Source organism: Methylobacterium sp. 174MFSha1.1 (assembly GCF_900116815.1).
GTDB lineage: Bacteria > Pseudomonadota > Alphaproteobacteria > Rhizobiales > Beijerinckiaceae > Methylobacterium.
In genome coordinates, this window is sequence record NZ_FPCB01000032.1 from 1 (window position 1) to 55,495 (window position 55,495).

Consider the following 55,495-nt stretch of genomic DNA (forward strand, 5'->3'; position numbering starts at 1 on the left):
CAGACGCGGGCCGATCCTTCGGCAGTAAACCTTTCCCCATAAGGGCGTATCCGGTATTAGCTCAAGTTTCCCTGAGTTATTCCGAACCGAAGGGCACGTTCCCACGCGTTACTCACCCGTCTGCCGCTGACCCCGAAGGGCCCGCTCGACTTGCATGTGTTAAGCCTGCCGCCAGCGTTCGCTCTGAGCCAGGATCAAACTCTCAAGTTGAAGAGCTGATCATAGCTGATCACAATAGTAACGGAGGCTCACGACCGACCGGCGTTTCCGCCTGATCGTGTGAGCACCGAAACGTTAAGACCAGCATCATCCTACTCACGATCCTACCCAAAGGCAGGATCCGCAGGGACGACACCGTCCACGCTTCTCTTTCTCGTATGAACTTGTCAAAGAGCTGATCGGGCCGGAGCCAGATCTCGTACCCTAGAGACCATAAAGCAGCGCCGGGTTGCCCTGGCTCTTGCTTCACTCTCTCTCGGGAAGTCCTGCGGGGCAGGCCGTTCGTCTCGGCGCCCCGTCGGTGAGCGGCTGTCTAAGGGTAGCCGGCTCGCCTGTCAACTCGCCCGAGCTGGGAACCGCGCATCGGATCCGCATCAGCGGCGATCGATGCTTCGGGGAAGGGCCTGTTCGCCTGAGGGATCCGCCGGTGAAGCCCCCTCCCCCGCGCTTATGGGGCTCCCGCGTCGACCGGCTTTCAGTCAGCGACGCGAGGGTCGCCGAAGGCAGGAAGCCCGCACTCCGGGGGAGCGCGGGCTTCCGATCAGTCGATGCGGATCAGGCCGTCAGCGCGGGGCGCGGTCGAGCCAGCCGATCGCGCGGCCGTCGCGGTTGCCCCCGCCGCCCGCCGGGCGCTGCTGGCGGTTGCCGTCGGCGCGCTGGCCGCCCTGGGGACGGTTCTGCTGCCCATGCGGGCGACCCTGCCGGCCCTCGTGCCCGCCGCGGACGTCCTGGCCGCCGCGGCCGTCATGAGCGCGCGGCTCGCGGTGCTCCTGCGGCCGGCCAGCGCCGTGGCGCGGCTGGCCTTGACGGCCCGCCGGCTGGCCCTGGCCGCCGCCGGGACGGCCCTGGCGCTGGCCGGGCTGCTGGCCCTGGCGGCCGCCGCCGGGACGCTGGTTGCGCGGGCCCGAGCCCGGCTGGCGCCGGTCGCGCTCGGCCTCGGCCACGGCCTGGGCGGCCTCCTCGCGGCTCGGGGGCACGAAGCCCTCGGGGATCGCCATCACCGGCACCTTCTGGCGGGTCAGGCGCTCGATGTCGCGCAGGTAGGCCTTCTCCTCGTCGTTGCAGAACGAGATCGCGAGGCCGTCCTTGCCGGCGCGCGCGGTGCGGCCGATGCGGTGGACATAGGCCTCCGGCACGTTCGGCAGGTCGAAGTTGACGACGTGCGAGACGCCGTCGACGTCGATGCCGCGGGCGGCGATGTCGGTCGCGACGAGCACCCGGCAGGTGCCGGCGCGGAAGGCGGCGAGCGCCCGCTCGCGCTGCGGCTGCGACTTGTTGCCGTGGATCGCCGCCGAGCCGATGCCGTCGCGCTCCAGGCCGCGCACCACGCGGTCGGCGCCGTGCTTGGTGCGGGTGAAGACCAGCACCCGGTCGATCGTCTCGTCGCGCAGGATCGTGGCGAGCAGCGACTGCTTCGAGCCGGTCGGCACGAAGACGACCTTCTGGTCGACCCGCTCGGCGGTGGTGGCGACCGGGGTCACCGCGACCTGGACCGGGTTCTTCAGGTACTGGTCGGCGAGGCCGGCGATGTTCTTCGGCATGGTCGCCGAGAAGAACAGGCTCTGGCGCTGGGCCGGCAGCAGCTTCACGATGCGCTTGAGGGCGTGGATGAAGCCGAGGTCGAGCATCTGGTCGGCCTCGTCGAGGACCAGGTACTCGACGCCGTCGAGGGTGAGCGAGCGGCGGTCGATCAGGTCGAGGAGCCGGCCCGGGGTGGCGACCAGCACGTCGACGCCGTTGGCGAGCGCCCGCTCCTGGCGGCCGATGGTGACGCCGCCGAACACCACCGTGGTGGTGAGCTTCAGGAACTGGCCGTATTCCTTGAAGCTGTCGGCGATCTGGCTCGCCAGCTCGCGGGTCGGGGCGAGCACCAGCACGCGGCAGCTGCGGCGCGGCGCGGGCTTGGCCGCGCCCTCGGTGGCGAGGCGGTGCAGGATCGGCAGCGCGAAGGAAGCGGTCTTGCCGGTGCCGGTCTGGGCGATGCCGCACAGGTCCTTGCCCTGCATGGCCGGCGGGATCGCCTGCGCCTGGATCGGGGTCGGCGTGACGTAGCCGGCCTGGGCGAGCGCCTTCAGGAGCGGCGCCGCGAGGCCGAAATCGGTGAACTGGGTCAAGGGAATCTTCTTGGAATTTGGCAGCGGGATCGCCGCAAGGCGCGCGCCGTGCACGGCCTTCATCGCGATCCTATGTCGGGAGACCGCCCGCGTGATGGAGCGATCCGAAGGGATCAGCGATTAAGAGAGGGCCGGGCCTGCCGCGCAGGTGCCGCGGCGAAATCCGTCACGCAGCCCTCTCGAGCGGACCACGATCGGCCGCTGACGCTGCAATCCGCCATATGGCGTTGTGCGGGTGCGAAGTCAATCGGCGGACGCTGCGTCGTCCGCGCGGCAGCTTTGCGGCGGGCGCTTGCTCCTTCGGTCCCACGCGGTGATTGATACGGCCGGAGAGTTCTCTCGGCCGGAGCCGCCCCCATGTCCGCCCGCCACCCCGCCCTCGTCCGTGCGGAATCCTTCGCCGCCGCCTACGGCCTGCGCCGGCCGCTCATCCTCGCCCCGATGGCCGGGGCCTGTCCCCCGGCGCTCTCGCTCGCCGTGATGCGAGCCGGGGGTCTGGGCGCCTGCGGGGCGCTCCTGATGCAGCCGGCGGCGATCCTGGCCTGGGCCGAGGCCGTGCGGGAGGCGGGTCCGTTCCAGATCAACCTCTGGATCCCCGATCCCGCCCCGATCCGCGACCCCTCTCGGGAGGACGCTCTGCGCGCCTTTCTCGGCCGCTTCGGCCCGGCAGTGCCGCCGGAGGCCGGCGATGCGGCACCGCCCGACTTCGCCGCTCAATGCGAGGCGCTGATCGCGGCTCGGCCGCGCATCGTCTCGTCGATCATGGGGCTCTACCCGCCGGAAGTCGTTGCCCGCCTGAAGGAAGCCGGTATCGCCTGGTGGGCTACCGTCACGACGGTGGCGGAGGCGCTGGTGGCGCAAGAGGCCGGGGCCGACGCGGTGGTGGCGCAGGGCGCGGAGGCCGGCGGCCATCGCGGCGCGTTCGAGGCGGCACGCGCCGAGAGCGGGGCGGTCGGCCTGATGGCTCTGCTGCCGGCGGTCGTCGATGCGGTGAGCGTTCCGGTCGTCGCCACCGGCGGTATTGCCGATGCCCGCGGGGCCGCGGCGGCCCTCTTGCTCGGCGCCAGCGCGGTGCAGGTCGGCACCGGCTTCCTGCGCTGCCCCGAGGCCGGGATCCCACAGGCCTGGGCCGACGGTCTCGGGCGGGCGCGCCCGGAGGACACCCGCCTCACCCGCGCCTTCAGCGGCCGCACCGGCCGCAGCCTCGATACGGATTATGTGGCCGCCGCCGCCCGGCCGGATGCGCCGGCGCCCGCCCCCTACCCGGTCCAGCGCGGCCTGACGCAAGGAATGCGCGAGGCGGCGGTGAGGGAGGGCGATCTTTCGCGCATGCAGGCCTGGGCCGGGCAGGCGGCTGGCCTGGCGCGGGCTATGCCGGCCGGCGAGGTGGTCGGGGAGATCTGGGAGGGAGCCGCGGGGCTGTTGCGCTGAGCGGCAGGCCGGGTCGCCCCTACGCTTGCCGCTGTTCGAGCGCAGCGGCAGCCGCCTCTCCCCCACCGTCGAGGCGGAGCGCTTCCACCGCAAGGTCGAACGGGCCTGCATCGGTCTCGCCAGCCTCGAAGCCGCGGCGGCCGACATCCGTCTCTTCGGGGCCGGCCGCCTGAGCGTCGCGGCCATGCCGCGCCTGGCCGGCGGGCTGCTCGCCCGCTCCGTCGCCCGGTTCAAGCGCGAGAATCCGGGGGTGATGGTCTCGATCCATGCCGGCGACGAGGGCACGGTGTACAAGTGGATCGCCGAAGGCTTCTGCGAGGCCGGCCTCACCATGCTGTACGGCGCGCAAGGCAGCGTGCAGGTCGATCCGGTGCTGAGCCTCGACTGCGTGGCGGTGCTCCCCCGGGGCCATCGGCTGGCGCGCCGGGCCGTCCTCGACCCGGCCGATCTCGCCGGGGAGCCCTTCGTCGATGCGCCGGTCGGCAATCCCCTGCGCGTGCGGATCGACGCGGTGTTCGAGGCGGCCGGGATCCGGCGCTCGGTCGCGGCCGAGGCCGGTCTCGGCTCGGCGGTCTGCACCCTGGTCGCGGCCGGCATCGGCGTCGGCCTGATGAACCCCCTGGCGGCCTACGAGGAGGCGAAGGTCTCGCCGATCGAGATCCGCCGCTTCGCCCCCGCCCTGCCGGTGGTCTTCGCCCTGGTCTTTCCGCCGCTGCGGGCGCAGGACCGCCTCGTGGCGGCCTTCAGCGCCTGCGCGCGACCCTGCTGAGCGAATTGACCGTGCTGCAGCCCGATCCCGGCGGGCCGCCCTGACCCCGCCTCACTCCGCGGCCGCCAGCGGCTTTGCCACGTCCTCCAGCGACTTGCGCTCCGCCGCCACCCCCCAGATTCCCGCGACCGCCCCGGCGGCGATCATCAGCGCGGAGGCCAGCAGGTACCCGCCGAAGATGGCGTCGCGGGAATGGCCCTCGATCAGCACCCCGAACAGGGCCGGCCCGACCGCCCCGACCGAGGTGCCGACCGCATAGAACAGCGCGATGGCGAGCGCCCGGATCTCGAGCGGGAAGACCTCGCTCACCGTGAGATAGGCCGAACTGGCCGCCGCCGAGGCGAAGAAGAACACCGCCATCCAGCACAGGGTCAGGGTCGTGGCGGTCACGATCTCCTGCTGGAACGCCCATCCGCTCAGGGCCAGCAGCACCCCGGACATCCCATAGGTGAAGGCGATCATCGGCTTGCGGCCGACCGTGTCGAACAGCCGCCCGAGCAGCACCGGCCCGAAGAAATTGCCGGCGGCGAAGGGCAGGATGTACCAGCCGACCCCGTCCGCCGGCACGCGGTAGAAGTCGATCAGGATCAGCGCGTAGGTGAAGAAGATCGCGTTGTAGAAGAAGGCCTGGGCCGACATCAGCGCCAGCCCCACCCACGCCCGCTGCCGGTAGGTCTTGAGGGCCGAGAACACCTCGGCGAGCGGGGTGTGGCTGCGCTGGCGCAGGCGCGCCTTCGGGAACGGGCCGTCGCTCAAGGTATGGCCCTCGGCGCGGAAGCGCGCCTCGATGCCTGCCACCAGCGCCTCGGCCTCCTCGTGCCGCCCGTGGGTCATCAGCCAGCGCGGGCTCTCGGGGATCCAGGTGCGCAGAAAGAGGATGATGAGGCCGAGGAAGGCGCCGAGCCCGAAGGCGACGCGCCAGCCGATGTCCGGCCCGAACAGGGCGGGATCGAGCACGACCAGCGAGGTGCCGGCGCCCAGCACCGCGCCGAGCCAGAAGCTGCCGTTGATGACGAGGTCGGTCCAGCCCCGGGCCCGGGCCGGGATCAGCTCCTGGATCGTCGAGTTGATCGCCGTGTACTCGCCGCCGATACCGGCCCCGGTGAGGAAGCGGAAGAGGCAGAAGCTCCACAGGTTCCAGGACAGGCCGGTGGCGGCGGTGGCCGCCAGGTACACCGCCAGGGTGATGAAGAAGAGCTTCTTGCGCCCGAGCCGGTCGGTGAGCCAGCCGAAGCCGACCGCCCCGAGCACCGCGCCGGCGAGGTAGCTCGAGGTCGCGAGCCCGATCTCGGCATTGGAGAAGTGCAGCGTCGGGCTCGCCTTGAGGGCGCCGGCGAGCGCCCCGGCCAGCGTCACCTCCAGCCCGTCGAGCACCCAGGTGATGCCGAGCGCCAGCACCACGAGGGTGTGGAACCGGCCCCAGGGCAACCGGTCGAGCCGGGCCGAGACGTCCGTCTCGATCACGCCGCCGGGCGCGGTGCGGGTGGCGGAAGGAGACGTCATCGGGACCCTTTTCGGCGGCCGGGGCTGATCCCGACAAGATGGCTCCCGGAGCCGCGACGGGAACCCGCAACAGGCCGGAAACATGGCCCGGCCTTCGAGATCCTGTCCCGCTCCCCTATCCCTTGCGGCCCCCTTACCCCTTGGCGCCGACCGGCTTGAACACGCCGGTCGAGGTCGCCACCACCCGCCCGGCCTCGTCGCGGATCTCGGCGTCGCAGAACAGGATCGACTGCCCGGCCCGCGTCACCCGGCCTTCCGCCAGGAGCACGCCGTGGCCGGGCGAGAGGAAGCGGGTCTGCATGTCGAGGGTCACGACCGGCCGTCCGGCGGTGAGCCGGGCCACCGTGCCCATGGCGATGTCGAGCAGCGTGCAGAGGATGCCGCCATGGGCGATGCCGAGATTGTTGCCGTGCTGCGGCCCCAGCTCCAGGCGCAGGCGGGTGCGCCCCTCGACGATCTCCAGCGCCTCGATGCCGCAGAGCCGGGCGAACGGGATGTCCGCCCCGTAGATCAAGCTGGTATCCGCCTCGTCCATCGATCCGCTCCGGTCCTCGCGTGCCGCACCTATGCGGAGAGTTCGCCGGCCTGGCAATTCGCGCTATGCTCCCGCCGCAGGGCCGGACGGCGTCGTCCGGCCAGGCAGGGCGTGCCCGCAAGGCCGCCCCCTTTCCTGCGCCGAACGCCTCGGCCCCTCGCGGCCGGGGCGCGATGCAAAGAGAATCCATGAGCGCTTCGCCCCCCTCCTCCTTCGTCCGCACCCGCTGGTGGTGGGTGCGTCACGCCCCCGTGCGGGGCGATGGCGGCCGCATCTACGGCGGCCAGGACATCGCGTGCGATTGCGGCGACGCGCACGTCTTCTCCGGCCTCGCCCCGGTGCTGCCCCGTGGCGCCGTCTGGGTCGCGAGCCATCTCGGCCGCACCCGCCAGACTGCCGAGGCCCTGTGGCAGGCCGGCGACTTCACGGTGGACGGGAGGGTGCCGCGCCTCACCGCCCTGCCGGCCCTCGCCGAGCAGAATCTCGGCGAGTGGCAGGGCCGGGATCGGGCGCGCTTCTTCGCAGAGCGCCAGCCCGACGCCGCGAGCTACTGGTTCGCCCCCGCCGAGGAGCGCCCGCCGGGCGGCGAGAGCTTCTCGGAGCTGTACGCCCGGGTGACGGCGGCGGTCGACGAGCTCACCGCCGAGCATAGCGGCCGCGACATCGTGGCGGTGGCCCATGGCGGCACGATCCGGGCCGCCCTCGCGCAGGCGCTGAACCTGTCTCCGCAGGGCGGCCTCGCCTTCGCGATCGAGAATTGCTCGCTCACCCGCCTCGACCACTACGCCGGCCCGGACGGGACGGGCTGGCGCGTCGGGATGGTGAACGCCCAGCCCTGGCTCGGGGCGGCGGAGGGGGCCGGGCCGGCGGCGTGACGCGCGGCCATACCGGCTTTTCAGCGCCGGCCCGCATCGGCGACGGTTGACAACCGGGTCCCCTTGTCCGGACCATGCACCCGGGCGCCCTCGACGGCGTACCGCACGAACGAACGTCTTCGACGAAGGACGGACCGGGTGAGGACAACGCTTCTGGCGGCGGCTCTGGCCGTCATGGTGCCGGGCATGCCGTGGCATGGGGTGGCCTGCGCGCAGCAGGCGCCGGCCGCACCATCGCAAAAGGGTTCGGCAGGGGTTTCCGGCGGCGTGGTGCGCCTCGGCTTCCTGCTCGACATGTCGGGGCCTTACGCGGACGTCACCGGGCCCGGCAGCACCGCGGCGGCCCGCATGGCGGTGGAGGATTTCGGCGGCAAGGTGCTGGGCGCCCCCGTCGAGGTCGTGGTCGCCGACCACCAGAACAAGCCGGACATCGCGGCGGCGACCGCCCGGGCCTGGTTCGATACCGGTGGCGTCGATGCGATCCTGGATGTCGCGGCCTCCGCCACGGCGCTCGCCGCCGCCGACATCGCCAAGGCCAAGAACAAGGTGATCGTGTTCAACGGTCCCGGCGCGGTGCGGCTCACCAACGAGGCCTGCTCGCCCGTCTCGGTGCACTGGGCCTACGACACCTACGCGCTCGCCAATTCCACGGCGCTCGCCACCGTCAAGGCGGGCGGTGATTCCTGGTACTTCGTCACCGCCGACTACGCCTTCGGCCAGGACCTCGAGCGCGACGCCGGCGCGGTGGTGAAGGCCAATGGCGGCAAGGTTCTGGGCGGGGTGCGGGTGCCGCTCAACACCGCCGACTTCTCGTCCTTCCTGCTCCAGGCCCAGGGCTCGGGCGCCAAGGTCGTCGGCCTCGCCAATGCGGGCGCCGACACCACCAACGCCATCAAGCAGGCCGCCGAGTTCGGCCTGACCCAGGGCGGCCAGAAGCTCGCGGGACTGCTGGTCTACATCAGCGACGTCCACAGCCTCGGCCTCAAGGCGACGCAGGGCATGCTGCTGACCGAAGGATTCTACTGGGACCTCAATGACGAGACGCGGGCCTGGTCGAAGCGCTACTTCGACCGCGTCGGCAAGATGCCGAACATGTCCCAGGCCGGCGTCTACTCGACGGTGACCCACTACCTGAAGGCCGTCGAGAAGGCCGGCACCGACGAGACCGCGCCGGTGATGGCGGCGATGCGCGCCACGCCGGTCGACGATTTCTACGCCCGGGGCGGGCGCATCCGGGAGGACGGCCGCATGATCCACGACATGTACCTGTTCGAGGTCAAGAAGCCCGAGGAGTCGAAGGGCCCCTGGGACCTCTACAAGCTCGTCGCCACCGTGCCGGGCGAGCAGGCGTTCCAACCGATTTCCGCCTCCCGCTGCCCCCTGGTGAAGAAATGACGATGCGCTGGCGCCGCCGCCCGGAGGGCTCGACCTGGGGCGATTTCGGCCCCGACGACGAGCTCGGCCGGCTCAACCTCCTGACCCCCGAGAAGGTGCGCCAGGGCGCGGCCGAGGTGCGGGAAGGCCTGACCTTCTGCCTCAGCCTGCCCCTCGACTTCCCGGGCGGCAACGTCCTCAACCCGCGCCGCCACCCGCCGCAGATCCGCCCGACCATGCGGGCGAGCGGCCGGCCGAACATGAACTTCCTGGTCTGCGAGGAGGTGCCCGACGCCACCGACGTCATCAGCGACGACCTCGCGGTGCTCCACCTGCAATACTCGACGCAGTGGGACAGCCTCGCCCATGTCGGCTCGCTGTTCGACGTCGAGGGCGACGGCACCGCGCGGCCGGTCTACTACAACGGCTTTCGCGCCGGCTCCGACATCACCGGGCCGACGACGCCGGAAGAAGCGGGCGCGCCCTCCCGCGCCCAGGCCCTCGGCATCGAGCGGCTGGCCGAGCGCGGCATGCAGGGCCGCGGCGTGATGATCGACCTCCACGCCCATCTCGGCGACGCGCGGGTGGCGGTGGGATACGACGGGTTGCGCCGCATCCTCGACGCGGACGGTGTCACGGTCGAGCCCGGCGACATGGTCTGCCTGCATACGGGCTTTGCCGAGCGGCTGCTCGGCATGAACCGCAACCCCGATCCAGCAGTGGTCCACGACCTCTGCGCCGGGCTCGACGGGCGCGACCGCAAGCTCCTCAACTGGATCACCGATTCGGGGCTCGCTGCCCTCATCGCCGACAATTACGCCGTCGAGGTCCATCCGGCGATGCCGGCGGAGGGGTGCTGCGCCACCCTGCCGCTCCACGAGCACTGCCTGTTCCGCCTCGGGGTCAATCTCGGCGAATTGTGGCACCTCACCCCGCTCGCCGCCTGGCTGCGGGCGCATGGCCGCCACCGCTTCCTTCTCACCGCACCGCCCCTGCGGCTGCCGGGCGCCGTCGGCTCGCCGACGACGCCGATCGCGACCGTTTAGAGCGAAGCCTTGCGAAGACCGGATGACCGTGTGGCTCGCCCCGCCCGCAGGGTGCTGGCGGGAGCGGCATGTCGCGCGGCCGGGGCCGTGGTGGTTACCGGTCGGGGGGGACCGTCTTCGTCCCCTCACGGTCGTCCCGGGGCCGCGAAAGCGGAACCCGGGATCCATAACCGCTGACGTCCAAGAACGAGGCGGATCGCGTTCCGCTCCGGATTGAAATCTCGGCGGATATGGATCCCGTGTTCCGCGTTCGCGGCCCCGGGATGACGATGGAGGGTGTCAAACAATCTGCGCGAGCAAGTCATGCTTCGCGCCGGCCATCAACCAACACGGGAGGACGATCATGAGCGAGATCGCGGTCATCGGGGCCGGGCTGATGGGGCACGGCATCGCCCTGGTCCTGGCGCTGGGCGGGCACCGGGTGCGGCTGACCGACAGCCGCCCCGAGACCCTGGAACGGGTGCCGGGCCTGATCGCTTCCGCCCTCGACACCCTGCGCGAGGCCGGCGCCGTCTCGGCCGACTGGACGCCGGAGCGGGCGGCGGACGCCATCCGCCTCGAACCCGACCTCGGCGCCACCGTCGCCGGGGCACACCTCGTCATCGAGGCGATCACCGAGAACCCGGAGGCGAAGCGCACGCTGTTCTCCGAGCTCGACCGGCTCTGCGATCCCGAGACGCGGATCGCCAGCAACACCAGCTATCTCGACGTCTTCCCGCTGATCCCGGACGCCCGTCAGGCGCGCGCCCTGGTGATGCACTGGTACACCCCGCCCTACATCGTCGACCTCGTCGACGTGGTGCCGGGGCCGCAGACCGACCCGGCGGTGATCGAGGAGGCGCGCCAGCTCGTCCTCGGCCTCGGCCAGGTGCCGATCGTGCTCAAGCGCTTCATCCCGGGCTACGTCGCCAACCGGATCCAGTCGGCGATCTCGGCCGAGGTCTACCACCTGCTCGACGAGGGGGTGGCCTCGGCCCGCGAGATCGACGACGCGATCATCCACGGCCTCGCCTTGCGCATCCCGATCCTCGGCCACCTCGCCAAGGCGGATTTCACCGGCATCGAGCTCTTACGCCACGCCCTCGCCAATGCGAGCTACAGCCCGCCGCCGGCGCGCACCCGCTCGGAGGCGATCGACGATCTCGTGGCGAAGGGGCGCACCGGCGTGATGGCCGGCAAGGGCTTCTTCGACTGGGGCGGGCGCGACCCGGCCGAGCTCTTTCGCGACCGCGACCGCCGCCTGCTCGCCCTCAAGCAGGCGATGAAGCAGGTCGGCCGGATGGAAGGCGAGTAAGGGCACCTCACACGACTCCCGACGCGGTCGGGAGTCGTGTGAGAGACACTCAGCCGGTCGACCGGGGCCGCCGCGGCGCTATAACCGGGGAGTGTGAGTGCTCCGGAGGCGAGGCGGCGGCCATGTTCGAGTTCCCGGTCCTGTTCGGCGACATCGGTGGCACCAACGCGCGCTTCGCCGTGCAGGAGAAGCCGGGGGCCGAGCCCGTCGTGCTCGCTCACGAGAAGACCGCGGCCTATCCCGATCCGAGCGCGGCGATCCGCGCCGCCCTGGCGCAGAGCACGGTCGCCCCGCCCCGTTCCGCCATCCTGGCGGTGGCCGCCCGGGTCGACGGGCCGGCGGTGCACCTCACCAACGCCCATTGGGTGATCGAGGGCGAGCGGATCGGCCGCGATTTCGGCCTCGCCAGCTGCCGGATCGTCAACGACTACGTGCCGGTGGCGGCCGGCGCCGCCGCCCTCGACCCGGCCGGGCGCGACCGTTCGATCCTGGAGCAGATCGGCCCGACCCTCTGCCCGGACGGCGGCGCGCGCCTGGTCCTCGGCCCCGGCACCGGGTTCGGCGCCGCCGGCCTCGTGCCCTACGGCAACCAGCTCGCCATCGTCTCGACCGAGGCCGGCCACACCGATTTCGGGCCGAGCGACGACGACGAGTTCGCGTTCTGGCCGCGCCTCGCCCGGATCGAGGGCCGGATCACCGTCGAGTCGCTGCTCTCCGGCCCCGGCCTCTCCCGGCTCCATGCCGGCCTCGGCGGCGGCGACCTCGACGCGAAAGACATCACCGAGCGCGGGATGTCGGGCGAGGATCCGGCGGCGCGGCGGACGCTCCGGGTGTTCTCCAGGCTGCTCGGGCGCGTCTGCGGCGACCTCGCCCTCACCTTCCTGGCGACCGGCGGCGTCTATATCGGCGGCGGCATCGTGCCCCGGATCCTCGACCTGCTCAACGAGGGCGATTTCCGGCAGGCCTTCGAGCACAAGCCGCCCTTCTCCGACCGGATGAAGCAGATCCCGACCTGCGTCATCACCATCGCCGACCCGGCGCTCGCCGGCCTCTCGGCGCTGGCCTGCCAGCCGGACCGGTTCGCGTATGACGGGCAGCATTGGACGGCGTGAGGCGCCGAGCTCTCGCTCACCTCTCCCTTTCCCGGATCTCCTTCCGCTGACGCTCCAGTCGTCCGGGAAAGGGGGCGGGAATTTGACTCTCAATACCCCTTCCACAATCCCGGCGTCGCCAGCTCCACCAGATGCCCGTCCGGATCGCGGAAATACAGGCTGACGCCGCCGCGCGGCCAGGTCGTCCGTCCCTCGATCGGGATGCCGTGCGCGGTCAGGTGCCGCTCCCACGCCTCCAGCGCACCGGCCGGGATCGCGAGCGCGAGGTGCAGCGGGCCCGAGCCGTCATGGGGCGGGATGGTGCCGCCGGGCGTCGGGATCGGGTGGAGCGAGCCGCCGCGGGGAAACAGCAGCAGGACGCCGCGGCCGGCGACGTCGTAGGCCCGCATCCGATGGTCCTCGTGGAGGCAGGGCAGGCCGATCGGCCCGCCCCAGAACGCGGCCGCCCGCGCGAGGTCGTCGACGTAGAGGACCGTCTCGAGGATCCCGGCGATCTCCGGCATGGCGCCACCTCCCAACCGGATGAACGCGCGGACGGCCGTGGCGGTTACGCGGCGGCCGGGTTGACGGCCTCCTCCGCGAGCTCGGACAGGAGCTCGTCGGTGTTCTCCTCCTCGACCAGGGTCTCCTTGATCAGGCCCTCGGCCTCACCGAGGCCCAGCTGCTTGGCCCAGGCGAGCAGGGTGCCGTAGCGGGTGATCTCGTAATGCTCCACCGCCTGTGCGGCGGCGATCAGGCCGGCATCGAGCGCCTCGCTGCCGGAGAATTCCTGCATCACCTCTTCGCCCTCGGCGATGATGCCCTGGATCGCCTGGCAGGTGACGCCCTCCGGCTTCTCTCCGACGCTCCGGAACACCTGGTCGAGGCGCTTCACCTGCTCGCGGGTCTCTTCGACATGGACGCTGAGCGCGCCGCGCAGCTCCTCCGAGCGGGCGGCCTTCGCCATCTTCGGCAGCGCCTTCAGGATCGCGTTCTCGGCGAAGTAGGTGTCCTTCAGCTGGTGCAGGAAGAGCGCCCGGAGGTTCTTGTCGTCGGCCATGAGATGCTCCCGTGGGGTACCGATGTGCCCCGGCAACTCGCGGGCCGCCCGCTTCGTTCCGGCCAAGATTCCGGCCAAAACTCCGGCCAAGATCACGGCCCTGCGACGGGCCCTGGTTCCGGGAACCGGTCGTCGCCATTGTCATGGACGAGGGGCGTGGATCCGAGGGAGACGACGCCATGACCACGATGTTCGAGGAGCGGGAGCGGGCCGCCGAGGCGCTGTTCGCCCTCGATGAGGAGCTGCGCTTCCTCGCGCTCGCCCGGCGAAACAAGATGCTCGGCGCCTGGATGTGCGAACGCCTGAATCTCGGCGGGCGCGAGGCCGAGGCCTACAAGAGCCGGCTGGTCGAGGCGGTCTCGGTTCCGCCCGGCCCCGGCCGCACGGCGGACGAGGCCCTGGTCGAACGGCTGCGGGCCGACCTCGCCGCCGGGGGCGCCGCGGCGGAGGCCGACCAACTGCCGGGGTTGATCGCCCGCTACGGCGCCGAGGCGGCCCGGACCGTGCGCGAGCAGGCACGGGCAAGCTGATCGAGAGAAATGATCAGAAGAAGGTCGGCCGCGCGCTGGCGGTGTGCTCCTTGAGCACAGCACCGGTCGCGGTGTCGACCTCCTTCATCAGGACGTCGTAGCCCCACAGGTCGGCGAGGTGCTGGAGCACCCGCATCGCGTCGTCCTTGTTGAGCAGGACGCGGTTGAGCACCTTGTGGTGCAGGATCAGCTTGCGGTCGCCCTCCAGATCGACGTCGACCACCTCGATGTCGGGATCGAGCCAGGCGACGTCGTATTGCCGGGCGAAGGCCCGGCGCAACTTCCGATAGCCGCGCTCGTCGTGGATCGCCTCGACCCGCAATTCCGGCTTGTCGGGATCGTCGGTGACGTGGAACAGCCGCAGCTGGCGCATCAGCTTCGGGCTGAGGAACTGCGCGATGAAGCTCTCGTCGCGATAATTCGCCCAGACGTCGCGCAGCACGCCCATCGGGTCGCCGCTGCCGGCGATGTCGGGGAACCAGGCCCGGTCCTCCTCCGTCGGCTCGGTGCAGATGCGGGCGATGTCCGTCATCATGGCGAAGCCGATGGCGTAGGGGTTGTGCCCGCCGTAATGCCGGTCGTCGTAGGTCGGCTGACGGATCACGTTGGTGTGCGACTGCAGGAATTCGAGGTAGGCCGCCTCGTCGATCTGCCCGGTCTCGGACAGCCGGGTCATGATCCGGTAGTGGTTGTAGGTGGCGCAGCCCTCGTTCATCACCTTGGTCTGGCGCTGCGGGTAGAAGTACTGCGCGACGTGGCGGACGATGCGCAGGATCTCGCGCTGCCAGGGCTGCAGACGCGGCGCCGCCTTCTCCAGGAAGTAGAGGATGTTCTCCTGCGGCAGTTCCAGCAGCGCCCGGCGGCGCTCGGCCTGCGGGTCGGGCTTGCCGGCCTGGGTCTTGGCCGGCAAGGTGCGCCACAGGTCGTTATACATCCTCTCCTGGTGCTCCTGGCGCTCGCGCTCGCGGCGCTGCTCGGAGGAGAGGTCGGGCCGCTTCTTGCGCGGGTAGCGGTGGACGCCCTGGTTCATCAGCGCGTGGGCGGCGTCGAGCACCGATTCGACGGCGTTGTGGCCGTAGCGCTCCTCGCAGCGGGTGATGAAGGTCTTGGCGAAGTCCAGGTAGTCGAGGATGCCCTCGGCGTCGGTCCACTGCCGGAAGAGATAGTTGTTCTTGAAGAAGTGGTTGTGGCCGAAGGCGGCGTGGGCGATGACCAGCGTCTGCATCGTCGCCGTGTTCTCCTCCATGATGTAGGAGATGCACGGGTCGGAATTGATGACGATCTCGTAGGCCAGGCCCATCAGGCCGCGGCGATAGCCGGCCTCGTGCTGGGCGAAGTGCTTGCCGAACGACCAGTGCTTGTAGAACAGCGGCATGCCGATCGACGCGTAGGCGTCGAGCATCTGCTCGGCGGTGATGATCTCAATCTGGTTCGGGTACCAGCTCAGGCCGAGCTCCGGCCCGGCGATCGCCTCGCAGGCGTCGTGGATGCGCCGGATCGTGTCGAAGTCCCAGTCGTTGCCGGTGAAGAGCGGGGTGTTCTTGACGATCACGGCCGGGCCCGCGGGCCGTGCGCCGAAGGTGGCGGAACTCATCGGGCGTCGGACCTCCCGGTGCCTTGAAGCATCCCCCGGCGGGATGCGAACCCTGAACCTCGGACCGCGCGGCTCCGGCGGAGCCGCGGGTCCGTCACGGCGACGCGGCGTCCTGCCCGGCCTTGTTGCGCGCGAACAGCTCGCGGAAGACCGGGTAGATGTCGCGGCGGTGGTTGACCTTGCGCATCGCCAGCACCGAGTTGGCCTTCGAGACCGGCTCGTAGGTGCGCCACAAGGTGGTGCGGTGCTCGACGAAGCCCGCCCGCGGACCGCCCTCGTCGCCGACCTCGAGATAGGCGAAGTACTGGCAAGCCGGCAGGATTGCGGAGCGCAGCAGATCCTGCGAGGTGGGGCCGTCGCTCGACACGTTGTCGCCGTCCGAGGCCTGGGCCGCGTAGATGTTCCAGTCCTCGGGATTGTAGCGCTCGGCGATGATCCGCTTCATCTCGACCAGGGCCGAGGACACCAGGGTGCCCCCGGTCTCTCGCGAGCCGAAGAAGGTCTCCTCGTCGACCTCCTTGGCGTGGTCGGTGTGGCGGATGAAGACGATCTCGACGTGCTTGTAGCGGCGGGTGAGAAAGATATGGAGCAGGATGTAGAACCTTTTGGCGAGGTCCTTCATGTGCTCGGTCATCGAGCCCGAGACGTCCATCAGGCAGAACATCACCGCCTGGGCGACAGGGCGCGGATAGGGCTCGAAGCGCCGGTAGCGCAGGTCGATCGGGTCGACGTAGGGGATGCGTTGCGAGCGGGTGCGCAGGCGCTCCAGCTCCGCCTTCAACTCGTCGAGGACCACCGCGTCGGGCTGGCTCTCCTCCAGCGCCCGGATCTCCTCCTCAAGGATTTCCATCTCGGCGGCCTTCGGCCGCTTGAGGGCGATGCGCCGCGACAGCGAGTTCCGCAGGGTCCGCCCGAGCGCGAGGTTGGCGGGCGAGCCGGACACCGTGTAGCCGGCCCGGCGCAGGGTCGCGGTCTCGACCACCGCGAGGCGGCGCTTGGCGAGGTCGGGCAGCTCCAGGTCCTCGAGGAAGAGCTCCAGGAACTCCTCGCGGGTGAGGACGAAGCGGAACGTGTCCTCGCCGTCCGCGCCGCCGTCGCTGCCCTCGCCGCTGCCGCCGCCTCCCCCGCCGCCGCCCGGCGGGCGCTCGATCAGGTCACCTTCGATATAGGTCTTGTTGCCGGGCAGGATGTGGTCGTTGATCCCGGTCGAGGGGTTGCGGGTGAATTTCGGCTCGCGCACGCCGTCGACCGGAACGGTGACGTTGCCGTCCTTGCCGAGATCCTTGATGTCCTTCTCCCGGGCCGCCTCGCGCACGGCGCGCTGAGCCACGTCCCGGACCCGGCGCAGGAAGCGCTGCCGGTTCGCCAGGCTCTTGCCGCCGGGATTGAGGCGTCGATCGATGATGTGCATCCGCTTCGCGCTCTCCGATCACGCCATCATACCGTATCGGGCCCATCCCCCGCCACCGCTCCACTCGGGGGAGGCCGGACGGCCCGCGGGAGACTTTTTCCCGCGGGCCGCGATGGTCTGCCTACGTTTTAGCCAGCCTGCTTGACGCGCATGTACCACTCGACCAGGCGACGGACCTGGCGCTCGGTGTAGCCGCGATCCTTCATCCGCTCGACGAACTCGCCGTGCTTCTTCTCGGTCTCGCTGTCCTTCTTCGAGCCGAAGGAGATCACCGGCAGCAGCTCCTCGACCTGGCTGAACATCCGCCGCTCGATCACCTCGCGGATCTTCTCGTAGGAGGTCCAGGACGGGTTGCGCCCGCCGTGCTGGGCCCGCGAGCGCAGGGCGAACTTCACCACCTCGTTGCGAAAATCCTTCGGGTTGGCGATGCCCGCCGGCTTCTCGATCTTGGTGAGTTCCTGGTTCAGGAGCTCGCGGTTGAGCAGCTGCCCGGTCTCCGGGTCCTTGAAGTCCTGGTCCTCGATCCAGGCATCGGCGTAGTCGATGTAGCGGTCGAACAGGTTCTGGCCGTAATCGTGGTAGGATTCGAGATAGGCCTTCTGGATCTCGTGGCCGATGAACTCCGCGTAGCGCGGCGCCAGCTCGCCCTTGATGAATTCAAGGTAGCGCTTCTCGGTCTCGGGCGGCAGCTGCTCGCGGCGCAGCGACTGCTCCAGGACGTACATCAGGTGGACCGGGTCGGCCGAGACCTCGGTGGTGTCGTGGTTGAAGGTGGCGGCCATCACCTTGAAGGCGAAGCGGGTCGAGATCCCGTCCATGCCCTCGTCGACGCCGGCGGTGTCCTTGTATTCCTGCATCGAGCGGGCGCGGGGATCGACCTCGCGCAACGACTCGCCGTCATAGACCCGCATCTTGGAGAAGACGTTCGAGTTCGCGTGCTCGCGCAGGCGCGAGAGCACCGAGAACCGGGCCAGCATCTCCAGGGTGCCGGGGGCGCAGCGGGCGGTGGCGAGCTCGGAGCCGGAGACCAGCTTCTCGTAGATCCGCTGCTCCTCGGTCACCCGCAGGCAGTACGGCACCTTGATGACGTAGATGCGGTCGATGAAGGCTTCGTTGTTCTTGTTGGTCTTGAAGCTCTGCCACTCGGCCTCGTTCGAGTGGGCGAGGATGATGCCGGTGAACGGGATCGCCCCGATATTCTCGGTGCCGACGTAATTGCCCTCCTGCGTCGCGGTGAGCAGGGGGTGCAGCATCTTGATCGGCGCCTTGAACATCTCGACGAATTCGAGGATGCCCTGGTTCGCCCGGTTGAGGCCGCCCGAGTAGGAATAGGCGTCGGGATCGGCCTGGCTCAGCGTCTCGAGCTTGCGGATGTCGACCTTGCCGACCAGGGACGAGATGTCCTGGTTGTTCTCGTCGCCCGGCTCGGTCTTGGCGATACCGATCTGGCGCAGGCGCGACGGGTTGACCTTGACGACCTTGAACTTCGAGATGTCGCCGCCGAACTCGTCGAGGCGCTTGAGGCACCACGGGCTCATCAGGCCGGTGAGGCGCCGCCGCGGCACGCCGTAGCGCTCCTCGATCATCGGCCCCATCGTCTCGGGGTCGAACAGCACCAGCGGGCTCTCGAAGACCGGGCTCATCTCGTTGCCGGCCTTGAGCACGTAGATGGGATGCACCTCCATCAGGGCCTTGAGCCGCTCGGCCAGGGACGACTTGCCGCCGCCCACCGGACCCAGCAGGTAGAGGATCTGCTTGCGCTCCTCCAACCCTTGGGCGGCATGGCGGAAGAACGAGACGATGCGCTCGATCGTCTCCTCCATGCCGTAGAACTCGGAGAAGGCCGGGTAAATCCGGATGGTCCGGTTCATGAAGATCCGGCCCAGACGCGAATCCCGCGCCGTATCGATGAACTCCGGCTTCCCGATCGCGTCGAGAATGCGCTCCGGCGCACTCGCGTACATCAGGGGATTGTCACGGCAGGCTTCGAGATATTCGGACAGGGACAGCTCCGCGTCCCGGCGGGACTCGTAGCTGCGCGCGAAAGTTTGAAAGAGGTCGCTCGCTGACGGCATTGGCATTCCGGACCCTCACGACATCGCCAGGATCATCCTGTCCCGCCTCGGATGCAATCGATATCCCCATGTTTGTCGCAGCGCGGCGACGGAAGGAGGGGTGCGGAGGCAGCCAGGAGCCTGTATGCAGGCGGGTTGCGGGCAAGGCGCGTGCCGTTTCGGCCGGGAAAGTCTCAGATCCGCCAATGCGAAAGCCGATGACCCACCGGCGCTGTGCCGTAAAGGACACGCCTGTTCCGGTTTTTCCACACCCCTCGGAGTGCCGTCGGCAGCCCCGCGGGACTCAGGAAAGAACGCCGGCCGCGAGGTCGGCGTTCCCGCTTCGTTTCGCCCTCTACCAGGGTCTCACGCACCGGGTGCGGAGCTGGGCGGCACTCAGAGGTCGACGGAATCCTTCTTCGCGCCGTCCTTGCCCCCGTCCTTCGGGCCTTCCTTGGTGCCGGCGGCCCCGACGGTGAGCTTGATGGTCTGGGTGCTGACGTTGCCGTCGGTACCCTTGATCTCGACGGTGACCTCGTCGCTGCCGGTGAAGCCGGCCTTGCTCTCGTAGAACAGGGCCTGGACGTTGGCCTCGACGTTCGGGCAGCGATAGGTGGCCGGCGTCTTCACCTTGCCGGCGCGCTGGATCAGGGCGCCGTTCTTCGGCGCGCCCGTCACCTTCAGCTCCGGCTGCGGCCCGAGCGAGCAGTCCTTCTTCAGGTTCGGCACCATCACCAGCCGGACCTGCTTGCCGGAGGCGACGGAGTGCTCGCGCACCTTGGCGGCCTGCGCCAAGACGACCTGTGCCAAGGCGGGGCCTGCGGCCAGCACGGGCCCGGCGGCCATCAGGACGGCGAGCGCCAGGGTCGGGCGGATGGGGCTGGTCATGTGGCTCTAAGCTCTCCGAGGGGATGCCGGCCGCATGTGGGGAGCGGGCCGGCCGCCGTCGAGGCCCGGAGCGCGGGTTCCGGAGCGGAAACCGGTCCTAATGCAGGACCAGCATCACGAAGAGGTTGAACAGCCCGAGCAGGGCGACGCCGCCGAGCCAGATCCAGTAGCCCCTGCCCTCGACCGGATAATCGCCGATCATGCCGTCCCCTCCCCAGGCCCGTCGCCCGTCGCGGCCTGCATCACCGCCAGGGTCGCGCCGGTCACCCGGGCGATCTGGGCCGGCGTGAACTCGCCCGCAAGGGCCGAGGCGAGCCCGCGCTCGATCCGCGCCCGCTCGCCGGCATCGCCGATCGGGTCGGCCGGGATGTCGCTCTCGCGCAGGCGGCAGGCGTCGCGGATCGTGTCGGCGGCGCGGGCCAGCACCTTGCGCTGATCGGGCGTCATGTCCCAGAGCGGCTGGCGCAGCCGCGCGATCACCCGCTTGGCGTCGCGGTAATCGCGGTCGACGACGGGAATCGCTTCGATCTGGCTCACCAGCAGCACCAGTTCGAGCACGTCGGCGGTCGCCTCCGGGCAGGTGCGCACGACGCGCATCAGCCGCGCGATCAGCTCGGTCGTCGGGGAAACGTGGCGGCGGGGCTCGACCATGTGCGCGTAACGCCGGTCGGGGCGTTCGGTTCTGAAACGGAACAGAAAATAAAGTCGGTGGGGCGAGGTGCGGAGCGATGCGGCGGCGAAGCCGACCGTTGCAACGACTCATCTGACATCCTCCGCGTCATTCCGGGGCCGCGAAGCGGAGCCCGGAATCCAGAACCGCAGGTGGATCAGGATAGATCGGATGCCGTTCCGCGCTCTTCTGAAAGACCTGAGCGTCTGGATTCCGGGCTCCGCTTCGCGGCCCCGGAATGACCCGGAGGGTATGACTTTCCGGTGAGTGCAATCGAGGAAGGTCAGAGGGACTGCGACGCTCGTTCGTGATTGTCGGATGATTAGCGCTGCCCTCACTCGCGTTGGCCGTCGCTGTCCCCCTCCGTCATTCGCAACCCTGCCAACGACCGCCGGCACGCCCGCAACTCGTCCAGCACGGCCGTGAGGCTCGCCCGGTCCGCCCGCCCGAGTGGCGGCGGGGCTACTTCCGGCTCCGGCTCGGGGTCGGATTCGACGAAGGCGGGAGCGACCTGCTCGCCGCGGCCGACCGCCTGGACGAAGCGCATGCCGCGCTCGCGCAGCACCCGCTGGGCGCCGCGGATCGTGTAGCCCTGCCCATAGAGCAGGCGGCGGATGCCGCGCAGGAGGTCGACGTCGTCGGGGCGGTAGTAGCGCCGGTTGCCGCCGCGCTTGAGCGGGCGCACCTGGGTGAAGCGGGTCTCCCAGAAGCGCAGCACGTGCTGGGGCAGGTCGAGGTCCTCCGCGACCTCGCTGATCGTGCGGAAGGCGCCAGGCTCTTTCTCGGGCAAAAGTCCCTTCTCGGGCAGAAGGGCGCGGCCGGGAGCGTCGGCTCCACCGGGCTCCGGGAGGTCCCCGTCCTCGATCGGCGTCCCGGTCATCGGTCCGATCCTGAATCAGCCCGCGCGGCGCCCGGGCGGGCTCAACTGTCGTCGTCGTCCGGGGCGGCCTCGCCGTTGATCCGGGCCTTGAGGACGTTCGAGGGCTTGAACACCATCACCCGGCGCGGCTCGATCGCCACCTCGACGCCGGTCTTCGGGTTGCGGCCGACCCGCTTGCCCTTGTCGCGCACCACGAAGGAGCCGAACGAGGACAGCTTCACGGTCTCGCCGGAGGCGAGGCAGCCGCAGATCTCCGACAGCACGGTCTCCACCAGGGCGGCGGATTCCGTCCGCGACAGGCCGACCCGCTGGTAGACGGCCTCGCTCAGATCGGCCCGCGTGACCGTCTTGCCTGCCATCGTGCTGCTCCCCCGGGCGGCTGATTCACGAACAACGTATGTCTATGATCGCGCACGCTAATCGGCGATGCGCGCCGGGTCAACCGGGCGCCGGGCGGCTTCCTCGGTAGTTTGCCGGCGTCCTTGTCCGGCTTACCAGCGGATCAGCGCGCTGCCCCAGGTGAAGCCGCCGCCGATCGCCTCGATCATCACGAGGTCGCCGCGCTTGATCCGGCCGTCGCGGCAGGCGGCGTCGAGCGCGAGCGGGATCGAGGCCGCCGAGGTGTTGCCGTGCCGGTCGACGGTGAGCACCACCTTCTCGCGGGCGATGCCGAGCTTGTCGGCCGAGGCCTCGATGATGCGGCGGTTGGCCTGGTGCGGCACGAACCAGTCGAGGTCGTCGGCGGTGGTGCCGGTGGCCTCGAAGGCCTGTGCGATCACGTCGGTGACCGAGCCGACGGCGAAGCGGAAGACCTCCTTGCCGACCATGCGCAGCTTGCCGGTCGTGCCCGTGGAGCCCGGACCGCCGTCGACGTAGAGCTTTTCCCGGTGGCGGCCGTCGGCCCGGAGCTGGCTCGTCAGCACGCCGCGGTCGCCCGAATGGCCCTCGCCGGGCTGGGCTTCCAGCACCAGGGCGCCGGCGCCGTCGCCGAACAGCACGCAGGTGGTGCGGTCCTCCCAGTCGAGCAACCGTGAGAAGGTCTCGGCGCCGACGACGAGGGCGCGGGTGGCCGCACCCGTGGTCAGGAACTTGTCGGCGGTGGCGACCGCGTAGACGAAGCCGGCGCAGACCGCCTGGAGGTCGAAGGCGGCCCCCGTCCGGATGCCGAGCCCGGCCTGGATCTGCGTCGCGGTCGACGGGAAGGTGTGGTCCGGCGTCGAGGTGGCGCAGATCACGAGGTCGATCGTCGACGGGTCGATGTCGGCGTCGCGCAACGCGGCCTCGGCCGCCTTGATGCCGAGCACAGAGGTGGTCTCGTCGGGCTCGGCGATGTGGCGCTGGCGGATGCCGGTGCGCTGGATGATCCAGTCGTCCGAGGTTTCGACCCGGGCGGCGAGGTCGTCGTTGGTGACGGTCGTCCGCGGCAGGTAGGAGCCGCAGCCCCGCACCACCGAGCGAAGGCGGGTCATGGTGCGTCCTCCCTTAGGCCGAGGCGGTCTTCATGCTGAGGCTTGCGCCGGGGTCGCGTCGAGGCGCTCCCGGATCGTCCGCATCAGGTCGTGGCGGGCCATGTCGTAGGCCAGATCGACGGCGGCGGCGAAGCCCTCGGCGTCGGCGGCGCCGTGGCTCTTGATGACGATGCCCTCGAGGCCGAGGAACACGCCGCCATTGGCCCGGCTCGGGTTCATCTTCTCGCGCAGCGCCCGGAAGGCGCCGCGGGCGAACAGGTAGCCGATCTTCGCCATCAGGGTCCGGCCCATCGCGCCCTTGAGGTACGCGGCGATCTGCTTGGCGGTTCCCTCGGCGGTCTTGAGCGCGATGTTGCCGGTGAAGCCCTCCGTCACCACCACGTCGACGGTGCCGCGGCCGAGATCGGTGCCCTCGACGAAGCCGTGATAGGCGAGCCCCGCCAGGTCGCCCTCGCGCAGCATGCGGGCGGCCTCCTTGACCGCCTCGTTGCCCTTCATCTCCTCGGTGCCGACGTTGAGGAGCCCGACCGTCGGCCGGTCGAGGTCGAACACGATCCGGGCCATCGCGGCGCCCATCACCGCCATGTCGACGAGGTGGTTGGCGTCGGTGCCGATGGTGGCGCCGACGTCGAGCACCACGCTCTCGCCGCGCACCGTCGGCCACAGGCAGGCGATCGCCGGCCGCTCGATATGCGACATCGTCTTGAGGCAGATCTTCGACATCGCCATCAGCGCGCCGGTATTGCCGGCCGACACCGCGGCATCGGCCTCGCCGTCGCGCACGGCCTGGATCGCCTTCCACATCGACGACTTGCCGCGGCCCGAGCGCACCGCCTGGCTCGGCTTCTCGTCCATGGCGACCGCCACGGTGGTGTGGCGGATCTCGACCGCGCCCTTCAGGCGCGGCTCGGCCGCGACCAGGGGAGTGAGCACCGCCTCGTCGCCGAACATCAGGAAGGTCGTCTCGGGGTGGCGCTCGCGGGCGAGCCCCGCACCGGGCACGACCGTCGAGGGGCCGTGGTCGCCGCCCATCGCGTCGAGCGAGATGCGCACTCTCTGGGACATGGGGGTGTCGAACAGCCTCTCGGATCCGCCGGGGACGCGCGAACGAGGGGTCCGCGGCGCGGCGGAAAATAGCGACCCGGGCCCAAGCCGCAAACGAATTCTGAAGCCTTTTCGCGATGCGGCGGCTTCGAGGCGCCGTCAGTCGTCCTTGTCCTTCAAGCCTTGCAGCGCGGCGAATGGCGTCTCCTCCGCACCGGCCGCCGGCGCCTCGAAGGCGACGCCGGGCTTTCGCGGATAGGGATCGAGGCCGAGCGCCAGGAACTCGGCGGCCAGGCTGCCGAGGTCGATGCGGCCGTTGACGATCGGGTCGGGGATGTCGGCATCCTCGGCCGGCGTACCCGCGAAGGCGTCCTGGGCGGCGAAATCGACGTCGACCTCCTCGCTCACGGTCCCGTCGAACGGCTCCAGCGTGACGACGCAGGTCTGGGTGACGGCCGCCTCGACGGTGCCGGTGACCTGGAGCCGGTGCAGCGAGCCCGAGAGCCGGAAGGTGCCGGCGAGCCGCGCGATTCCGGCCAAGCCGAAATCGCGGGCGAGAGCCGCGCGCTCCTCCTCGTTCGCCTCGACGGTGACGGGCTGGCCGGTCTTCAGGGTGCGCTCGACCAGGATCGGGCGGGAGAACGGGCCGACGCTGTCGGGGGTCATCAAGGGCTCCTTCTCGGATCCTGGGGTCGGGACGGGGCGCGGGCAGCCGGGAGGTGCGCTCGCGCGGCAGGCTGCCGGACACTCGTCGCGTGGAGATGCGTCGCGGCCCGTCCCGGTGCAAGAGCCGTTCTGGTGCAAGCGCCGCTCCGGAGCGGGTCGCGTCAGGCCGGGCCGGCGGCGAATCTCGCCGGATCGGGCAGGACCGGGCCCGTCGCCATCAGGGCGTCGAGGTCGGTCGCGGCCAGCCCCGCATCGGCCGCCGCCACGTAAGCGGCGAGGCCCCGCGCCGCCTCCGGTTCCTCGCGCGCCAGCACGTTGCGGGCGAGCGCCGCTGCGAGGGCGTCGTGGTCGCCGGCATCGAGGGCGGCATCGTAGGCGCTCGCGCGGCCGTAGAAGGCCTGGGCCAGCTTCTTCATCCGCTTCGAGACGCCCATGTCGCCGACGCCGAGCTCGCGCAGGGACGAATCGAGCTGCGCGAACACCGAGTTGACCAGGTCCTGGGCGATGTCCGCCGCCGGGGCCGGCAGGCGGCGCAGGTGGCGCAGCACCAGCACGACGTGCAGGCACAGGGCCTCGAACCGGCCCTCCACCGTGTCGGGCACGCCGAGATCGAGGTAGAGCGCCGGCACCCGGGCCCCGGCATTGATCCGCACGTGCAGCGCCTCGATGGCGCGCCGGCGGGCATCCTCGCGGCGGAAGGGGTTTCGCATCATCGTGAGGTGTCTCGCCTTCCGCCATCGCCCCGCACCGGCGGGGCCTCACTCGCATCCATCGTCGAACATCGGCCGGGTCAACCTTGGCCGTGCCTTGCCAACGCCACAACCCCGGGGTACGGCAGCGGTCGCTTCTCGCGCAAGGCTGCCATCCGGCCGGCCGACACTGTCCCGCACCTGTTTCCCGAGGTCTCGATGCCGCGCCGCTTCACACCGTCGCTCCTCCGCCTCGCCGCGGCCGGCCTGATCGGTCTGTCGGCCGCAGGCTGCGTGATCGGCGAGGAATTCCGGCACGGCTACATCATCGACGATGCCGCCGTCGCCCAGGTGCGGCCCGGCGCCAGCGCCGAGCAGGTGCTCCAGCTCCTCGGCACGCCGACCACCGTCTCCACGGTCGGCAACAAGTCCTGGTACTACATCAGCCAGAACACCCAGCGCCCGGTGATGTTCATCGGCGAGCGTCCGAAGGACCAGCGTGTCCTGGCGGTGTACTTCAACGCCGGCTTCAAGGTCGAGCGCGTTGCGCTCTACGGCGAGCAGGACGGCAAGGTGTTCGACTTCATCTCCCGCACCACGCCGACCAGCGGCGGCGAGCAGGCCTTCCTCGGCCAGCTGATGCGCGGCCTGACCAAGTTCGAGCCGTTCGGCAACGCGCGGTAAGGGGTCGCGGGGCGCGCCCCGCCTCCCGGAATTCCAAAAAACTTGAACGCCCGGCGGAGCAGGTCCGCCGGTCGCTGGCGGGCGTTCGTCTGCGGGCGGATCGGCGCTCAGGGACGCGTCACGGCCGCCCGGTGAGCTAAGGTCTTCCGGTCAGCCAGGTCTTCCGGTCAGCCAAGTCTTCGCCCGCACGAGGTCCGCCTGCGACAGGCCGTGGCCGGCGGGCAGCACCTCGTGAGTGACGGCGGCGCCCGCCTCCTTCAGCATCGCGGCGAGGCGCGCGGCGTTGTCGGCAGGCACGATCGGATCCATCCGGCCCGACAGGATCAGCACCGGCTCCCCCGCGAGGCGCACCTCCGGCGGGGTCGAGAGCGGCACCATCGCCCGCAGCAGCACGGCGCCGGCGAGCACGCCCGGATGCAGCAGCATCACGGCGGCGGCGATGTTGGCGCCGTTCGAGAAGCCGACCGCCAGCGGCGCGGCGAGGCCGTATTCCGCCCGCGCCGCCGTGACGAAGCCGGCGAGGTCGCCGGCCCGGCGTACCACGTCCGCCTCGTCGAACACGCCCTCGGCGAGGCGGCGGAAGAAGCGCGGCGCGCCGCCCTCCAGCACCTGGCCCCGCGGCGACAGCAGGGCCGCCCCGGGCGAGAGCGCCCGGCCGAGGGGCAGGAGGTCGTCCTCGTCGCCCCCGGTGCCGTGCAGGAGCAGGAGCGGCACCGCGCCTGCATCCACGGCGGGCTCGAAGCGGTGCTGGAACGACAGGGCGGTCATCGGCTCGTCTCCGGAGCGGGGTTTCAGGGTTCGAAGAGCTTCGCCACCCGCTGCGTCTCGCGGGCGAGGAGGTGCGCGTCGCCGGCCACCGCCACGAAGCCGAAGCCGGCCTCGAAATCGGCCTTTGCGCCGGCCTCGTTGAAGTTGAGCAGGCCCGCGGCCTTGCCGGCCCCGCGGATCCGCGGCAGGGCGGCGGCGATCGCCGCGCGGACCGGGGCCGCGTTGGGCTGTCCGAGATGGCCCATGCTGGCGGCGAGATCGTTGGGGCCGATGAACACGCCGTCGACGCCCTCGACCGCGGCGATCTCGCCGGCGGCCTCCAGCGCCTCCCTGGTCTCGACCTGCACCACGACGCAGACCTCGTCGCCCGAGCGGGCGTGGTAATCGGGTCGCAGGCCGTAGCCGGTGGCCCGGGAGGTGCCGGCGAAGCCCCGGATGCCGTGCGGCGGGTAGCGCGTCGCGGCCACCGCCCGGCGCGCCTCCTCGGCGCTCTGCACGAACGGGAACATCAGCGAGCGGGCGCCCTGGTCGAGCAGGCGCTTGACCATGACGGGCTCGTTCCACGGCACCCGCACGACGGGCTCGGCGGTGCCGCCCTCGGCCGCCCGCAGGTGGTCGACGACCTGGATCAGGTCGTTGGGCGAATGCTCCATGTCGATCAGCATCCAGGCGAAGCCGGCGCCGGCGGCGAGCTCGGTGATGCCGGGCGAGCCGGTGGTCATCCACAGGCCGGCTTGGCGGCGCCCCTCGGCGAGGCCGCGCTTGAACGGGTTGTCGAAGCATCTCATGGCGTGTTCTCCCCTCTCTCGACCGGTTTCATAGCCTCTATGTCATTCCGGGGCCGCGCAGCGGAGCCCGGAATCCAGAACCTCAATTCGTTCCGGACAAAGCGGCTCGCGTTCCGCTCGATCCTGAATCATCCGCGGTTCTGGATCCCGGGCTCTCGCCTGCAGCGAGCCCCGGGATGACCCTGTGAGGCGGAGACGGATGTGGAATTTTCTCTTGGTACCGTCGACTCTCACGCCGCCGGCGTCAGATGCTTGAACATGTGCCCGCGCGCCTCGGCATCCAGCTCGGCCTTGAACGCGAAGCGGTCCTTCAGGGCGACCGCCTTGGCGGCGGCGGGACGCGCGGCGATCGCGTCGTGGTGGCGCTTCACGTTCGGGAAGCCCTCGAAGGCGCCCTCCCCCAGCACGAAGGGCAGCATCCGGGACCAGCCCCAGACCGCCATGTCGACGATGCCGTAGGCGTCGCCCACCATCCACTCGCGCCCGGCGAGATGGCCGTCGAGCACGCCGTAATGGCGCTTCACCTCGTACTGGTAGCGGTCGTTCGCGTAGGCCACCTTCTCCGGGGCGAAATGGCGGAAATGCACCGCCTGGCCCGAGAACGGCCCGATCCCGGTCGCCACGAACATCAGCCAGGACAGGAGCGCGCCGCGCTCTGCGGGTGGCGCAAGGAAGCGGCCGGTCTTCTCGGCGAGGTAGAGGAGGATCGCGTTCGAATCGAACACCACCGTACCGTCGTCGACGATCGCCGGCACCTTGCCGTTCGGGTTGAGCTTCAGGAACTCGGGCGCGAACTGCTCGCCCTTGCGGGTATCGACCGCCACCGGCTCGTAGGGGAGCCCCGCCTCTTCCAGGAAGAGCGCGACCTTGGTCGGGTTGGGCGAGCCGTTGAAGTAGAAGGTGATCATCCGAACCTCCGGGGAGCGGCGTGGAGCCGTGGGCCACAGGGCCCCAGATCCGGACGCGGATCAATCGGACGGCCTGAAACCCAGCGTTGCCGCGCAGGGCCTGGACTCCGGGCGCCGATCCGCCATGGTGCGTGATCGAATTTCCGGGAAACCTCGATCCTGTTCCTCACCCCCGACGAGTGGAGCGCGCTCCGGCTCAGCCTGCTGGTGGCGAGCGTGGCGACGCTGGCGAGCCTGGCCCCGGGCCTCGCCGTCGCCTATCTCCTCGCCCGCCGCGAGTTCCGCGGCCGGGCCTTCCTCGACGGGCTGGTCCACCTGCCGCTGATCCTGCCGCCGGTGGTGACCGGCTACCTGCTGCTCCTCGCCTTCGGGCGCCGCGGCTGGTTCGGCGCGGCGCTCGCCGAAATCGGCATCGTGTTCTCGTTCCGCTGGACCGGGGCGGCGCTCGCCTGCGCGGTGATGGGATTCCCGCTTATGGTGCGGGCGATGCGGCTCTCCCTCGAGGCGGTCGATCGCAAGCTCGAACAGGCCGCCGGGACCCTCGGGGCCTCGCCCGCTTCGGTGTTCCTCATCGTCACGCTGCCGCTCGCCCTGCCGGGGATCCTGGCCGGCGCGGTGCTCGCCTTCGCCAAGGCGATGGGGGAGTTCGGCGCCACCATCACCTTCGTGTCGAACATCCCCGGCGAGACCCAGACCCTTCCCTCCGCGATCTACACCCTGACCCAGGTGCCGGGGGGCGAGGCCGGGGCGCTTCGCCTCACCCTGGTCTCGGTCGCACTGTCGATGGCGGCGCTCCTCGCCTCGGAGTGGCTGGCCCGGCGGGCGCGGCGGCGCTTAAGCGCATGATCCGGGTCTCGGCATGATCGAGGTCGCGGTCCGGCACGCCCGCGGCGCCTTCGCGCTCGACGCGGCCTTCACCGCCGAGGGGCGGGTCACCGCCCTGTTCGGCCGCTCCGGCTCCGGCAAATCGACCCTCGTCGACGTGATCGCCGGGCTCCTGCGGCCCGATTCCGGGCGGGTGGTGGTCGACGGCGTCACCCTCCTCGATACGGAGAGCGGCGTGCGGGTGCCGGTGCACCGGCGCCGGATCGGCTACGTGTTCCAGGAGGCGCGGCTCCTGCCGCATCTGAGCGTGCGCCAGAACCTGCTGTTCGGGCGGTGGTTCGCTCGTGATCGCTCCGGCGGTCCCAGCCTGGAGGCGGTGGCCGATCTCCTGGGCATCGCCCCCCTGCTCGACCGGCGGCCGGCCGGGCTGTCGGGGGGGGAGCGCCAGCGGGTGGCGATCGGCCGGGCGCTCCTCGCGCGTCCGCGGCTCCTCCTGATGGACGAGCCGCTCTCGGCCCTCGACGAGGCGCGCAAGGCCGAGATCCTGCCCTACGTGGCGCGACTGCGCGACGAGGCGCGGGTGCCGATCGTCTATGTCAGCCACGCGGTCGCCGAGGTCGCGCGCCTCGCCGATACGGTGGTGGTGCTCGATCAGGGCAGGGTCGCGGCCTGCGGCCCCGCCGCCGCGGTCCTGCGCCGGGGCGCCCTCTTCCCGGGCCGCGAGACGGCCGAGACCGGTGCCCTCCTGCACCTGCGGGTCGTCGCCCACGACGACGCCTTCGGGCTCACCCGCCTCGACGGTCCGCCCGGCCGCCTGACGGTGCCGCGCCTCGGCCTGCCGGTGGGAGCCGGCGTGCGGGTGCGGGTGCGGGCCCGCGACGTCCTGGTGGCCCGTGAGGCGCCGCGCGCCTTGAGCGCCCGCAACGTCCTGTCCGGCACCGTCACCGCCGTGACACCGGGCGACGGGCCCCATTCCCGGGTCGAGATCGCCTGCGGCGAGGCCAGCCTGGTCGCCGAGGTGACGCGGCTCGCTGTCCACGAGCTCGCCCTGGTTCCGGGCCTGCCGGTGGTGGCGATCGTCAAGAGCGTCGCGTTCGACGAGGAGACGATCGGGGCGGTGGAGATTTGAGGGAGGGCGGCAGGCCTCGATCGCGCGGCGGTTCTCGACGGCGACGAGATCATGTGGAGACAACCGGCCTGACACGCGCTAGCGTCCTCTACGTCAGGCGACACCTTCCCGGCTGCGAGAACCCCGTGGCGCGCGGGGTTTACGGTGGACATCGCCGGCCACCGTCGAAACCCGAAAGGGTGGAGCAGGCACGGCTGGGAAGGAGGTGAAGGATGTGATCGGCTTCCCGATGCTCACCGTTACCATCGCGAAAAGCCCGACCGGATGGTCTCTGACCATCACGATCGGGCTCATGTAGCGACTGGGATCGCCTGAAAAGAGGGCTCGCGGACCGCCATCCGCGGGCTCTCGCCGATGAATATAGGCTCACTGTCCCCAACGATCAATCAACGCCAGTCGATCTTTTCGGGATGACGCTGCTTTCCCAAGCGGAAACGGCGGGCCTCCCGGCCCGCCGCTCCGTTACATCGGCAAATCGCGACGCTTAGCGGGCGCCCGGCAGGCGCTGGGCCATCGCCAGGTGCTGCTGCATCACCGGCAGGGCCTGCTGGACGTACGAGCGCAGGGCCGGGTTCGGGCCCGACTGGGCGTAGGCCTGGTAGCTGGCGACGGTCATGCCGTGGGCCTGGACCTGCATGCGGGCATAGGTGCGGTCGAAGGCCGGGCCGGCCGGGGTCTCGGCGAGTTCGGCGAGCATCGCCTGCTGCTGCGGGCCGAGCGGGATGGCGCGGGTCGCCGCCGTGGTCGTCACGTCGCCGTCGAAATCGACCGCGTTCGCGCCCATCTGCGCGCCCTGGGCCGCGCCGGTGCCGAGGCCCTGGAGGCCGCCCACGGGACCGCCCTGCAGGGTGCCGCCGACCACGCCGGCCGCCGCACCGGTGGCCGCGCCGACCGCGCCGCCCGCGATGGCGAAGGGCGCCTCGATCAGGCCGCCGATGCCGGCGCCGTTGCCGCGGGCCACGTTCTCACGGCCGCCGAGCAGGGCGACGTTGGCGGCGCGGTGGTCGCGGATCATCTCGCGGGCATACTCGCGGATGCGCGGGTTGCGCGACTTCTCGAGGGCGATCTGGCTCGACTTGACCTCGAACGCGTTCGACATCAGCGCCATCGAGCGGAACTCGTTGAAGCCACCGACCTGCGCGAAGGCGGGGGTCGCGAGAGCAACGGCAAGGCCGGTCAGGGCAACGAGCTTCTTCATGTCTGGTCTCCTGGAATTCTGTTCTTGAGCGTCACGTCCGGTCGTCGACCGAACATCGAGCCGTGGGAGGGAATCGCCTTGGCAAGATCATTCTTGGCAAAGCGCATTCTTGGCAGGACGCTTTCGGGCTGGACAACGAGCGTTCGCGGATATTGTTCCCGCCGCTGCGTCATCATTCGAAGCGCCCTCCCCTGGCCGGGAGGCGCCCGCCTCCGGTAAGACGGCGCCACGATGCCCCGGACGGTCCGGGGCGGACGCGATGCGGTCTCCCGTGACACGCCCCACCTCCCTGCCGCTGATCCAGGTCCTGCGGGCGCTCGCCGCCCTGATGGTCGCGGCCGGCCACGCGCAGTTCGAGGTCGCGGGCGTCGCGGCCCGGGCGGGGATGTCGTACGCGCCGACGGCCTGGCTGCCCTGGCCGGCCGGGGTCGACGTGTTCTTCGTCATCTCCGGCTTCATCATCGTGCACGCGGCGGCGCCCCTGCACGGGCGATTGGGCGCGCGAAAAATCTTCCTCGCGCACCGGGTCGCCCGGGTGGTGCCGCTCTACTGGCTCGCCACCACGCTCTACCTCGCCCTCGCCCTAGTCCGGCCCGGCCTCCTCGGCGCCGGCGCCGAGGGGCCGGCCACCATCGTCGCCTCGTACCTGTTCTGGCCGATGGCCCGGGCCGACGGGGCGGTGCAGCCGCTCTACTCCCTCGGCTGGACCCTCAACTACGAGATGGCGTTCTACGTAGTCTTCGCCCTCGCGCTGCCCCTGGGGCGGCGGCGATCCGTCCTCGCCGTGCTCGCGCTCCTCGTCGGCCTCGTCGTCCTGGGGCAGGCGGCGGGACCGCTGCCGGTGGCGCCGGCCTTCTGGAGCGATTCGATCGTGCTCGAATTCGCCTGCGGGGCGGCGCTCGCCCTCGCGCGGCAGGAGGGCTGGCGCCTGCCGGGTCCCGCGCGCCTCGCGCTGGCGCTCGCCGGCCTCGCCCTCCTGGCGCTGGCCGGCGAGGATCCCGCCCTGCCCCGCTGCCTCGCCTGGGGCGGCCCGGCCACCTTGCTGGTCGCGGCCGCGGCTCTCGGGCCGGCGGGGACCGCCGGCGCCGGCTCGCGCCCCTTCGTCCTCCGCCCTTTCGTTCTCCTGGGGGACGCGTCCTACGCGCTCTATCTCGCTCATCCCTTCGTCGTACGAGGCGTGCGCGTGGTCGCCGAGACCGTCGGCCTCGCAGGCCCGCTCGGGCCGGCCACGCTGGCGGTCCTGATGCTGGTCCTCGCCAGCCTCGCCGCGCTCTTGCTGCACCGCATCGTCGAGCGGCCCCTCACCCGGGCGGCGCGGTCGCTGCTCGCGCCGCCCCGCGAGCCGAAACCGGCCGTGAATAAGGCCTGACAAGCCCGGTTCTCCCCTTGCGGGGGCGGTCCGAACCCGTTGACACTCCATCGGCGGCATGCTGTTTCGCTATGCGATACGCGCATAAGCGCGAGTGAGGAAACGCAGGGGTGACGCGCCGACATGGCCCAACCGACCACCCACGTTGAGGAGCGGCCCCGCGCCGGTGCCAAAGGTCAGGACATCGTCCTGTCCACCGAGGGGCTGACCAAGGAATTCAAAGGGTTTCGCGCCGTCAACGGCGTGACGCTCGAGGTGACGCGCGGCACCATCCACGCGCTGATCGGCCCGAACGGCGCCGGCAAGACGACCTGCTTCAACCTGCTGACGAAGTTCCTGACGCCGTCGGCGGGCTCGATCCGCTACAACGGCCGCGACATCACCGGCATGAAGCCGGCGGACGTGGCGCGGCTCGGCCTGGTGCGCTCGTTCCAGATCTCGGCGGTCTTCCCGCACCTGACGGTCAAGGAGAACGTCCGCATCGCGCTGCAGCGGCGCAAGCGCGGCGACTCCTTCGACTTCTGGCGCTCCGAGACCGTGCTGCGGGCGCTCAACCAGGAGGCGCTGCAACTGGTCGAGGCGGTCGGTCTCTCCGACTTCGCCGACATTCCGGCGGTGGAGCTCTCCTACGGCCGCAAGCGGGCGCTGGAGATCGCCACCACGCTCGCCCTCGAGCCCGAGATGCTGCTCCTCGACGAGCCGATGGCCGGCATGGGCCACGAGGACGTCGACCGGACCGCGGCGCTGATCCGCCGGGTCTCGAAGAACCGCACCATCCTGATGGTCGAGCACAACCTGTCGGTCGTCGCCTCGCTCTCCGACCGCATCACCGTGCTGGCGCGCGGGCAGGTGCTGGCCGAGGGCAACTACGCCACCGTGTCGAAGGATCCCCGCGTGATTGAGGCCTATATCGGAGCCGGTCATGGCTGAGGCGGTGATGACGAAGCCGGTCGCGGCGGCTGCTGGCGCCGCGCCCCTCCTGGCGATCCAGGGGCTCGAGGGCTGGTACGGCGAGAGCCATGTGCTGCACGGCATCACCTTCGACGTGAAGCCCGGCGAGGTGGTGACCCTGCTCGGCCGCAACGGCGCCGGCAAGACCACGACCTTGCGTGCCATCATCGGCATCCTGGGCAAGCGGAAGGGCTCGATCCGCTACGACGGCACCGAGACCATCGGCATGGCCTCGCGCAACATCGCGAAGCTCGGTCTCGGCTACGTGCCGGAGGAGCGCGGCATCTTCTCGAGCCTGTCGGTCTACGAGAACCTGATGCTGCCGCCGCGGGTGAAGCCGGGCGGGATGACGGTCGAGCAGATCTACACCCTGTTCCCGAACCTCAAGGAGCGCTCGGGCAGCCAGGGCACCAAGCTCTCGGGCGGCGAGCAGCAGATGCTCGCCATCGGCCGCATCCTGCGCACCGGCGCCAAGCTGATCCTGCTCGACGAGCCGACCGAAGGCCTCGCCCCGGTCATCGTGCAGCAGATCGGCCGCACGATCGCCCGGCTGAAGACCGAGGGCTACACGATCGTCCTGGTGGAGCAGAACTTCCGCTTCGCCCAGACCGTGGCCGACCGGCACTTCGTGGTCGAGCAGGGCCGGGTGATCGACATGATCCCGAACGCCGAGCTCGACGCCAACATCGACAAGCTGCACACCTATCTCGGCGTGTGATGCGGGTGCGGGTCCTCCTCACGGCCCTGCTGGCGGGCCTCGCCTCGAGCGTGGCAGCCACGGCCGGGACGCCGGTGAAGATCGGCGTGCTGAACGACCGCTCGGGCGTCTACGCCGACATCTCGGGCGAGGGCTCGGTCGTCGCCGCCCGCATGGCGGTGGAGGATTTCCGTCCGCTCGGCCACGATCTCGCGGTGGAGATCGTGGCCGGCGACCACCAGAACAAGCCCGCCGTCGGCGCCGCGCTCGCCCGTGCCTGGTACGACCGGGAGGGGGTGGACGCGATCTTCGACGTGCCGACCTCCTCGGTGGCGCTCGCCGTCCACCAGGTCACCCGCGAGAGGAACAAGGTCTTCGTCGATTCCGGTGCCGGCACCGCCGACCTCACCGGCCCGGATTGCTCGCCCAACACCGTGCACTGGACCTTCGACACCGTGGCTTTGGCGAACGGCACCGGAGGCGCCATGGTCAAGCGCGGCGGCGACACCTGGTTCTTCGTCACCGCCGACTACGCCTTCGGCGAGGCGGTGCAGCGCGACACCACGGCGCTGATCCTGCGCAACGGCGGCAAGGTGCTGGGCAGCGTCAAGACGCCGTTCCCGGCCTCGGACTTCGCGCCTTTCCTTCGCCAGGCGCAGGCGTCGGGCGCCAAGGTGATCGGGCTGGCCAATGCCGGCGGCGACACGATCGGAGCGGTGCGCGAGGCGGCGCGCCTGAAGGTGACGGAGGGCGGCCAGGCGCTGGCCGGCCTCTTGATCTTCTCCTCCGACATCCACTCGCTCACCCCGAAGGTGGCGCAAGGCCTGGTCCTGACCGAGCCGTTCTACTGGGACCTCAACGACGCCACTCGCGCCTTCTCCGACCGGTTCGCCCGCCGGTTCGCCGGCCGCAAGCCCACCGCCGCCCAGGCCGGGGTCTATGCCGGCGTATTGCACTACCTCAAGGCCGTGTCGGCCCTGCGGTCGCGCGACGACGGCCGCCGGGTCGTGGCGAAGATGAAGGAGATCCCGACCGACGACCCGCTCTTCGGCAAGGGCACGATCCGGGCCGACGGCCGCAAGATCCACGACATGTACCTGTTCGAGGTCAAGAAGCCGGCGGAGTCGAAGGGCGAGTGGGACCTCTACCGGGTGCTCGCGACGATTCCCGGCAGCGAGGCGTTCCGGCCCCTCGACCAGGGCGGCTGCCCGCTCGTCGTCAAGGCGGCGCAGGCGGAGGGGACGCGGCCCTGACGCCCGGTCGCCGGCCCCGGCCGCGACCATGATGCGGAATGGACGGAACCGCGCCCCGCGGGTTCGTCGGAAAGGGGGCCGGCAAGGCCCCGCACGAGAAGCGGGTGCGGCGCTTTTCCAGCGACGCCAAGCCCGCCCGGACAGCCGAGAGTCGCTTCGCCGCCGCGTGCGGGCGGTGTCATCAGGGAGGATATTTGATGCTGAAACGGTTGTTGCTCGCCAGCGCGCTCTGCGCCGCAGCCTCGGTCCAGGCGCTGGCGCAGACGCCGGTGAAGATCGGCGTGCTGAACGACCGCTCGGGCGTCTATGCCGACATCTCGGGCGAGGGCTCCGTCGCCGCCGCCCGGATGGCGGTGGAGGACTTCAAGGCCGCCGAGAAGGGGCTGAAGGTCGAGATCCTCGCCGCCGACCACCAGAACAAGCCGGATGTCGGCGCCTCGATCGCCCGGCAATGGTACGACCGCGACGGCGTCGACGCGATCTTCGACGTGCCGACCTCGTCGGTGGCGCTCGCCATCAACCAGGTCACCCGCGAGAAGAACAAGGCCTTCATCAATTCGGGCGCCGGCACCGCCGACCTGACCGGGCCGCAATGCTCGCCCAACACCGTGCACTGGACCTACGACACGGCGGCCCTGGCGAACGGCACCGGCGGCGCCATGGTCAAGCGCGGCGGCACCACCTGGTTCTTCCTCACCGCCGACTACGCCTTCGGCCAAGCCTTGCAGCGCGACACCACCGAGGTCGTGACCAAGAACGGCGGCAAGGTGATCGGCGCGGTCAAGACCCCGTTCCCGACCGCCGACTTCTCGTCCTTCCTGCTCCAGGCGCAGGGCTCGGGCGCCAAGGTGATCGGGCTGGCCAATGCCGGTGGCGACACCATCAACGCCATCAAGCAGGCGGCGGAGTTCGGCATCACCGAGGGCGGCCAGGCCATCGCCGGCCTGCTCATCTTCTCCTCGGACATCCACGCCCTGACGACGAAGACCGCGCAGGGGCTGGTGCTGACCGAGCCGTTCTACTGGGACCTCAACGACGGCACCCGCACCTTCTCCGACCGCTTCGCCAAGCAGGCCGGCGGCAAGAAGCCGACCGCGGTGCAGGCCGGGGTCTATGCCAGCGTGCTCCACTACCTCAAGGCGGTCGAGGCGCTGAAGTCGGCCTCCGATGGGGGCAAGGTCGTGGCGAAGATGAAGGAGATCCCGACCGAGGATCCGCTCTTCGGCAAGGGCACGATCCGGCCCGACGGCCGCAAGATCCACGACATGTACCTGTTCGAGGTGAAGAAGCCGGCCGAGTCGAAGGGCCCCTGGGACCTCTACAAGACGCTGGCGACGATCCCCGGCAGCGAGGCGTTCCGCCCGCTCAACCAGGGCAACTGCCCGCTGGTGAACAAGAGCTAGTTTTTCAAGTTTGGGCCGGCGGCGCGAGGGCGCCGCCGGCCTCCCGAACCCGGCCCGGTCCCCACGTGAGTCGCCAGACCCCATGCCCACGATCCTCGGCGTCCCCATGCAGGCGCTCTTCGGCCAGCTCCTGCTCGGCCTCATCAACGGCTCGTTCTACGCCATCCTGTCGCTCGGGCTGGCGATCATCTTCGGGCTGTTGAACATCATCAACTTCACCCACGGCGCACAGTACATGATGGGCGCCTTCGTCGCCTGGATGCTGCTGAACTACGCCGGCCTCGGCTACTGGTGGGCGCTGCTGCTGGCGCCGATCGTGGTCGGCATCTTCGGGGTGATCCTGGAGCGGCTGCTGATCTCGCGGCTCTACAAGCTCGATCACCTCTACGGCCTGCTCCTGACCTTCGGCCTCGCCCTGATCATCCAGGGCCTGTTCCGCAACGAGTACGGCGTGTCGGGCCTGCCCTACGCGATCCCCTCCGAGCTGTCGGGCGGCCAGCGCCTGCCCTTCATGTTCCTGCCGAACTACCGCGGCTGGGTCGTCGTCGCCTCGCTCGTCGTCTGCATCGCCACCTGGCTGGTGATCGAGAAGACCAAGCTCGGCGCGTATCTCCGGGCCGCCACCGAGAACCCGACCCTGGTCCAGGCCTTCGGGGTGAACGTGCCGCTGCTGCTGACGCTGACCTACGGCTTCGGCGTCGCGCTCGCCGCCTTCGCGGGCGTGCTCGCCGCCCCGGTCTACTCGGTGAACCCGAACATGGGCGCCGACATCATCATCGTGGTGTTCGCGGTCGTGGTGATCGGCGGCATGGGATCGATCCTCGGCTCGATCGTCACCGGCTTCACCCTCGGGCTGATCGAGGGCCTGACCAAGGTGTTCTACCCGGAAGCCTCCTCGACCGTGATCTTCGTCATCATGGTGCTGGTGCTGCTGGTGAAGCCCGCCGGCCTGTTCGGCCGCACCGCCTGACCCGCCTCGCCTGAAGGAACGCGCAAATGTCCTCCGCCGCGGCGTCCACCGACGCCACCCCGATCGCCACCGCCCTGCCCGAGGGCCGGGACGCCAAGGCGTTCCACCGCCTCGTCTTCGTCATCATCGCGGTCCTGCTCGCGGTGCTGCCCTTCATCCTGTATCCCGTCTTCCTGATGAAGGTTTTGTGCTTCGCGCTGTTCGCGCTGGCCTTCAACCTGCTCCTCGGCTACGGCGGCCTGCTCTCCTTCGGCCATGCCGCCTATTTCGGCATGGCGAGCTACGTCACCGCCTACACCGCCAAGGTCTGGGGCCTGACGCCGGAACTCGCCATCCTCGGCGGCACCCTGATGGCGGCCCTGCTCGGCCTCGTCTTCGGCGCGCTCGCCATCCGGCGCCAGGGCATCTACTTCTCGATGATCACCCTGGCGCTCGCCCAGATGGTGTTCTTCTTCTCGCTGCAGGCCAAGTTCACCGGCGGCGAGGACGGCATCCAGGCGGTGCCGCGCGGCCACCTGTTCGGAATCATCAGCCTCGCCGACGACCGGGTGCTCTACGCGCTCGTCGCGGTGATCTTCTTCCTCGGGCTGCTGCTGATCTACCGCATCATCCACTCGCCGTTCGGCCAGGTGCTGAAGGCGATCCGCGACAACGAGCCCCGCGCGATCTCGCTCGGCTACCGCGCCAACCAGTACAAGCTCGCGGTGTTCGTGCTCTCGACCACGCTCGCGGGGCTCGCCGGCTCGACCAAGGCGATCGTGTTCCAGCTCGCCTCGCTCACCGACGTGCACTGGTCGATGTCGGGCGAGGTGGTGCTGATGACGCTGGTTGGCGGCATGGGCACGGTGTTCGGCCCGATCCTCGGCTCCTTCGTCATCATCGCGATGGAGAACTACCTGGCGCAGTTCGGCGCCTGGGTGACGATCATCCAGGGCTTCGTGTTCGTGATCTGCGTGCTGGTGTTCCGCGAGGGGATCTTGGGGCTCGTGGCACGGACGCTGAAGCGTCCGCTCTAGCTGTATCCGGATTGGAATGAAGGCGGCGCCGGTCCTGCGAGGGGCCGGCGCCGTCTTGGCTTCGGCTCGTCGGCATGGCTTGTCACGAACGGATTTTGACACCCTCCGGGTCATCCCGGGGCCGCGCAGCGGAACCCGGGATCCATAACCGCTGACGTTTCAGGATGAAGCGGAACGCGAATCGCTCCATCCTCCAACCTCAGCGGTTATGAATCCCCGGTTCTCGCCTGCGGCGAGCCCCGGGATGACGTAGAGATATACTCTGATCCATGGAGGGCTGCCGCCATGGCTTATTTCGTTTATATGATGGCGAGCGGACGTCATGGGACGCTGTATGTGGGCGTCACGAACAATATCGCCCGCCGCGTCTTCGAGCATCAGTCCAAGGCGAAGCGCAGTTTTACCGCCCGCTAAGACGTCGTTCGGCTCGTCTGGTACGAATCCTACGACAGTGTCAACGAGGCGATCACCCGCGAAAAATCGCTGAAGAAATGGCGCAGGGAGTGGAAGCTCCAGCTGATCGAGGATTTCAATCCAGGCTGGAGCGACCTTTATCCCACGTTGGCAGGCTTTTGACGTGGCCGACCGGGTTCCGTTCCCGCAACCGTCGCAGCTGTACCCTCACCGTCATCCCGGGGCTCGGCAAAGCCGAGAACCCGGGATCCATAACCGCTGACCTTTCAGGAAGAGGCGGAAAGCTGATCGCCTTGTCCGGCACCGTCAGCGGTTATGGATCCCGGGTTCCGCTGCGCGGCCCCGGGATGACATCGAGGGTGTCAGGCTCGTCGGGCGAACCGTCCGCCCGAGCATTGGAACGAGAGACTCCCCTCATCGCCCCCGCCCGTCCCGCCACTTCAGGAATTCCTGATACAGCTGGTCGCGGTCGATCTCGCCCGCGCCCCTCCGCTGGCCGAGGAACTGCGCCACCTCGCCGGGCGCCGCCGCGACCCGAGGGGCCGGGGCGATGCGGTTCTCCAGCCAGTCCCTGGCCGCGGGGAAGCGGGGCCAGTCGGCGACCTCGGCGGTGAGGTTCACCTCGCGCCATTTCGGGTGCCGGGGCGCCTTGAGGAAGCTGTCGTACTGGCTGAAGAAGGCGTCGACGAAGCGGGCGATGCGGTTGTAGCGCTCGCTGCCCTTCGGCCAGTTATAGGCCGCCAGGATGGAGCCGACCGCCAGGGTGCGAACGGCGTTCCCCTCCGGCGCGAGGCGCGGATAGTCGGCGTGGGTCAGCTCCGCCGGCATGTAGCTCTCGGCGACGCCGCCCGCGAACGGCACGTCGAGCAGGTGGAAGCGGTCGCCCCCCTGGAACTCGGCCAGCACCGCCACGGGCTTCGCTGCCACCGAGACCATGGCGGCGATCTCGCCCCGCTCCAGCATGCCGAGCGCCGTCGGCTGGTCGACGTTGACCGGCTCGACCTCCAGGCTCAAGCCGGCGAACATCGCCCGGCCGGACGCGTCGGTACCGCTGCCGCGCACGTCGAAGCTCACCTTCCGGCCGGCGAGCTGGCGGATGTCGGTGATCTCCCGCGGGGCCACCACGTGCAGCTCGTCGTTGAACAGCCGGGCGATGTAGGCGATGTGCGACTGGGCGTTGCCGACCCGCTTGTCCTTGCGCAGCTGGTCGAGGGAATCGGTGCGCACGAAGGCGATGTCGATCCCGCGCAGGTAGCGCAGGTCGTAGGCGTTCTGTCCCGCGCCCTTGCCCATCACCGGCAGCACCCGCAGGTCCTTGACGCCGTCGAGCACGAAGGCGAGGTCGCTCGCCATGCGGAAATAGGTGCCGCCCGGCGTGCCCGAGATCACCGCCACGGTGTTGGCGTTGAGGTGGCTGCCGAGCGCCACGTCCTCGGCGGTCTCCCGCGGGCCGGAGCCCTGCGCCCGCGGCCTCGGGGGCATCGTCCGGGTCGGCCGGGCCGGTGCCGGCGCCGCGACGGGCGGGGGATCGGCGGGCTGCGCGCCGGCCTCGGGGCCGGTCCAGGGCAGCAGGAGGGCGAGCCAGAGCGCGGCGCGGCGGGTCATGCAATCTCTCCCCGTCCCAGCATCATTCGCCGAAGTGGTCCCCGGTTCGGCAGTGACATGATGCGAAAACAAGACGCTGAGCAGGACTGCACCAGGCAGTTCTGCTCAGTGTGCGGATCACTCGCCGCCCCACGGGGCGGCGAGCGAGGGCACGAACGGCGCCGGCAGGCCGGCCTGGCGGACCGGGTTGATCCAGCCCGGCTGCCCGCGATGCACGTGACCGGCCGGCGGCGCCTCCGCGGGATCCCGGCTCGCGACGTCCCGGTTCGCCGGGCCCGGATCGGTCGGACCCTGGTTTCCTTGCGCCTGGCGGTACAGGGCGCTCGCCTTCTCGGGATCGCCGCGCAGGCCCCGGACCTGCAGGGCGGCGAGCCGGTCGGGGTCGTAGGTCTCGGCGAGGAGCGCCGTGGCCCTGGCGCTGCCGCCGCGCACGCCGAGGGTGAGGAAGAGCCGCGCCCCGCTGATGTCGCCGCGCCCGAGCAGGACCGCGACCCGCGCCAGCAGGCGTTCCTCGTCGAGCGTCTCGGCGGTGCCCGCCGGCACCAGCGCGGCCGACGGCGGCGCGGCCGGCGCCGGGCCGGGGCGGGTCTGGAGCACCAGCGAGGGCTGGCGCGCCTTCGCGGCCTTGGGAGCCGGAAGGCTGGCCTCGTCCCCGCGGTCGCGGCCGGCCTTCAGGCGGTCGAGGCGCCCGCGCGTCTCGGCGGCGACCCGCTCGGCGGCGATCCGGCCCTGCTCGGCCCGATCGCGGGCGCCGGCGGTCTGCACCTCGCGGGCGACCGCCTCGGACTGGGCGACCTGGGCGGCGCGCAGCGCGACGGCGAGGCGGCGCAGGCCCGCCCGCATCATCGCCCGCTCCCGCGAGGCGGCCTGGGCCTGCGCCTGGTGGGCGACCTGCGCGGCCTCGGCCGCGGTTTCCAGCACGGCGACGCGCCGGCGCGCCTCGGCGAGGGCCACCGCCAGCTGCTCGGACCGCGCCCGCTCCTCCGCGAGCGCCTGCCGGCGCTCCTCTGCGACCTCCTCCGCGGCCCGGCGGGCCTCGTCGGCGGCGGTCCCGGCCTGCGCCGTCGCGCCGTCCGGCGCGTGCGCCTGCGCGGCCCGCGTCCGCAATTCCTCGACCTCGGCCCTCGCGGCGATCAGGTCGCGGCGCGCCGTCATCGCGGCGTCGGACAGGGCGTTGGCGCGCGCCTCCTCCTGCTCCAGGCGCCGCCGGGCCGTGTCCGCCTCGGCCTCCGCCTGCCGCACCCGCCCGTCGGCCCGCCGCCGGACCTCGTCGAGGGCCTGCGTGTCCGCAACGGCCCGTACGGGCTCGGGCGTCTTGGGTGTCGTGTGGGCGGGGTCGCCCGGCGGACTCGCCGGATCGCCGGCCTGACCGGCCTGGTCGCCCGTCGGGCGGACCGGCTCGGCCGCTTGACCGGTTCCTTGACCGGTTCCTTGGCCGGCCCCTTGCCGGGCCAGGATGACGCGCGCCTGCATCTGGCGCGGCACGCCGGCCCGGTCGGCGTCCGAGACGTCGGTCCAGGCCTGGGCGGCGGGTGGGCGCGCCGCCGGCACCGGCTCCGCCGGCGGCGGGCTTCCCTCGATCGTCAGCATTGCGCCGAGCACCCCCAGCGCCAGGCATCCTGCCAGGCCGAGCCAGAATTTCATGACGCGCCCCTCCGGCGTGAGCGGGCGGATCTCCACGGGGGAGTGCCGCGCCGTCTCCTCGCGGCCGACATTGGGCCGTTGGGGCAGTCGGGAGCTATCTGCGCGATGGGGGGCGGTCGGAGCCGCTACCCTCCCCCGAAAGGCGTAAGGGAGACATCCCCCTTTCGGATCAGGCGAGCGCCTGCCGGATCGCCGCCCGGACCCGCTCCGGGGCCTCGAAGGGGAGGAAGTGAGTGGTGCCCGGCACCGTCTCGATCTCCACCGATCCGCGGCTCTCGGCGAGCGCGCAGGTGCTGCCGGTCTCGGCCCGCAGGATGGCGGCCGGGCAGGACAGGCGGGCCAGCGCCCCCCAGGAATCGTGCCCTTGCGCCATGTAGCTCGACGCTTCCCAGGCCCCGGTGCAGGCGAGGGTGACGCCGTCCGGACCGTCCCGAAAACCGTCCGCGACGTAGTCGGCGAGCGGCGCCTCCGGCCAGGTGCGGAACGCACCGCGCCCGCGATAGGCGGCGAGCGCCGCATCCCGGGACGGGAAGGTGCTGCGCCGCTTCCGAGCGCCGTCCGCGAGGCCGGGATGGCCCTCGCCGCGGCGCTCCGGGGGCTGGATCACCGGATCGAGCAGCACGAGGCGGCGCACCCGCTCCGGCCGCGCGGCGGCGGCGAGCAGCGAGGCGGTGCCGCCCATCGAGTGGCCGATCAGCACCAGGGGCGGTGCGTCGAGCCGGTTCATGAGGGCGATCAGGTCGTCGGTGACGTCCTGCCAGTCGCTCCGTCCGGCGGGCTCCGCCGGCAGCGTCGTGCGGCCGTGGCCGCGATGGTCGTAGGCGAGGATCCGCCGGTCGGCGAGCGGCGCCAGCAGGCTGCGATAGGTGCGGGCGTTGAAGCCGTTGGCGTGCAGGAGGAGCGCGTCGAGGGGCCGGTCGGCCGGCCCGAATTCGAGCGCGGCGAGGTGCCCGCCGGACGGGTCGCCGATGTCGATCGTCCGCCGGACGAAGTCCGTGTCGCTCACGCCCGTATCCCCTTCGGTCGCGCCAGGGCGGTGCCGGCGGCGCCCAGCGCCATCAGCACCGCCGTGCCGAGGAAGACCGCCCGCATGCCGACATGTCCCCCGATGAAGCCGCCGAGCAGCGGCCCCACCACCTGCCCGACATATTGCGACGAGGTGGAATAGCCCAGCATCGTCCCGGCCACCCGGTCGGGCACCGAGTGGCGGATCACGCTGGCGATGCAGGGCAGGAGGCCGCCAAGCGCCAGCCCCATGAGGAAGCGCAGGGCCACGAGCTGCCACTCGCTCGTCACCAGGGCCTGGGGCACGAGGAGCACCGCCGAGGCGGTCAGGCTCGCGGTGATGACGGTCCAGGGGCCGATCCGGTCGGCGAGGCGCCCGAGCCGCGGCGCCGACAGGATGCTCCCTAGGGCGGTCGCCGACATCGCGAGCCCCGCGACCAGGGTGACCCGGGCGGGATCGGGGGTGAGCTCCGCGACGTAGACGGTGATGATCGGCTCGACCGACATCACGGCCAGCATCAGCAGCATGCCGGTCGCCAGCATGGCGAGCGCCGGGCCCTTGTCCGGGATGCTGGAAAAGCCGCCGCCGCCCCGGGCGGATTTCGGCGGGCGCGGTTCCTCGCGGATCAGGAACAAAGTCGCCAGGAAGGCGAGGAAGATCACCCCGCCGGCAGCGAAGAAGGTGGCGCGGATGCCGATGACCGGCGGCAGCACCCCGCCGATCAGCGGCCCGACGAGGTTGCCCGCCATGATGCCCGAGGCCAGCGTGCCGAGCGCCCAGGCGGAGCGGTCCTTCGGCGTCTGCGTCGCGATCAGCACCGTCGAGCCCGAGGCGTAGCCGCCGAGCAAACCCGCGAGCAGCCGCAGGCCCACGAGCTGCCAGACGTTGCCGGCGAGCCCGATCAGCGACATCGCCACCGCCATGCCGAGGCTCGCCCGGATCAGCATCAGCTTGCGGCCGTAGAGGTCGGCGAGGCGGCCCCAGAGCGGCGCCACCAGGGCGGCGCTGAAGAAGGTCGCCCCGAAGGCGACGCCGGACCATTGCACGATCGCCGCCTGGTCCTTGACGCCCAGCTCCTCGACGTAGAGCGGCAGGAACGGCAGCAGCAGCGTCATCGCCACGATGGTGGTGAAGGAGCCGAACACGCAGACCGCGAGGTTGCGCCGCCAATAGGCCTCCGCCGGCACCTCGGCCGGAGCCGTGAGGCTGCTGTCGCGGGTCATCGTCGCGGTCCTCCCCTTCGCACGGTGGAAGGATCGAGCGCGGGTCTCCCCTCTCCAGGCGATGCCGGGCTTGCCCGGTATCGCTGCAAGGTGTGGGAGAGGGGATCCCGCGCTCGATCTTCGGCTGGAAGAGGGACCGTAGACGGCTCGGTCCACGGCGCGAAGCCGTGCCGGACGCTCATCCTCATGCCCCCATGTCATGCCATCCGCGCCAATCCGGCCAGGCTACGACGCCGTGCACCAGGCGCCGGTCCCGCGCCACCTCGCCGAACGGCGCCAGGACCCATTCCCATTCGCGCGGCGCCGGCCCCGGATCGACGCCGTAGAGGAGGTCGATCCGCTCCAGGATCCGCCCGGCCCGGTCCTCCTCGGTCTCGTCGCGGTCGGTGACGAGGCAGATCCGGGCCGGGAGCCCCGCCAGGGCGTCGAGATGGGCCGCCACGATGCGGCGCCCGAAGGCCTCCGGGTCGGTCCAGGGCCCGAGCCGGCCGGCCGCCTCGAGCCGCGCCACCGGCAGGATCGGCAGCTGCGACAGGAGGTTGGCCGAGACCACGAGGTCGGCCTCGCGGCAGACCGGCGGCAGAACCGGCCCGAACCCCTCCCCGCGGCCGAGCAGCAGGTCCCGCGTGCCGCTCAGGTCGTGGACGAGGCGCGCGACGTTGCGGTGGCCCCGCGCCCGGAGCCGCCCCCGCCAGGGATGCACCGCATCGACCAGCACCACCCGCCGGAACGCGCCGGCGAGGTCGTCGATCGGTACGTCGTCGAGGAGGCCGGAGCCCAGCACCACGGCGGTGTCGCGCCGGGGCAGGTCGTCCATCGCCGCCCGCACCGCGTCCTTCGCCGCCGCCAGGTGCGGTGCCCAGGCGGCGCGGCAGCGTTGCGACCGCGCGGCGAGCCGCACGCTGTCGCCGGCATAGCCGAGGCGCCGCGCCGCCGGCGAGGCCGGCTGGACGAGCCAGTGCAGCAGGTCGAGGAGCACTAAAGCCCGCCGGCCTCCACCACGAACCGCGCCACCGCCTCGACGCCGTCGCCGTGGCGCAAGGAGGCGAACACGTAGGGGCGCGTGCCGCGCATGCGCTTCGTGTCCTCCTCCATCACCCCGAGATCGGCGCCGACGAGGGGCGCGAGGTCGGTCTTGTTGATGACGAGCAGGTCCGAGCGGGTGATGCCGGGCCCGCCCTTCCGCGGGATCTTTTCTCCACCGGCGACGTCGATGACGTAGATCGTCAGGTCGGCGAGTTCCGGCGAGAAGGTGGCGGCGAGGTTGTCGCCGCCGGATTCGAGCAGCACCAGGTCGAGGGCGGGGAAGCGCCGCCGCATCTCGGCCACCGCCGCGAGGTTGATCGAGGCGTCCTCGCGGATCGCCGTATGCGGGCAGCCGCCGGTCTCGACGCCCATGATGCGCTCCTCGGGCAAGGCGCCGGCCACGGTCAGGAGGCGCGCATCCTCCTTGGTGTAGATGTCGTTGGTGATGGCACAGAGGTCGTAGCGCTCGCGCAGGGCCTTGCACAGGCCCTCCATCAGGGCGGTCTTGCCCGACCCGACCGGGCCGCCGATGCCGACCCGTAGGGGACCATGGGTGGAGCTGGGACCGTGAGTGGAAGTCATGGTGTGTTCGATCCCCTCAAAGGTCGTCTGGCGCGGCGGGAGCCGGCCCGCGACCGAATCTCGTTGGTAAAGTGCTCGGGCAGGATGCCCACCCCGATCAAGCCGTCGTCACAGGATCGCGTCGATCCCCTTCCGCGCGGCAAGCGACAGCAGCTTGAGCGAGGCGCCCCCTGGCTTCGAGTCGCCCCGCTCCCACTTGCTCACCAGGGACGTCGTGACGTTGAGCGCACGGGCGAAGATCGACTGGCTCATCTGCGCCCGCTCGCGGATCGCCCGGATCGCCTCGGGGGCCAGCGGCTCGACCGGCGTGAGGCAGGTCAGGTCGAACCGGCGAAGGGTCGCCTCGTCGATGGCGCCGACTGCATGGAGATCTTCGGCCCCCTGGTGAAGGGCGCCGAGAAGATCACTGCGATACGTCGTCTTCTGGGTGCTCATCCGGGATCACCTTCCATCCCTTTTCCCGCGTGAGGCGGTCGAACGCCTCATCCGTGAGGCCGGCCAGGATCGTCGCGAAGTCGCGCAACGCATCAAGCTCGCCCGGCGTGACGTTCGCGCGTACGTTCTTGGGAAACACGTACAGGAACACGGCCCGTTCCCGCCTCTTGTGGAAGAGGATGGTTCTGAAGCCGCCCGAACGCCCCTGACCGGGGCGTGCGACCCGCTGCTTGATCAGGCACAAGCCGAGGCCAGCATCGATCAGCCCGCTTTCTGCCCGCGCGACTGCACCCAACAGATCCGCGTCGCGGATCCCCGACTTGGCCGCGTCCTTCGAGAACTTCGGCAAGGCGAATATCCGCACCCGACCCTCATACCCGAACGCCCCTGCCGATTCGCGATGGGCCCGAAGCCGCAGCCGAAAGTTTAGCAGCGGTTACCATATTTCGGCAGCCCACGTTCGAGACCGCCGTCAATACAGCCGCCCGCCATTCGGCACCGGCCGCTCGGGCGCGATCAGCACCACGGCGCCGTCCCCGTCCGGCACCCCGAGGGTCAGAACCTCGGAGCGCACCGGGCCGACCTGGCGCGGCGGCAGGTTGACGACGCAGAGCACCTGCCGGCCGATCAGGGCCTCGGGCGCGTAGTGCACCGTCACCTGGGCGGAGGACTTTTTCAGGCCGATCGCCTCGCCGAGATCGATGACGAAGCGGTAGGCCGGCCGGCGCGCCTGCGGGATCGGCGCCGCCTCGACGATGGTGCCGACCCGCACGTCGAGCTTCAGGAAGTCGTCGATGGCGATCGGGGCCGGCGGCTGGGTCTCGTCCATGGGGTGTCCGGGCTGGAGAACGGGAATGACACTCGGTCCTTCGTCGATGCGACGGGATGGCCGAGCGAAGGTTTGAAGGTCGGGCCGTCAGGCCGCCTCGCTCACGGTCCGGCCGCCGTCAGGTCCTCTGTCGATCTGCCCGTCGAGGTAACGGCAGGCCAGGGCGATGTAGCGGGGGATCTCCCGCTCCTTGGCGTAGTAGGCGACGAGACGCCGCGCGATGCCCAGATGGGCTGCGGCGGCATCGAGGGTCAGCCGGTTGCGCTTCAGGAAGGCGGCGAAATCGTGGTTCGTCATGGTCTCGGCCGCCAGGTCCTCGATGGACTCGGCCCCGATCTCGAGGTCGGGACACCCCGCCCAGGCGAGCGTCGCCCCCCATTCGCCTAACTCCACATCCTCGAAAGGCACCGTACCGTCGCGCAGCGGCCGGAAAACCTTGAAGGTGAAGATCACCGGGGCGAGGTCCACGCTGTCGGTCCGGCCGACGCGCTCGCCCTCGGCCCAGGTGACGCTCACGGTGAACGGTTTTCGCGTGGATGCGACGGTGGCCAGTTTCGGCAGGCGCCGCCCGACCGTGACGATCTCAGTCTCGCTCATTGGGACGGCTCCATTCGGCGAGCAAGGCCTCGGTCCGTCCGGCCGCCCACGCCAAAGCCTCCGCGAGTGCCGAACGGGTATAGGTCCCTTCGATCACCGGGAGGGTCCGGATGTCGACGAGAGCGTGAAAATCCGGACCAATGATGTGAAAGTGCGGTGGATTGTGATCCCGGGATCGGACGTCGATCCGAAAGCTGGCGAAGCGGTGGAAGGTGGGCACAGGTCATCGTCCCGGCACTGTTCCTAAATAGTGCATAGGATGCACTCGTGCAAGGAATGATCGGTGTCCCGATCCCACCGCTCCGGCCGCAAGCCGTCCTCGTAGGCCAGCCTCCCCTCTCACCCCACCGACATCGTCAGCGGCGGCTGCACCTCCGCCGGCAGCGGCGAGACGTAGCCCTCGGGACCCGTGCGGGCCTTCAGGTCCGCCTTGGCGGCCTCGCGCAAGCCTTCATCGGTCGCGAGCCGGGCGCCGAGCGCCGCCATGGCTTTGGCCACCTGCACCATCGCCTTGTGGGCCGCCGGGGTCTTCCCCTGCGCCACCACCTGCCAGGTGTGGAACGGCGTACCGATCGCCACCGTCGGGGCGTGGGCCTGGACCGTCGGCACCACCCAGCTCACGTCGCCGACATCGGTCGAGCCGATCGCCGGGTTCCGGCGGGCGTCGAGCGGCACCAGGAAGTCGGCGAGCGGCGCATCGGTCACCGGCAGCCCGATCGTATGGTAGATCGCCGCGATGTCCTGCGGCGTCAGCGTGCCCTGGATCTCCTTCGCGAAGGCGCGGTCGGCCTCGTCGAAATGGGGCGTGCCGAGATCCTCCATCACCCCGTGCAGGGCCTCCTCCAGGGCCGTGTTGCCGACGAGGTTCGAGACCGCGCTGACGATGCGCATCTCCATGGTGGTCTCGGTCATCAGCGCCGCGCCCTCGGCGATCTTGCGCACGCGGGCGACGAGGTCGCGCATGCCCGGCAGGTCGCGGGCGCGGATCGAGTAGCGCACCCGGGCATGGGCCTGGACGACGTTGGGGGCGATGCCGCCGGTATCGAGGAGCGCGTAATGCACCCGCGCGTCGCTCGGCATGTGCTCGCGCATGTAGTTGACGCCGACATTCATCAGCTCGACCGCGTCGAGTGCCGAGCGCCCGAGATGCGGGGCGGCCGCCGCGTGCGAGGCGCGGCCGGTGAACACGAAGTCGGCCCGGGTGTTGGCGAGCGAGAGCGGCGGCGAGACCTCCCAGAAGCTCGACGGGTGCCAGGTCACCGCGGCGTCGGCATCTGAAAACAGGCCCTCGCGCACCATGAACGCCTTGGCGGCGCCGCCCTCCTCCGCCGGGCAGCCGTAGTAGCGCACGCGGCCGGGCAATCCGGATTCCGCGAGCCAGTCCTTCATCGCGGTCGCGGCGAGCAGTGCCGCCGAGCCGAGCAGGTTGTGCCCGCAGCCGTGGCCGTGGCCGCCTTGCTCGATGGGGGTATGCCTGGCGACGCCCGCCTCCTGGCTCAGGCCCGGCAGCGCGTCGTACTCGCCGAGGAAGGCGATGACCGGGCCGCCCTCCCCGGCCTCGCCGATCACCGCGGTCGGGATGCCGGCCGCGCCCTCCGTGACGCGAAAGCCCTGGTGGCGCAGCTCGGCGGCATGGGCCGCGGCCGAGCGCGCTTCGGTGTAGCAGACCTCCGGCGTGCCCCAGACCTCGTCGGAGAGGGCGATCAGCCGGTCCTTGTGGGCGTCGACCTGGCGCCAGACGGCGTTGCGGTTGTCCATGGGGTCCTCCCGGAATTCCTTGCCGCGCGAACCCTCGGCGGGCCGCCTCGTACCCTGAGCCTATGCAGGCGGCGGGCCGGCTCAAGCGCGGCGGGAGCGGACGTGGCGCGCGAATTGCGAATGGCTGGGAGAGTATGCCACGGCGGCTTGCGGTCCGGGACCGCGGGCGCGATGCTGCCGGCCGTCTCAAGGCCAGCCAGAAGGGTGTTTGTCGAATGACCGAGCGTGGCGTTACCGAGCATGACCTGCGCACCCTGATCGGCGAGGTGAAGGACGGCAGCCTGTCGCGGCGCAGCTTCGTGCGCCGGATGCTGGCGCTCGGCCTCACCGCCCCGATGGCCGGGATGATGCTGGCCCAGAACGGCGTCGCCTTCGCGGCGAACCCCCTGCGCGACGCCTACAAGCCGACGAAGGCCGGCGGCGGCGGGCCGCTGAAGCTCCTGTTCTGGCAGGCCGCGACCCTGATCAACCCACATTTCGCCATCGGCACCAAGGATCAGGAAGGCTCGCGCATCTTCTACGAGCCGCTGGCGGCCTGGGACGCCGACGGTAACCTGTTCCCGATCCTGGCGGCCGAGATCCCCTCGAAGGAGAATGGCGGCGTCGCGGCGGACGGCCGCTCGGTGACCTGGAAGCTCAAGCCGAACGTGAAGTGGCACGACGGCAAGCCCTTCACCGCCGACGACGTGGTGTTCACGGCGGAATACGCCGCCAACCCGGCGACGGCTGCCGTCACCGGCGGCAGCTACGTCAACGTCAAGGTCACGAAGATCGACGACCTGACGGTGAAGCTGACGTTCAAGGAGCCGACGCCGTTCTGGGCTGACGCCTTCGTGTCGAGCGCCGGGATGATCATCCCCAAGCACGTCTTCGCGGATTATAACGGCGACAAGTCCCGCGACGCGCCGGCGAACCTCGCGCCGGTCGGCACCGGCCCCTACAAGTTCAGCGAGTTCCGCCCGGGCGACATCCTGCGCGGCGTGCGCAACCCCGACTACCACCTGCCGAACCGGCCGTTCTTCGACTCGATCGAGATGAAGGGCGGCGGCGACGCGGTCTCAGCCGCCCGCGCCGTGCTCCAGACCGGCGAGTACGACTACGCCTGGAACATGCAGGTCGAGGACGAGATCCTCAAGCGGCTCGAGGCCGAGGGCAAGGGCCGGGTCAAGATGGATTACGGCGGCAACCTCGAATTCCTGCTGCTGAACGCCACCGACCCGAACGTCGAGGTCGACGGCGAGCGCGCCTCGCTCAAGACCAAGCACCCGGCCTTCTCCGATCCGGCGGTGCGCAAGGCGATGAACCTGCTCGTCAACCGGGCGGCGATCCAGCAATACATCTACGGCCGCACCGGCCGGGCCACCGCCAACGTCTTCAACGGCCCGGCGCCCTTCGTCTCGAAAAGCACCTCCTTCGCCTTCGACGCCGACAAGGCGGCGCAAATTCTCGAAGACGCTGGCTGGAAGAAAGGAAGCGACGGCATCCGCGCCAAGGACGGCAAGAAGCTGAGATTCGTCTTCCAGACCTCGATCAACGCGCCGCGCCAGAAGACCCAGGCGATCATCAAGCAGGCCGCCCAGAAGGCCGGCATCGACATGGAGCTGAAATCGGTTCCCGGCTCGGTGTTTTTCTCCTCCGACGTGGCGAACCCGGATACCTATCCGCATTTCTACGCCGACATGGAGATGTATACCTGGAACATGACCCAGGCCGATCCGGCGGTGTTCGCGCTGCAATACGTGTCGTGGGAGGCCGCCACCAAGGCCAACAAGTGGCAGGGCCGCAACATCTGCCGGATGCAGAACCCGGAGGTCGATGCCGCCTACAAGCAGGCGCAGGGCGAGCTCGATCTCGTCAAGCGCGCCGCCCTGTTCGTCAAGATGAACGACCTGGTGGTGGCCGACTACGTCCTGCCGCTGCTCCACCGCGCCCAGGTCTCGGCGATCAACGGCAAGCTCGAGGCGCCCGCGAGCGGCTGGGACAACTCGCTGGCCTTCCTGGCCGAGTGGTACAAGCAGGCGTAACGATCACCCGATGGGAGCCTACCTCCTCCGCCGCCTCCTCATCGCGATCCCGAGCCTGCTCGGGATCAGCCTGATCCTGTTCACCGTGCTGGCGCTGGCGCCGGGCGATCCCTTCGGCGAGCTCGCCACCAACCCCAACGTGCCGCCGGAGGTGCGCGAGGCCCTGCGGCTGAAGTTCGGCCTCGATGACCCGATCCTGGTGCGCTACCTGCACTGGCTGACGGCGATGCTCCAGGGCGATTGGGGCTTCTCCTTCGCCAGCCGCGTCAACGTCGACGAGCTGATCCTGCAGCGCCTGCCGACCACGCTCTTCGTGGTCGGCTCGTCGCAGGTCCTGGCGCTCCTCATCGCCGTGCCGGTCGGCATCCTGGCGGCGATCCGGCCCTACTCGGTCTTCGACCAGGTGGCGAACACGCTGGCCTTCGTCGGCTTCTCGCTGCCGACCTTCTTCACCGGCCTGCTGTTCATCCTGCTGTTCAGCCTCACCCTCGACTGGCTGCCCTTCGTCTACCAGGCCGACATCTCGGCGACGGGCTGGCGCTGGGCCTGGGAGCACGTCCGGCAGGCGATCATGCCGGTCTGCGTGCTCGGCTTCTTCCAGGCCGCGTCCTATACCCGCTACGTCCGCGCCTCGGTGCTCGACGTGGCGCGCCTCGACTACGTCACCACCGCCCGGGCCAAGGGCCTGTCGGACGGCACCGTCACGGTCCGCCACATCGCCCGCAACGCGCTGATCCCGGTCGTGACGCTCGTGGCGCTCCAGATCCCGGCGGTGTTCGGCGGCGCCATCGTCACCGAGCAGATCTTCCGCATCCCCGGGATCGGCTCGCTCCTCATCAACGCGATGCTCGCCAACGACACGCCGGTGGTGATGGCCGTCACCTTCGTGTTCGCCTGCCTCGTCGTCCTGTTCAACCTCGTCGCGGACCTCCTCTATGGCTGGCTCGACCCTCGCATCTCCTACCGCTGAGGCGGGGCCGGCCCCCGCCCCGGCGGCCTCGGGGCGGGACACCTGGCGGCGCTTCCGCCGCCACCGCCTCGCGGTCGTCAGCGTCGGAGTGCTGGGCTTGCTCGTGCTCGCGGTCCTCGTCGGCGGCTGGGTCTGGCCGGTGGCGATCGACGAGATCGACTTCGCGGCGACGCTCCAGGGCCCGTCCTGGGCCCACCCGCTCGGCACCGACGACCTCGGCCAGGACCTGCTCGCCCGGATGATCTACGGCGGGCGGATCTCGCTCGCCGTCGGCTTCGCCGCGATGGTGGTGGCGACCTTCGTCGGCGTGCTGGTCGGCGCGCTCGCCGGCATGTCGCGCCGCTTCCTCGATCCGGTGCTGATGTGGCTGACCGACCTGTTCCTGTCGCTGCCGCAGCTGCCGCTCCTGCTCTTGATCATCTACCTGTTCCGCGACCAGTTGAAGCAGCTCTTCGGGGTCGAGGGCGGCGTGTTCGTGATGATCGTCGCGGTCATCGGGGGCCTGCGCTGGATGCCGGTGGCGCGGCTGGTGCGGGCGCAGTTCCTGAGCTTGCGCGAGAAGGAGTTCGTCGAGGCGGCGCGCTCGCAGGGCGCGACCGCCTGGCACCTCGTCACCCGCCACATCCTGCCGAACGCGCTGGGTCCCGTGATCGTCGCGGCGACGATCGAGGTGTCGTCGGCGATCATCGCCGAATCGACCCTGTCGTTCTTAGGCCTCGGCTTCCCGCCCGACATCCCGACCTGGGGCCGGCTCCTCTACGACGCCAAGGACCACCTCGACGTGGCGCCGCACTGGGCGCTGTTCCCGGGCGCCGCGATTTTTTTGACCGTGCTGTCGATCAACTTCATCGGCGATGGGCTTCGCGATGCCCTCGATCCGCGGCGGGTGCTGTGATGCTCGATCACCGCCACGCGTTCCGGGACCATACAGTTAGGGGAGCGTGTTGGAGGCTGCCTGTCTCTCCCGACAGCCTTGACACCCTCCTCGTCATTCCGGGGCCGCGCAGCGGAGCCCGGAATCCAGACACTCAGGTGATGCAGAGCGAAGCGGGATGCTCCCCACTTCATCCTGAACGCTCCGCGGTTCTGGATTCCGGGCTCCGCTGCGCGGCCCCGGAATGACGAAGTGGGTGTAAAGTCCCTGGGAGCCAATCAAACTGGCTCTCAGGATCGCTGACCTTCTACTTTGATAGAAAATCCCTCGAAGGGGACACCCATGACCACCCCGATCCTCTCGGTCCAGGACCTCACCGTCGCGTTCCGCTCCGAGCAGGCCTGGCGCCCGGTGGTGCACGGCGTCTCGTTCGAGATCGGCCCCAAGGAGACGGTCGCGCTGGTGGGCGAGTCGGGCTCCGGCAAGAGCGTCACCGCGCTCTCGATCATGCGGCTCACGCCCCGCGACGCGACCCGCACCGGCGGCCGGGTGCTGCTGGAGGGCCGCGACCTCCTGCGCCTGCCCGATGCCGAGATGCGCCGGATCCGCGGCGACGACGTCGCGATGATCTTCCAGGAGCCGATGACGAGCCTCAACCCGGTGCTCACCGTCGGCTTCCAGATCGGCGAGGCGCTGCGGCTGCACCGCGGCCTGTCGCGCGCCGAGGCCGAGGCCGAGACGGTGCGGCTGTTCGACAAGGTGCGGATCCCGGCCGCTGCCTCGCGGGTGCACGATTACCCGCACCGCTTCTCCGGCGGCATGCGCCAGCGGGTGATGATCGCGATGGCGCTCGCCTGCCGGCCGAAGCTCCTGATCGCCGACGAGCCGACGACGGCCCTCGACGTCACCATCCAGGCCCAGATCCTCGACCTGATCAAGCTCCTCCAGGAGGAGGAGGGCATGTCGGTCCTGTTCATCACCCACGACATGGGGGTGGTGGCCGAGATCGCCGACCGCACCGTGGTGATGGTCGACGGGCGCGCCGTCGAGACGGGCGCCACCGAGCAGATCTTCCGCCGCCCGGCCCATCCCTACAGCCGCGCGCTGCTCGCCGCCGTGCCGACCCTCGGGGCGATGAAGGGGCAGCCGCACCCGGCCCGCTTCCCGATCGTCGACCGCGCCACAGGCGAGCCCGAAGCCGCCGTGCCGCTGCCCGACACGGTGCGCGAGGGCGCGCGCCCGGTCCTGGAGGTCAAGGGCCTGACCACCCGCTTCGACATCCGCGGCGGCCTGCTCTCGCGGGTGCGCGGCCGGGTCCACGCGGTCGAGAACGTCTCCTTCGC

The 55,495-nt window shown here is 70.5% G+C and carries 54 protein-coding genes, 1 rRNA gene and 1 pseudogene (1 of these 56 cut by a window edge); 23 read left to right on the plus strand and 33 right to left on the minus strand.

All coding sequences use genetic code 11. The features are described from left to right. Window positions 1–210 (minus strand): 16S ribosomal RNA (locus BM430_RS24775); the annotation flags it as partial. Between the two features lie 572 nt (window positions 211–782). Further along, window positions 783–2,333: a DEAD/DEAH box helicase gene (locus BM430_RS24780; RefSeq protein ID WP_093569982.1), complete on the minus strand. Its 1,551-nt coding sequence runs from the start codon at window positions 2,331–2,333 to the stop codon at window positions 783–785. Between the two features lie 357 nt (window positions 2,334–2,690). On the opposite strand from BM430_RS24780, the gene BM430_RS24785 reads away from it, so the two are divergent. Continuing rightward, complete coding sequence (locus tag BM430_RS24785) at window positions 2,691–3,764, plus strand: NAD(P)H-dependent flavin oxidoreductase (protein ID WP_093569912.1); 1,074 nt, start codon at window positions 2,691–2,693, stop codon at window positions 3,762–3,764. 25 nt (window positions 3,765–3,789) lie between these two features. Further along, the gene (locus BM430_RS24790; protein ID WP_244539652.1) at window positions 3,790–4,533 is read left to right on the plus strand and encodes a LysR substrate-binding domain-containing protein; all 744 of its coding nucleotides are present in this window, start codon (window positions 3,790–3,792) and stop codon (window positions 4,531–4,533) included. Between the two features lie 51 nt (window positions 4,534–4,584). On the opposite strand, the gene BM430_RS24795 is transcribed toward BM430_RS24790, so the two are convergent. Together BM430_RS24795 and BM430_RS24800 are read right to left on the minus strand one after the other, a co-directional pair. After that, window positions 4,585–6,036, minus strand: coding sequence for an MFS transporter (locus BM430_RS24795; protein WP_093569913.1), 1,452 nt, complete (start codon window positions 6,034–6,036; stop codon window positions 4,585–4,587). A 133-nt stretch (window positions 6,037–6,169) separates the two neighbouring features. After that, window positions 6,170–6,571, minus strand: a complete 402-nt coding sequence (locus BM430_RS24800) for a PaaI family thioesterase (RefSeq protein WP_093569914.1) — start codon at window positions 6,569–6,571, stop codon at window positions 6,170–6,172. Between the two features lie 188 nt (window positions 6,572–6,759). On the opposite strand from BM430_RS24800, the gene BM430_RS24805 reads away from it, so the two are divergent. The 5 genes from BM430_RS24805 to BM430_RS24825 all read left to right on the plus strand — a co-directional run bounded on the left by BM430_RS24805 (window position 6,760) and on the right by BM430_RS24825 (window position 12,272). Further along, window positions 6,760–7,446 (plus strand): histidine phosphatase family protein, encoded by a 687-nt coding sequence (locus tag BM430_RS24805; RefSeq protein ID WP_093569915.1) that lies wholly within the window; start codon window positions 6,760–6,762, stop codon window positions 7,444–7,446. A 174-nt stretch (window positions 7,447–7,620) separates the two neighbouring features. Beyond that, entirely contained in the window at window positions 7,621–8,841 is a 1,221-nt protein-coding gene (locus BM430_RS24810; protein ID WP_244539656.1) for an ABC transporter substrate-binding protein, read from the plus strand. Further along, window positions 8,838–9,866, plus strand: a complete 1,029-nt coding sequence (locus tag BM430_RS24815; RefSeq protein WP_093569916.1) for a cyclase family protein — start codon at window positions 8,838–8,840, stop codon at window positions 9,864–9,866. Before BM430_RS24810 ends, BM430_RS24815 begins: the two co-directional genes overlap by 4 nt. 343 nt (window positions 9,867–10,209) lie before the next feature. Beyond that, window positions 10,210–11,160 carry a 3-hydroxyacyl-CoA dehydrogenase family protein gene (locus tag BM430_RS24820; protein ID WP_093569917.1) on the plus strand — a complete coding sequence of 317 codons (951 nt, stop codon included), beginning with the start codon at window positions 10,210–10,212 and terminating at the stop codon, window positions 11,158–11,160. Window positions 11,161–11,282: 122 nt separating this feature from the next. Continuing rightward, window positions 11,283–12,272, plus strand: a complete 990-nt coding sequence (locus BM430_RS24825; protein WP_093569918.1) for a glucokinase — start codon at window positions 11,283–11,285, stop codon at window positions 12,270–12,272. Between the two features lie 89 nt (window positions 12,273–12,361). Here BM430_RS24825 and BM430_RS24830 read toward each other — a convergent pair whose 3' ends face one another. Then, on the minus strand, window positions 12,362–12,775 hold the full coding sequence (locus BM430_RS24830; RefSeq protein ID WP_093569919.1) for a VOC family protein: 414 nt from the start codon (window positions 12,773–12,775) through the stop codon (window positions 12,362–12,364). Between the two features lie 44 nt (window positions 12,776–12,819). Then, window positions 12,820–13,311 (minus strand): YciE/YciF ferroxidase family protein, encoded by a 492-nt coding sequence (locus tag BM430_RS24835; RefSeq protein ID WP_093569920.1) that lies wholly within the window; start codon window positions 13,309–13,311, stop codon window positions 12,820–12,822. A gap of 179 nt (window positions 13,312–13,490) precedes the next feature. Between BM430_RS24835 and BM430_RS24840 the strand changes: the two genes are divergently transcribed. After that, window positions 13,491–13,841, plus strand: coding sequence for an ATPase inhibitor subunit zeta (locus BM430_RS24840; RefSeq protein WP_093569921.1), 351 nt, complete (start codon window positions 13,491–13,493; stop codon window positions 13,839–13,841). A gap of 13 nt (window positions 13,842–13,854) precedes the next feature. Here the strand turns inward: BM430_RS24840 and BM430_RS24845 are convergent, their stop codons facing one another. The 11 genes from BM430_RS24845 to BM430_RS24895 form a co-directional block, all read right to left on the minus strand. Continuing rightward, window positions 13,855–15,435: a SpoVR family protein gene (locus tag BM430_RS24845; RefSeq protein ID WP_093569922.1), complete on the minus strand. Its 1,581-nt coding sequence runs from the start codon at window positions 15,433–15,435 to the stop codon at window positions 13,855–13,857. A 94-nt stretch (window positions 15,436–15,529) separates the two neighbouring features. Further along, window positions 15,530–16,846 carry a YeaH/YhbH family protein gene (locus BM430_RS24850; protein ID WP_093569923.1) on the minus strand — a complete coding sequence of 439 codons (1,317 nt, stop codon included), beginning with the start codon at window positions 16,844–16,846 and terminating at the stop codon, window positions 15,530–15,532. A 128-nt stretch (window positions 16,847–16,974) separates the two neighbouring features. Continuing rightward, window positions 16,975–18,927, minus strand: a complete 1,953-nt coding sequence (locus tag BM430_RS24855) for a PrkA family serine protein kinase (protein WP_093569924.1) — start codon at window positions 18,925–18,927, stop codon at window positions 16,975–16,977. A 369-nt stretch (window positions 18,928–19,296) separates the two neighbouring features. Beyond that, window positions 19,297–19,788: a 4-aminobutyrate aminotransferase gene (locus BM430_RS24860; protein ID WP_093569925.1), complete on the minus strand. Its 492-nt coding sequence runs from the start codon at window positions 19,786–19,788 to the stop codon at window positions 19,297–19,299. A 198-nt stretch (window positions 19,789–19,986) separates the two neighbouring features. Then, on the minus strand, window positions 19,987–20,439 hold the full coding sequence (locus BM430_RS24865; protein WP_093569926.1) for a hypothetical protein: 453 nt from the start codon (window positions 20,437–20,439) through the stop codon (window positions 19,987–19,989). A 353-nt stretch (window positions 20,440–20,792) separates the two neighbouring features. Further along, window positions 20,793–21,338: a MerR family transcriptional regulator gene (locus BM430_RS24870; protein WP_093569927.1), complete on the minus strand. Its 546-nt coding sequence runs from the start codon at window positions 21,336–21,338 to the stop codon at window positions 20,793–20,795. 41 nt (window positions 21,339–21,379) lie between these two features. Further along, complete coding sequence (locus tag BM430_RS24875) at window positions 21,380–21,697, minus strand: integration host factor subunit alpha (RefSeq protein WP_093569928.1); 318 nt, start codon at window positions 21,695–21,697, stop codon at window positions 21,380–21,382. Between the two features lie 132 nt (window positions 21,698–21,829). After that, window positions 21,830–22,807 (minus strand): beta-ketoacyl-ACP synthase III, encoded by a 978-nt coding sequence (locus tag BM430_RS24880; protein ID WP_093569929.1) that lies wholly within the window; start codon window positions 22,805–22,807, stop codon window positions 21,830–21,832. A gap of 30 nt (window positions 22,808–22,837) precedes the next feature. After that, window positions 22,838–23,872: a phosphate acyltransferase PlsX gene (gene plsX, locus BM430_RS24885; RefSeq protein WP_093569930.1), complete on the minus strand. Its 1,035-nt coding sequence runs from the start codon at window positions 23,870–23,872 to the stop codon at window positions 22,838–22,840. Window positions 23,873–24,010: 138 nt separating this feature from the next. Then, entirely contained in the window at window positions 24,011–24,517 is a 507-nt protein-coding gene (locus BM430_RS24890) for a YceD family protein (protein ID WP_093569931.1), read from the minus strand. A gap of 161 nt (window positions 24,518–24,678) precedes the next feature. Continuing rightward, entirely contained in the window at window positions 24,679–25,230 is a 552-nt protein-coding gene (locus BM430_RS24895; RefSeq protein ID WP_093569932.1) for a ubiquinol-cytochrome C chaperone family protein, read from the minus strand. A 195-nt stretch (window positions 25,231–25,425) separates the two neighbouring features. Here BM430_RS24895 and BM430_RS24900 point away from each other — a divergent pair, with 195 nt between their 5' ends. Then, window positions 25,426–25,890, plus strand: coding sequence for an outer membrane protein assembly factor BamE (locus BM430_RS24900; protein WP_093569933.1), 465 nt, complete (start codon window positions 25,426–25,428; stop codon window positions 25,888–25,890). A gap of 150 nt (window positions 25,891–26,040) precedes the next feature. Here the strand turns inward: BM430_RS24900 and BM430_RS24905 are convergent, their stop codons facing one another. The 3 genes from BM430_RS24905 to BM430_RS24915 form a co-directional block, all read right to left on the minus strand. Further along, complete coding sequence (locus tag BM430_RS24905; protein ID WP_093569934.1) at window positions 26,041–26,658, minus strand: alpha/beta hydrolase; 618 nt, start codon at window positions 26,656–26,658, stop codon at window positions 26,041–26,043. Between the two features lie 23 nt (window positions 26,659–26,681). Then, window positions 26,682–27,446, minus strand: coding sequence for an HpcH/HpaI aldolase family protein (locus BM430_RS24910; RefSeq protein ID WP_093569935.1), 765 nt, complete (start codon window positions 27,444–27,446; stop codon window positions 26,682–26,684). A 230-nt stretch (window positions 27,447–27,676) separates the two neighbouring features. After that, window positions 27,677–28,354, minus strand: coding sequence for a glutathione S-transferase family protein (locus BM430_RS24915; RefSeq protein WP_093569936.1), 678 nt, complete (start codon window positions 28,352–28,354; stop codon window positions 27,677–27,679). A gap of 156 nt (window positions 28,355–28,510) precedes the next feature. On the opposite strand from BM430_RS24915, the gene modB reads away from it, so the two are divergent. After that, on the plus strand, window positions 28,511–29,200 hold the full coding sequence (gene modB / locus BM430_RS24920) for a molybdate ABC transporter permease subunit (RefSeq protein ID WP_093569937.1): 690 nt from the start codon (window positions 28,511–28,513) through the stop codon (window positions 29,198–29,200). A 13-nt stretch (window positions 29,201–29,213) separates the two neighbouring features. Then, a complete protein-coding gene (gene modC / locus BM430_RS24925) occupies window positions 29,214–30,308 on the plus strand; it encodes a molybdenum ABC transporter ATP-binding protein (protein WP_093569938.1) in 1,095 nt (364 codons plus the stop codon). 484 nt (window positions 30,309–30,792) lie between these two features. On the opposite strand, the gene BM430_RS24930 is transcribed toward modC, so the two are convergent. Further along, a complete protein-coding gene (locus BM430_RS24930) occupies window positions 30,793–31,506 on the minus strand; it encodes a DUF4142 domain-containing protein (protein ID WP_093569939.1) in 714 nt (237 codons plus the stop codon). A 271-nt stretch (window positions 31,507–31,777) separates the two neighbouring features. Here BM430_RS24930 and BM430_RS24935 point away from each other — a divergent pair, with 271 nt between their 5' ends. The 8 genes and pseudogenes from BM430_RS24935 (at window position 31,778) to BM430_RS24970 (ending at window position 39,741) form a co-directional block, all read left to right on the plus strand. Continuing rightward, window positions 31,778–32,875 (plus strand): acyltransferase family protein, encoded by a 1,098-nt coding sequence (locus BM430_RS24935; RefSeq protein ID WP_244539653.1) that lies wholly within the window; start codon window positions 31,778–31,780, stop codon window positions 32,873–32,875. Between the two features lie 123 nt (window positions 32,876–32,998). Continuing rightward, window positions 32,999–33,805, plus strand: a complete 807-nt coding sequence (locus BM430_RS24940; protein WP_093569940.1) for an ABC transporter ATP-binding protein — start codon at window positions 32,999–33,001, stop codon at window positions 33,803–33,805. Continuing rightward, window positions 33,798–34,544 carry an ABC transporter ATP-binding protein gene (locus BM430_RS24945; RefSeq protein WP_093569941.1) on the plus strand — a complete coding sequence of 249 codons (747 nt, stop codon included), beginning with the start codon at window positions 33,798–33,800 and terminating at the stop codon, window positions 34,542–34,544. The genes BM430_RS24940 and BM430_RS24945 overlap by 8 nt, the downstream gene beginning before the upstream one ends. Beyond that, complete coding sequence (locus BM430_RS24950; protein WP_093569942.1) at window positions 34,544–35,776, plus strand: ABC transporter substrate-binding protein; 1,233 nt, start codon at window positions 34,544–34,546, stop codon at window positions 35,774–35,776. Before BM430_RS24945 ends, BM430_RS24950 begins: the two co-directional genes overlap by 1 nt. 197 nt (window positions 35,777–35,973) lie before the next feature. Beyond that, window positions 35,974–37,179 carry an ABC transporter substrate-binding protein gene (locus BM430_RS24955; RefSeq protein WP_093569943.1) on the plus strand — a complete coding sequence of 402 codons (1,206 nt, stop codon included), beginning with the start codon at window positions 35,974–35,976 and terminating at the stop codon, window positions 37,177–37,179. 82 nt (window positions 37,180–37,261) lie between these two features. Beyond that, window positions 37,262–38,149 (plus strand): branched-chain amino acid ABC transporter permease, encoded by an 888-nt coding sequence (locus BM430_RS24960; RefSeq protein WP_093569944.1) that lies wholly within the window; start codon window positions 37,262–37,264, stop codon window positions 38,147–38,149. 26 nt (window positions 38,150–38,175) lie between these two features. Continuing rightward, window positions 38,176–39,165 carry a branched-chain amino acid ABC transporter permease gene (locus BM430_RS24965; protein WP_093569945.1) on the plus strand — a complete coding sequence of 330 codons (990 nt, stop codon included), beginning with the start codon at window positions 38,176–38,178 and terminating at the stop codon, window positions 39,163–39,165. Window positions 39,166–39,450: 285 nt separating this feature from the next. After that, window positions 39,451–39,741: pseudogene (locus tag BM430_RS24970) on the plus strand (GIY-YIG nuclease family protein). Window positions 39,742–39,993: 252 nt separating this feature from the next. Here the strand turns inward: BM430_RS24970 and BM430_RS24975 are convergent. The 12 genes from BM430_RS24975 to BM430_RS25030 form a co-directional block, all read right to left on the minus strand. Continuing rightward, window positions 39,994–41,184, minus strand: coding sequence for a TAXI family TRAP transporter solute-binding subunit (locus tag BM430_RS24975; RefSeq protein WP_093569946.1), 1,191 nt, complete (start codon window positions 41,182–41,184; stop codon window positions 39,994–39,996). A gap of 117 nt (window positions 41,185–41,301) precedes the next feature. Next, window positions 41,302–42,828 (minus strand): coiled-coil domain-containing protein, encoded by a 1,527-nt coding sequence (locus tag BM430_RS34860; protein ID WP_177303166.1) that lies wholly within the window; start codon window positions 42,826–42,828, stop codon window positions 41,302–41,304. A gap of 169 nt (window positions 42,829–42,997) precedes the next feature. After that, a complete protein-coding gene (locus BM430_RS24985; protein ID WP_093569948.1) occupies window positions 42,998–43,834 on the minus strand; it encodes an alpha/beta fold hydrolase in 837 nt (278 codons plus the stop codon). Continuing rightward, complete coding sequence (locus BM430_RS24990; RefSeq protein WP_093569949.1) at window positions 43,831–45,057, minus strand: MFS transporter; 1,227 nt, start codon at window positions 45,055–45,057, stop codon at window positions 43,831–43,833. The genes BM430_RS24985 and BM430_RS24990 overlap by 4 nt, the downstream gene beginning before the upstream one ends. A gap of 184 nt (window positions 45,058–45,241) precedes the next feature. Then, a complete protein-coding gene (locus BM430_RS24995) occupies window positions 45,242–46,036 on the minus strand; it encodes a hypothetical protein (RefSeq protein WP_093569950.1) in 795 nt (264 codons plus the stop codon). Beyond that, the gene (ureG, locus tag BM430_RS25000; RefSeq protein WP_093569951.1) at window positions 46,036–46,665 is read right to left on the minus strand and encodes an urease accessory protein UreG; all 630 of its coding nucleotides are present in this window, start codon (window positions 46,663–46,665) and stop codon (window positions 46,036–46,038) included. The genes BM430_RS24995 and ureG overlap by 1 nt, the downstream gene beginning before the upstream one ends. Window positions 46,666–46,773: 108 nt before the next feature. Further along, window positions 46,774–47,100, minus strand: a complete 327-nt coding sequence (locus BM430_RS25005; protein ID WP_093569952.1) for a helix-turn-helix domain-containing protein — start codon at window positions 47,098–47,100, stop codon at window positions 46,774–46,776. Beyond that, entirely contained in the window at window positions 47,069–47,449 is a 381-nt protein-coding gene (locus BM430_RS25010; RefSeq protein ID WP_244539654.1) for a type II toxin-antitoxin system RelE/ParE family toxin, read from the minus strand. Before BM430_RS25010 ends, BM430_RS25005 begins: the two co-directional genes overlap by 32 nt. A 123-nt stretch (window positions 47,450–47,572) precedes the next feature. After that, entirely contained in the window at window positions 47,573–47,929 is a 357-nt protein-coding gene (locus BM430_RS25015; protein WP_093569954.1) for a tRNA-binding protein, read from the minus strand. An 87-nt stretch (window positions 47,930–48,016) separates the two neighbouring features. Beyond that, on the minus strand, window positions 48,017–48,526 hold the full coding sequence (locus tag BM430_RS25020; RefSeq protein WP_093569955.1) for a hypothetical protein: 510 nt from the start codon (window positions 48,524–48,526) through the stop codon (window positions 48,017–48,019). Then, complete coding sequence (locus tag BM430_RS25025) at window positions 48,513–48,746, minus strand: DUF4160 domain-containing protein (RefSeq protein ID WP_093569956.1); 234 nt, start codon at window positions 48,744–48,746, stop codon at window positions 48,513–48,515. The genes BM430_RS25020 and BM430_RS25025 overlap by 14 nt, the downstream gene beginning before the upstream one ends. A 119-nt stretch (window positions 48,747–48,865) precedes the next feature. After that, complete coding sequence (locus BM430_RS25030; RefSeq protein WP_093569957.1) at window positions 48,866–50,284, minus strand: M20 family metallopeptidase; 1,419 nt, start codon at window positions 50,282–50,284, stop codon at window positions 48,866–48,868. 215 nt (window positions 50,285–50,499) lie between these two features. Here BM430_RS25030 and BM430_RS25035 point away from each other — a divergent pair, with 215 nt between their 5' ends. The 4 genes from BM430_RS25035 to BM430_RS25050 form a co-directional block, all read left to right on the plus strand. Further along, entirely contained in the window at window positions 50,500–52,308 is a 1,809-nt protein-coding gene (locus tag BM430_RS25035) for a peptide ABC transporter substrate-binding protein (RefSeq protein WP_093569958.1), read from the plus strand. Between the two features lie 10 nt (window positions 52,309–52,318). Then, entirely contained in the window at window positions 52,319–53,278 is a 960-nt protein-coding gene (locus BM430_RS25040; protein ID WP_093569959.1) for an ABC transporter permease, read from the plus strand. After that, on the plus strand, window positions 53,244–54,173 hold the full coding sequence (locus BM430_RS25045) for an ABC transporter permease (RefSeq protein ID WP_093569960.1): 930 nt from the start codon (window positions 53,244–53,246) through the stop codon (window positions 54,171–54,173). The genes BM430_RS25040 and BM430_RS25045 overlap by 35 nt, the downstream gene beginning before the upstream one ends. Before the next feature lie 321 nt (window positions 54,174–54,494). Next, window positions 54,495–55,495: the 5' portion of an ABC transporter ATP-binding protein gene (locus BM430_RS25050; protein ID WP_093569961.1), read on the plus strand. It continues 853 nt past the right edge of the window; only the first 1,001 of its 1,854 coding nucleotides appear in the window; it begins with the start codon at window positions 54,495–54,497; the stop codon falls past the right edge of the window.

Coding starts and splice junctions, on each gene's coding strand:
- BM430_RS24785 (WP_093569912.1), top strand. CDS start 2,691: ATGTCCGCCCGCCACCCCGCCCTCGTCCGTGCGGAATCCTTCGCCGCC.
- BM430_RS24795 (WP_093569913.1), bottom strand. CDS start 6,036: ATGACGTCTCCTTCCGCCACCCGCACCGCGCCCGGCGGCGTGATCGAG.
- BM430_RS24800 (WP_093569914.1), bottom strand. CDS start 6,571: ATGGACGAGGCGGATACCAGCTTGATCTACGGGGCGGACATCCCGTTC.
- BM430_RS24805 (WP_093569915.1), top strand. CDS start 6,760: ATGAGCGCTTCGCCCCCCTCCTCCTTCGTCCGCACCCGCTGGTGGTGG.
- BM430_RS24810 (WP_244539656.1), top strand. CDS start 7,621: ATGGTGCCGGGCATGCCGTGGCATGGGGTGGCCTGCGCGCAGCAGGCG.
- BM430_RS24815 (WP_093569916.1), top strand. CDS start 8,838: ATGACGATGCGCTGGCGCCGCCGCCCGGAGGGCTCGACCTGGGGCGAT.
- BM430_RS24820 (WP_093569917.1), top strand. CDS start 10,210: ATGAGCGAGATCGCGGTCATCGGGGCCGGGCTGATGGGGCACGGCATC.
- BM430_RS24825 (WP_093569918.1), top strand. CDS start 11,283: ATGTTCGAGTTCCCGGTCCTGTTCGGCGACATCGGTGGCACCAACGCG.
- BM430_RS24830 (WP_093569919.1), bottom strand. CDS start 12,775: ATGCCGGAGATCGCCGGGATCCTCGAGACGGTCCTCTACGTCGACGAC.
- BM430_RS24835 (WP_093569920.1), bottom strand. CDS start 13,311: ATGGCCGACGACAAGAACCTCCGGGCGCTCTTCCTGCACCAGCTGAAG.
- BM430_RS24840 (WP_093569921.1), top strand. CDS start 13,491: ATGACCACGATGTTCGAGGAGCGGGAGCGGGCCGCCGAGGCGCTGTTC.
- BM430_RS24845 (WP_093569922.1), bottom strand. CDS start 15,435: ATGAGTTCCGCCACCTTCGGCGCACGGCCCGCGGGCCCGGCCGTGATC.
- BM430_RS24850 (WP_093569923.1), bottom strand. CDS start 16,846: ATGCACATCATCGATCGACGCCTCAATCCCGGCGGCAAGAGCCTGGCG.
- BM430_RS24855 (WP_093569924.1), bottom strand. CDS start 18,927: ATGCCAATGCCGTCAGCGAGCGACCTCTTTCAAACTTTCGCGCGCAGC.
- BM430_RS24860 (WP_093569925.1), bottom strand. CDS start 19,788: ATGACCAGCCCCATCCGCCCGACCCTGGCGCTCGCCGTCCTGATGGCC.
- BM430_RS24865 (WP_093569926.1), bottom strand. CDS start 20,439: ATGGTCGAGCCCCGCCGCCACGTTTCCCCGACGACCGAGCTGATCGCG.
- BM430_RS24870 (WP_093569927.1), bottom strand. CDS start 21,338: ATGACCGGGACGCCGATCGAGGACGGGGACCTCCCGGAGCCCGGTGGA.
- BM430_RS24875 (WP_093569928.1), bottom strand. CDS start 21,697: ATGGCAGGCAAGACGGTCACGCGGGCCGATCTGAGCGAGGCCGTCTAC.
- BM430_RS24880 (WP_093569929.1), bottom strand. CDS start 22,807: ATGACCCGCCTTCGCTCGGTGGTGCGGGGCTGCGGCTCCTACCTGCCG.
- plsX (WP_093569930.1), bottom strand. CDS start 23,872: ATGTCCCAGAGAGTGCGCATCTCGCTCGACGCGATGGGCGGCGACCAC.
- BM430_RS24890 (WP_093569931.1), bottom strand. CDS start 24,517: ATGACCCCCGACAGCGTCGGCCCGTTCTCCCGCCCGATCCTGGTCGAG.
- BM430_RS24895 (WP_093569932.1), bottom strand. CDS start 25,230: ATGATGCGAAACCCCTTCCGCCGCGAGGATGCCCGCCGGCGCGCCATC.
- BM430_RS24900 (WP_093569933.1), top strand. CDS start 25,426: ATGCCGCGCCGCTTCACACCGTCGCTCCTCCGCCTCGCCGCGGCCGGC.
- BM430_RS24905 (WP_093569934.1), bottom strand. CDS start 26,658: ATGACCGCCCTGTCGTTCCAGCACCGCTTCGAGCCCGCCGTGGATGCA.
- BM430_RS24910 (WP_093569935.1), bottom strand. CDS start 27,446: ATGAGATGCTTCGACAACCCGTTCAAGCGCGGCCTCGCCGAGGGGCGC.
- BM430_RS24915 (WP_093569936.1), bottom strand. CDS start 28,354: ATGATCACCTTCTACTTCAACGGCTCGCCCAACCCGACCAAGGTCGCG.
- modC (WP_093569938.1), top strand. CDS start 29,214: ATGATCGAGGTCGCGGTCCGGCACGCCCGCGGCGCCTTCGCGCTCGAC.
- BM430_RS24930 (WP_093569939.1), bottom strand. CDS start 31,506: ATGAAGAAGCTCGTTGCCCTGACCGGCCTTGCCGTTGCTCTCGCGACC.
- BM430_RS24940 (WP_093569940.1), top strand. CDS start 32,999: ATGGCCCAACCGACCACCCACGTTGAGGAGCGGCCCCGCGCCGGTGCC.
- BM430_RS24945 (WP_093569941.1), top strand. CDS start 33,798: ATGGCTGAGGCGGTGATGACGAAGCCGGTCGCGGCGGCTGCTGGCGCC.
- BM430_RS24950 (WP_093569942.1), top strand. CDS start 34,544: ATGCGGGTGCGGGTCCTCCTCACGGCCCTGCTGGCGGGCCTCGCCTCG.
- BM430_RS24955 (WP_093569943.1), top strand. CDS start 35,974: ATGCTGAAACGGTTGTTGCTCGCCAGCGCGCTCTGCGCCGCAGCCTCG.
- BM430_RS24960 (WP_093569944.1), top strand. CDS start 37,262: ATGCCCACGATCCTCGGCGTCCCCATGCAGGCGCTCTTCGGCCAGCTC.
- BM430_RS24965 (WP_093569945.1), top strand. CDS start 38,176: ATGTCCTCCGCCGCGGCGTCCACCGACGCCACCCCGATCGCCACCGCC.
- BM430_RS24975 (WP_093569946.1), bottom strand. CDS start 41,184: ATGACCCGCCGCGCCGCGCTCTGGCTCGCCCTCCTGCTGCCCTGGACC.
- BM430_RS34860 (WP_177303166.1), bottom strand. CDS start 42,828: ATGAAATTCTGGCTCGGCCTGGCAGGATGCCTGGCGCTGGGGGTGCTC.
- BM430_RS24990 (WP_093569949.1), bottom strand. CDS start 45,057: ATGACCCGCGACAGCAGCCTCACGGCTCCGGCCGAGGTGCCGGCGGAG.
- ureG (WP_093569951.1), bottom strand. CDS start 46,665: ATGACTTCCACTCACGGTCCCAGCTCCACCCATGGTCCCCTACGGGTC.
- BM430_RS25005 (WP_093569952.1), bottom strand. CDS start 47,100: ATGAGCACCCAGAAGACGACGTATCGCAGTGATCTTCTCGGCGCCCTT.
- BM430_RS25015 (WP_093569954.1), bottom strand. CDS start 47,929: ATGGACGAGACCCAGCCGCCGGCCCCGATCGCCATCGACGACTTCCTG.
- BM430_RS25020 (WP_093569955.1), bottom strand. CDS start 48,526: ATGAGCGAGACTGAGATCGTCACGGTCGGGCGGCGCCTGCCGAAACTG.
- BM430_RS25030 (WP_093569957.1), bottom strand. CDS start 50,284: ATGGACAACCGCAACGCCGTCTGGCGCCAGGTCGACGCCCACAAGGAC.
- BM430_RS25035 (WP_093569958.1), top strand. CDS start 50,500: ATGACCGAGCGTGGCGTTACCGAGCATGACCTGCGCACCCTGATCGGC.
- BM430_RS25040 (WP_093569959.1), top strand. CDS start 52,319: ATGGGAGCCTACCTCCTCCGCCGCCTCCTCATCGCGATCCCGAGCCTG.
- BM430_RS25045 (WP_093569960.1), top strand. CDS start 53,244: ATGGCTGGCTCGACCCTCGCATCTCCTACCGCTGAGGCGGGGCCGGCC.